A 57,671-nucleotide genomic window follows, 5' to 3' on the forward strand; every position below is an offset into this window, starting at 1 on the left:
ACAAGACGAAAAAGCGAGCCTGTGTCGATGAAGACGATCAAATCGTCGTCCGCTCGATGATGAATTTGTCGATGTCGTTCGATCATCGCGTCGCAGACGGGGCAACGGCCGTTGCCTTTACAAATCGATTCGTTTCACTGATTGAACATCCGACTACCCTACTTTTGGAGTTGATCTAACATGGTTGTTGGCGAACTTACACAAGAACGGGATCTCCTGATCATCGGTGGGGGTCCCGCAGGTTACACGGCAGCGATCCGTGCTGCGCAAGGCGGTCGTAAGGTGACACTGATTGAACAAGCTGAACTCGGTGGACTTTGTTTGAACCGAGGCTGTATCCCGTCCAAGGTTTATGCGCATGCGGCAGAAGAAATGTTACGCTTGCCTCATCTTGAAGACCTTGGATTCACCACCCCTACTGTCCATGACTTCAGTAAACTGAATGCTTACCGCAATCGTGTCGTGCAGCAATTACGTCAAGGTGTCGTCGCCCTCTGTCAGGCGAATCAAATCGAGCATATTTCTGGTGCAGCTTCCTTCCTGTCAGAGGACCGGATCGGTGTTGAGTCGGGACATCAGTTCGATACGTATCGATTCCAAGATGTCATCATCGCGACCGGTAGTCACAGCATCCAGCACGAGGAATCGTGCCGACTGAATGCCGAACAGCTTTATCAACTCGAGCAGTTACCAACCAGCTTATTGATCATTGGCTCCGACACATTAGCACTTGAAGCCGCAGCCTGTTTCCATGCTCTCGGTACAGAGGTGACGTTGTTTGCCGATCAATTGTCGCTTGAACCAAGCGTTGAAAAGGAACTGAAGCGGACATTCAAAAAACAAAAAATCCGTCTCGTGTCGGATGTCGTGACACAGATCGATGCTTCAGTAGACGCGACCGTCACGGTCATGAAAAACGGTGAAGAAGTCACCTATCATGGCGCCTATCTGTTCCAATCCCTCGCCCGGATTCCGAACAGTTTGACGCTCGGTCTCGAACGGATCGGCGTGACGCTTGCAGAAGACGGGACGATCCCCGTCGACGCATACGGACAAACCAATCAACCGCATATTTACGCGATCGGTGATGTGACCCCGGGTCCACAGTTCGCCACTCGTGCGATTCACGAAGCGAAGCGGACAGCAGCTCACTTGTCCGGTCAAGACGTCGATCCGACGACACCGTATTATCCTACCGTTCTGCGAACGTTTCCTCCGATTGCTTCGGTCGGGATGACGGAACAGGAAGCCCGTGAAGCCGGACATACTGTTCAGAGTGGACAGTTCCCACTAAATGCAAACGGAACGACGACGATTGAAGGGGGCAGTGGGTTCGTCAAGGTCATCGCTGACGAACAGACATCACTGATCCTTGGTATTCATATGATAGGAGACGATGCTCATCGTCTCGTCGGTCAATTCACCCAAGCACTGGAACTGACAGCGAAACGAGAAGACCTCCTCTTCCCTGTCATGGCACACCCTAGTCGAAGCGAAGCATTGACGGAATCGATGGAAGCCTTATTCAGTCAATCGATCCACCTTCCACCGCGGCAACAGATCGGTTCGCGCGCGTAATCAAAAGAGGTGTCTCTGCGCAAAAATCACTTCTTGGGGATGCGTCACTTCATTTCGTGTAGAAAGGAAAACATGGTCATGGAACTGTACTTCACTCGCATGCAATGGAACAACTATACGTTTCCGGTCGCCGCTACAGCGGATGGTCTCTGTTATGTCGGTGCTTGGGATGAACCGGAGGATTTATTCGACGACTGGTCGCGGAAACACTTGCCTCGGGCGGAACGAATTGCTTCTGATACCGCGCTTGCTCCATATACGGAGCAACTGCTGGCCTACTTGAATCAGCAGTCGACGACACTGTCCTTTCCGATCGCACCAGTCGGTACTCCGTTTCAACTTGAAGTCTGGCATGCTCTACGTGCGGTACCGTACGGTCAAACCGCCACCTACTCCGATATCGCGGAACGTCTTTTCCGACCGAACGCGACTCGCGCGATTGGCACGGCAATCGGCAAAAATCGATTACTGCTTGCGATCCCGTGTCACCGGATTATCGGCAAAAAAGGCGATTTGCTCGGCTATCATGGTGGACTGAATATGAAGCGGACGCTACTCGCGCTCGAGCAACGTCTGTGAATTGAGACTTTTCCTTCCCTGTTCTACCACAAATAAGCCCCGCTTCCCTGTCCAATTGGACACGGGAGCGGGGCTTATTTCAAGATACTACACTAAAACGATAAGCTGTTTTCCAGTGATAGGTCTCACCTGGTGACAACAAGATTGATGGAAAATCAGATTCATGGACTGCATTCGGATGGACTTGTGTTTCAAGGCATAAACCAAGTGATGGTCGAGCAGGAACACCGTGAACCGTATAATCGGTCAGTAGTTGCGTTCCCGTATAGAGCACGACCGTCGGCTGATTCGTCGTGACGTCGACGAAACGACCGGATACCGGATCTGCGAGTCGAAGTGTGTTATCCCGCAACACGAAGGGATGATCGTAGCCATTTCCGACAGCGATCGTCTCAGGATGCTCAAGCGTAATTCCCTTACGAATCGACTGACCGTTCCGGAAATCGAATGGGGTTCCGGATACATCCCGTTGTTCGCCTGTCGGCAAGCCGTCTGGCTGGACCGGTAAGTAACAGTCGCTTGGTAACATCAAGACATGATCTAACACATCTCGCTTCGCATTTCCAGATAGGTTGAAGTACGTATGATTCGTCAGATTGAGTGGTGTCGTCTGATCCGTCACCGCCGACATCTCAAGTGTCAATGTCGTATCTTTTAGTCGATAAAACACATCGAGTGTGACTGTTCCCGGATAACCTTCTTCTCCGTTTGGACTTTTTAAGCGCAAATGGAATAATGTATCCGTCGCTTCGATGACATCAAACCACGCTTGATCAAATCCGTGAATTCCACCATGCAGATGATTCGCCCCGTCGTTTGCGACGAGCTGATAAACGTCTCCCGCTACTTCGAAACGTGCCTGTCCGATTCGACCAGCGACGCGTCCGACGATTGCCCCGAAGTACGGCGAGTGTTGTTGATAGTCTTTCACCGTCTCTAGACCTAAGACGACGCTTTCCAAATGGCCATCCCGATCAATCGTCCGGATGTCCTGGATAATGCCGCCATAGTTCCAGAGTGTCACTTCGATGCCTTCCTGACGTAATGTATGTCGAATCAACTCTTTCTCAAGTAGTCGTGTCATCGTTGTTCCTCCACTGGTTGGCGCGTCACGAGTTGAACGAATCGCCCAAACGCCGCCTGACCTTCCTCTGTCTGTTTAAAGACACCACAGTCCTCAAGACCACGTACGAATTTTGCAGCAACTGCTTGCTCGACGTATGTCGTGACATGTTGTCCGACATACGCTTGTTTTAGTTCCTGTGCCCAGTCAGCATGAGCGACAGCTACTTCGTCGACTTCACCTGTGATGAACTGTTCGACCTGTTGCAACTCTTGAAGCAGGCGTGCCGGTAAGACTGCCAGTCCCATCACTTCGATCAAACCGATATTTTCTCGCTTGATGTGGTGAATATCGGCATGCGTATGGAAAATACCGTCCGGATGTTCTGCTGACGTCCGGTTGTTCCGTAAGACGAGATCGAGCTCGAATTGTCCATCACGTTGACGGGCGATCGGCGTCACGGTATTGTGTCGCGTCTCACCAGTATGTGAACGAATCTCTTGACTCTCATCCGTGTACGTCAACCATGTCTCATAGACGGTCGTCGCAGCATTGAGTAATGCCGACGCATCTTTACTCTTCAGACGCAACACACTCAGTGGCCAGTGTAATGTCTCCCCAGTGACTGTCGGCTGATCCGGGAACGTAAAGGATGTTAAAGTTTTTGCTCGGTCCATCGCAAACGTATAGCGTCCGCCCTGATAATGATCATGCGTCAGGATCGATCCACCGACAATCGGCAGGTCAGCGTTCGAACCAGCGAAGTAATGTGGAAACTGCTCAACGAAGGCAATCAGACGTGCAAAGGCATCCCGATTGATGACCATGTCACGATGTTCCTGCGACAGGATGATGCTATGTTCATTGTAGTAGACGTATGGTGAGTATTGCAGTGCCCACGATTCTTCCATCAGTGTCAGCGGAACAACCCGGTGATTCGCACGGGCCGGATGATTCGCACGACCCGCGTAGCCGACATTTTCGACGCACAACAGACAGGTTGGATAGTTCGACGCCGTTGGTGCCTCTGTCCGAGCTGCTGCGATTTCACGCGGATCTTTTTCCGGCTTCGATAAGTTGATCGTGACATCGATCGTCCCGTAAGCCGTATCCGCTTGATAGCGTTTATTTTTAGCGATCCGCTTCGTTTGGATGTAGTTACTCGCTTGGCTCAGTTGATAGAAGTAATCTGTTGCCGCTACCGGTGATTCAGCGTACAGACGGCGGAATGCCGCCGTCACGTCAGATGGACGGGCAACGAAAATGTCCATCACATCTGCTGCGAACTGCTCTTTGTCTTCAAGACGCGCCGGCAACTGCCCACTTACGATCAACACTTCAATCATGTCGTCCAAAATATTGGGAATTGGGCGAGATGGTACGTCTGCCTGTTCTTCAAAATCGGCTTGACCGATTCGCGCTAGAATCCGGTTCCGGGCGTAGATCGCATCTTCCGGTTCAATCAAGCGTTTCTGGATCGCTTGCGCTACTAACTGTTGGATGAGTTCATTCATCGCCGTCACTCTCCTCATTCTGTCTCTCTATTAACGAACGCTCGTCCGGTACCCTTCTGGATTGTGCGCATGCCAATTCCAAGCATCACGGATGATCGTTTCGATGTCGGTACGTTGTGGTGTCCAGCCGAGAACTTCTTTTGCTTTGGCAGATCCGGCGATTAAGATACTCGGATCCCCTGCACGACGTTCAATGATCCGTTCTGGAATCGGATGTCCCGTCACGCGACGGGCTGCTTCAATGATTTCCCGAACTGAAAACCCTTGGCTTGAACCGAGGTTAAAGACCGTACTCTCGTTTCCATCAGCCAAATAATCAAGTGCTCGCATATGGGCGTCGATCAAGTCCTCGACATGGATGTAATCACGAATACAGGTACCGTCAGGCGTTGGATAATCATCGCCATAGATCGAAATTTCTGACCGTTGTCGGTTGGCAACTTCGAGGACGAGCGGGATTAGATGGGTTTCCGGCGTATGATCTTCCCCGATTTCTCCTGTTACGCGCGCACCGGCAACGTTGAAGTAACGTAATGCGACATAACGTAAGCCATATGCTTGTTCAGACCATCGCATCATCTTCTCCATCATCAACTTCGTCTCACCATAGGCATTCGTCGGACACGTTTCTGCTGTTTCGAGAATCGGCATCTGCTCCTGTTCACCGTATGTGGCTGCCGTCGAAGAAAAGACGATCTGTTTAATGTCATGGGCAATCATCGCTTCGAGCAACACTTGTGTCCCGTAAACGTTGTTATCAAAGTAGCGTAATGGTTCCGTCATCGACTCGCCAACGAGTGAAAAAGCAGCGAAATGGATGACCTGCTCAATCGTCTCTTCCGTAAAGACGCGATCGAGAAAAGCACGATCGCGTATGTCTCCTTCATATAGACGTGCCCGCGGATGAACCGCTTCACGGTGACCGGACTGCAGATGGTCGATGACGACGACATCCTTTCCGGCATCAATCAATTGATAGACAGCATGGGAGCCGATATAACCAGCTCCACCTACGACTAAAGTTGCCATTTAGATGACCTCCCGTTCGATTTCACGTGCTCCGTCACCGACCGTCGCCGTATAGAACGTCGCTGGGTAACCGATCCTTGCTTCATATTGTTCGCCGACAGCTTGTTTGAACGCGTCGACTGCCTCGTCTTCGACGATTGCAATCGCACAGCCACCAAAACCAGCACCTGTCATCCGCGCGCCGAGCACGCCCGGTTGCTCCCAAGCGGCTTCGACGAGTGTATCGAGTTCAATCCCTGTCACTTCATAATCTTCGCGTAACGAGACGTGTGACGCATTCATCAACTGACCGAATGTCTTCAGTTCTCCCGCTTCGAGTGCCGCTAGTGCCTGAAGCGTTCGTTCATTTTCTGAAATCGCGTGTCGGGCGCGACGCATCAAACGTTCGTCTTCCCATGCGACTTTCGTGAATTCTGACGTCGTCCATTGTCCAAGCGTTTCCCGTAATGTGAACTGATTGAGATAAGCGAGTGCTGCCTCACATTCCGCCCGGCGTTCATTATATTTCGAATCTGCCAGTTCACGGCGTTTGTTCGTATTCATGATGATGATCGTATATCCCGTCAAATCGAGTGGAGCATACGTATAGTCGAGCGTTTCACAATCGAGCAACAATCCCGCTCCCGCTTTCCCCATACCGATCGCAAATTGATCCATGATACCACTATTGACGCCGATATAACGGTTTTCGACCTGTTGACCAAACCGAACGAGATCAAGACGTGGAATGTCTAATCCATACAATCGATCGAGCAAGACTCCGATGACGAGTTCAAGTGAAGCGGATGATGAAAGACCGGCTCCGTTCGGGATGTCACCTTGAATCAAGATGTCGCATCCTGTATTGATCTGGTATCCTGCTTCCTGTAGGACTGAAACCATACCCTTCGCATAGTTCGCCCAACCGTGCGTCGCGTCATACGCCAGTTCTTCGAGTGCGACTTCGATGATGCCGTCCTGCTCAAAATTCAGCGAGTAGAAGCGGAAACGTTGATCGTCTCGTTTTCGCGCGATCGCGTGTGTACCGAACGTTAACGCGCACGGAAAGACGTGACCGCCATTGTAATCCGTATGCTCACCGATTAAATTGATCCGACCTGGGGCAAAAAAGCGATGCGTCGACGGTGAGCCAAACCGCTGTTCAAATTGTGCTTCTAACGTCTGGTCTGTCATACGATCGTCTCCTTTGATTCGAGTAGTGAGAGCGCACGATGGACCGGCTGAATCCGCAGACAGCGGGCTTCATAATCCGTCGTGTATGAGAACGTCAAGCCTTGTTGCATCAAGTAGGCACCGCTTAACGTCCGGTCCTCGACTTGGTAGCGCATTGTTGGGTCGAGTCCTTTTAGCTTGAAGTGATACTGATGTATTCCGTATTGCCGAAGTGGCGCGATCGCGAGCAAGACTGTTTCTTCTTCCGATGTATACTGCATGACGCTTGGTGTCTGTTGTGTGAAGGATGAAAGACGGTACTGGATGCCGCGTTGGATTGTCGGACGAATCGCTTGATAGGTCTCGATCCAGCCTTTTGCTTCCGCTAACTCATCCGTCGACCACTCGCTTAAGTTACCACCGATCCCGAGCGTTCCTTGCATCGAGGAGACGAAGCGTGTCGCAAGTGGCACGTTGCGTCCATTTAACCAGTTCGGTCCGTCCGTTACCCAGCAGCTCATCATCTTCGCGTTATAAGCGTAAGAGAAGTCATGCTGAATTTGTAAGCGATCGAGTGGATCCGTGTTATCACTTGTCCAGACTTGCTCCGTCCGTGCGAGGATCCCGAGATCAATTCGTCCGCCACCACCGGCACAGGCTTCGAAGTCGACCGCCGGATGCAAGCGACGCAATTCATCAAAGATCCGGTACAATGCATCGACGTGACGTTTCCATAATTCCTGTTGGCGATCCGTCTGGTCTTTTGGAACACCCGGTTCCGAGAAGGCACGGTTCATGTCCCATTTGATGTAGTCGATCGCGTGACGCGTCAGCAAGTCATCCATCATCTCGAGAATGAATTGCTCAACTTCTGGTAATCCTAGATTTAAGACGTATTGATTCCGTGACGTCGTCCGAACCGCATCCCGTGCATGATAAATCCAATCCGGATGCGCCCGGTATAGATCAGAATCCGGATTGACCATCTCCGGTTCGACCCATAGCCCGAACTGTAACCCTTGTTGTTTCACATATGAGATCAAAGGCTCTAGACCGTTCGGAAACTTTTCCCGATTGACTTGCCAGTCCCCGAGTCCCGCTTGATCGGAATGGCGTTCACCGAACCAACCGTCATCGACGACAAACAGTTCACAGCCGATTCCTGCTGCAAGATCGACGAGTTCACGTTGACCAGATTCCGTCACATCGAAATAGGTCGCTTCCCATGAATTATAGAGAACTGGACGATCAGTCGCACGCGGCATGATGACATCACGTTGGAACGCATGCGCATGGGCGCTCATATCTGCGAAACCGTCCGCATACCCGATGTAGAACGTCGGTGTCGTCAACTGTTGTTGATGTGATAGTTTCCAACTGAAATCAAACGGATTCATGCCACCCGATAGCTGAACGAAACCAAACGCATCTTGTTCGACGTGAATCGCCCAGTTGCCCGAATAGGCAAAATGTCCGTAAACGACTTCACCGCCGTCTTCTGTCGCATCCTGCTCGAGTGCGAACCAAGGATTCGCTTGATGACTCGTCACCCCGCGCCGACTTTCAATCGTCTGGCGTCCTGGTGTCACCGGTGTGATTTGTTTCTTGAACTCACCTGTCCACATCCCAGCGAAGTGATGCAGTTTTAAATTCGGTTGATGCCAACGTCCCATTGCGAAGGACTGGGCTGCTGTTAAACGAACAGGTAATCGTCCTGTATTTTCGACGACAATCGAACGACCAATGATGTCGTAATCGACAAACAGTTCATATTGCACTCCGACACGCATCTCCTGCAACGGATCAAAAAGCCACAATGTCAGTTTCGTTTCTGTCTGCTCGGAGCGTTCAAACTGGAACTGGTGAATCCGTTGTCCGTCCTCTCGTTCCGATTTCAAAGTTGGCTCCGTGTACAACATCTCGCCGAATGGTACGAAATCATACGTCGCAACGCCGTCTGGTGATTCAAACGAACTGTGTGCGACGACCGGACTCGGTAATGCTTCATAATCATCCCGGTACGGTAACTTGGCACCGAAATAGGTGTGAATCAGCTTACCGTTCGCACCGACCGTCACGACGTGAGCGACCCGCTTCCCCTCGACGACGAAACGACGTCCTGCTACTTCAAAGATTGCCATGGTTCTCTTCCTCCTTACGTCGTCAGAATCAGTGTCTCGAGTGGTGCGAGTCGGACCGTTCCACGATATGTCTCTTCCTTTGTCAATGCTTGGTATGTTCCGTCGAGCGTGACGTCCCGTGCTTCTTTCGTGTCATGGTTCATCAAGAAGAGGAAATCGCGTTGTTCGCCGTGACGACGAATGATTTCAACTTGATCCGGAGCATCGATCATCTCGATGCCAGCCTCAGTGAACGCTTGACGGTAAATTGTATCAATCATCGCATCATCAATCGATGAGCCGATGTAGGTAATCATTCCTTTATAGGCATTGCGCGTCACAGCCGCTACACCCTCGTAGAACGTATCTTCATAGACAGCAAGCGTCTCTGCTGTCGTTGGTGTGATCAAGTCACACCAGAGGCGCGCTGTTGAGGATTGTCCTGACATCTCGCCGATACCTGCCACCTTATGTTGCTGAACGGATTGAAGTGACTCATATTCGTCGATTTCAATACCCGCATACGGTGCGAATTTACCCGGTAACGTTGTCGGTACGACATGATTTTGTGCATCTTTGACACCTGTCCGGTACGTGAAGATGACGTGACCGCCTTGTTCCATGTACGCAATCAAGGCGTCATCGAACGTAGGATTCGTCAAGAAATAGAGTGGAACGATGATCAGTTTATAACGAGATAAATCATCACCTGGGAAGACGATGTCGGTTGCGACTTGTTGACGAACCGCTCCGCCATAGAAGCGGACGAACTCCGTCCGAAAATCAAACGCATCACTGTGCGGCTGATGCGTCCACGCCCAGACGTTTTCTTGATCGAAATAGACACCAACCTTCGCGTCGTAACGGCTCGCATTGATTTCATCGCCATACGTATTCAGTTCCGTCATGATCTGTTTGACTTCTTCGAATTTCCGTTTCGGTTTTCCATCATGATCGATGATGCCGTGACAGAACTCCTCTGTTCCAAAATGAGCAGCCCGGAATCGGAAGTAGACGATCGCTTCTGCTCCCCGCGCGACTGCTTGATACGTCCAGAGACGAATATGCCCTGGTCGTGGCAAGTAACCGATTTTACTCCAGCCTTGTGCGCCACTCAACTGTTCCATGACCCAGAAGCCTTTTCCTTGCTTCGAAGAGCGGCAAAGATCATGATCGCTTGCCATCTTCTCGAACCGGTTCGGCTCCGGTAGTCCACCCCAGACCGGGTAGTTATCGAACGCGACGTAATCGAGATCTTGCGCCATTTGCTGTTGATTGACCGCCATGTCACTGTAGACGAGGTTGTGCGTGATGAAGACGTTCTCTGGGATGTAGCGACGTAAGACATCGACTTGTAATTTGTTGTAGTACGTATAGCCGTCGGCACAAAAACGATCGAAGTCGACGAGCAGGGATGGGTTATGTTCCTGATAGACTTTACGCGGTACCGGGATTTGATCCCACGCCGTGTACGTCTGACTCCAGAAGACGGTTCCCCATGCTTCGTTCAAAGCATCAAGCGTTCCGTAACGGTTCTCTAACCAGCGCTGAAAAGCAGCGCGGTCGACATCACCGTAAGAACGATCCGATTTCTCATGCCCATATTCATTATCCGTTTGCCACCCGATAACACGAGGATGTTGACCGTATCGTTTCGCCATCTCTTCCGTGATCTTGACGGATAGTCGTTGGTACGTTTCGCTGTGGACCGTATAATGGCGACGAGCACCAAAGCTGATCGTCACACCGTTCTCATCGACCGGTAAGATTTCTGGATACTTCGTACACAACCACGCAGGTGGTGTCGCGGTTGGTGTCCCGAGTACGATATCGAATCCTTCCGCACTCAAACGTTCGATGACGTCATCCCAAAAACTAAAGTCATAGACGCCTTCTTCCGGCTCCATCATCGACCAAGCGAATTCTGCGAGACGAACGACGTTGACACCAAGTTCCTTCATCAGTCGGAAGTCTTCCTCCCATAGTGCTCGTGGTGTTTGTTCTGGATAATAATCGACTCCTAAATACATTGTGCTCCCCCTTACGCAAAAACAATTATTTTACTGCACCCGCCGTCATCCCTTTTTGGAAGAAACGTTGGAAGAAGATATAGAAGATCATCGTCGGTAAACTGATCAAAACAAGTGAAGCGTAGATTTTCCCTGGGTCCCCGCCAAGCGCATCCTTGAAGAAACTTGGTGCCATCGTGACTGTCTGATAAGCAGGGTCGGTCATGAACGTAAGAACCATCAAGTACTCGTTCCATGAGTTAAGGAACGCATAGATTAAAGCTGTTGCGAGCGCTGGTTTTGCGAGCGGTAGCATGACTTTGAAGAAGACTTCAAGAATCGTCGCACCATCGATATACGCTGCTTCCATCAATTCGTTTGGCAATTCATCAAAGTATCCTTTGATAAGCATCAGACCGAATGGTAAGAAGAAGGCAACTTCCGCTCCGATCAGTCCCCAGTGGTTGTTCAGCCCGTCAAATGAACGAAGCGTGAAGAACAAGGGTACGATCATCGATGCAACAGGTAACATGAGTCCAGCAAGGACCATGTTGAACAAAAGACGTTTTCCAGCAAACTCAAGCTTCGAGAAAGCGAACGCTGCGAACGCCAAAATCGTGATCGAGATGATGATCATGAAGAAAGCGACAAAGAAACTGTTGAAGACGAATGTCGGGAAGTTCGGGTTTTGCAATGTCGCAATATAGTTATCGAATCCATTGACGCGAAGACTCTCTTTGAACATGACGAAAATTGGGAATAACCAGACGATTGACGCAAGCGCCAATACGAGGTTAATCATCCAGCGGCTTTTTTTAGATTCTACATCCATGGGTCGTTCCTCCTTAGTTATCCATTTTCTTTTGTACACGCAATTGGAAGTACGTGATCAGCAAGGCGATCGTCAGTAGGATGATAGCAACAGCACTCGAGAAACCAACTTCCTGTTGCAACATCGATTTTCGGAATAGGTATGTCGAAATGAACTCCGTCGACGATCCTGGTCCACCAGCTGTCGTGATCCAGACTAAGTCAAACGTCTTCAGACCACCGATAACTCCGAGAATCGACAGAGTGAACGTCGTTCCTTTCAAGTTCGGGAAGACGATGCTCCACAGTGTCCGGAAGAATCCAGCTCCATCGATTTTTGCTGCTTCGAAGATTTCCTTCTCAATCGTCAACATTGCCATGTAGTACATGACCATCGAAGAACCCGTCCACTGGAAGATGTTAATCGCAATGACGGAATAAAGCGCGATGTCCGGATCACCAAGCCAGTTCTGCTCGAGGCTACCGAGACCAATCGCACGGAGGAACTCATTGATGTAACCAAACTGGAAATCATAAATTTGTGAGAATGCCGCACCGAGTACGACAGGACTCAAGACGACCGGAAAGAAGAAGACCGACTTCATCGCCGTCCGCAATGGTCCCGGTGTATGCAGGAAGTACGCCAAGACGAGACCGATACCAGCTTGAATCGAAACGGTCAAAATCGTGAAGATGAATGTGTTCTTCAGCGAGAGATAGAAGTCCGGATCTTGGAACATCTCAGCATAGTTGTCGAGTCCGACGAATACTTTGTCAAACGAAATCCCGTCCCACGAGAAGAACGAGTTATAGGCATTATAGAAAATCCCATAATAGATGAAGCTGACGACGAACAAGACGATCGGAGCAACGAAGGCCCATCCGACCATGTTTCGCTTCATGTTCTTTTTCTTCTTCGGTGCGGGCGGGCGTGTCGCCACCGGCTGGAGCGGTTCTGCTTTTGGTTTAATCGGCAATTCCTGTCGCTCTGTCTGCATATCGATTCCCCACTTTCCTCAAGTCCAAAAATCAGGAAGTGGCACGCAGGCGTACCACTTCACTGTCGAGTCTTATTTCGCTGATTGATCCGCTGCGTCTTGAACGCGTTGTAATGATTCTTTCGGATCTTGTCCTGTCGCGATGTTTTGAAGTTCCTTACCGAGGATATCGTTTAATTTCGTATCTCGGATACCACGGCTAGCAACCGCTTTTGCTAATGTGTCGTTTAACATCTTGTACGATTCTTTTTCGCCTTCAGATGTGAAGGCAGCGTCTGAATCGACTTTGACATCCTTGATACCAGGTGCCATTTCAAACTCACCCATGTAGACTTCTTGTCCTTTTCCTTGACTCATGAAGGCGATGAACTCTGCTGCACCTTCTTGTTGTTTCGACTCTTTATTGACACCAAGTGCCATATCGATCGATGCGATGACCGGTTGCTCTGTTCCACCTACTAAGTTCGGGAGTGGAACGAATCCGAGTTCATCTTTGATTTTCCATTTGTCTTTTTTCTCAGCTGTTGTCATCGAGTGTGCTTCCCATGAACCGATGACCCACATCGCTGCTTTTTTATCAAAGAATTGGTTCATCCCGTCATTGTATGTCGCTAGACCAAGCGCTCCTTCTTGGAAAACTTTATCTTTGAAGAGATCTTGCCAGACTTGTGCTGTTTTAACCATTTCGTCGTCTGTCCATTTTGCTTGACCCGAGAGGACTTTTTGAATGTAACCTGGTGCGACCTGGTGGCTGAGGACGTTGTAGACATCGATGTCAATCCATGCATCTTTTGCTCCGAGCATGAGTGGGATGACTTTATCGCCTGAGTCTTTAATCTTCTTGACTGCGCTGACTGTTTCTTTGTAGTTCTTCGGTGGTGTCACACCGTATTTATCAAGCATCGTCTTGTTGTACATCAAGTACGCTTGACCTGTGAAACCAATTGGAACTGCATATTGTTTGCCGTCAATCGTTGTTTGTTCGATTCCGAGCTCAACGAACTTATCTTTCCATCCTTTACCTGCTGCTTTATCCATGTACGAATCGACCGGTACGACGCGATCCTTGTACTGCTGAATCATCGGTTCTTTCAGACCGATGATGTCTGGACCTTTACCTGACAGCATCGCGACCTGTAATTGTTTTTCGTAGTCTTCACTGTATCGTTTGAATTGAACGACGTATTTATCTTGTGATTTATTGAAAGCATCAACGACAGTTTTCCCCGCTTCTGGTTGCGGTGCCCAGCCCCACCATGTGACGATCGTCTTACCGTCTTTTGTTTTCGTTTGTTGCTCGTCTTCGCCACCACAAGCGGCGAGGAATGCGGATAATGTTAGGACTGATGCTGCAGCAACGAGTTTCGTTTTTTTGAATTTCATGTAAGAGCTCCCCTTTTATGTGTAAGTAGTCAAGCGTATCGTCTAGCGTGTTCCCCTTCGATTAGTGCCTGTCGGCACCATTCTTCGATCACCTTCGTCTGAATCGGCATTCCCTGTAGCTGAATCAATACACGGGCGATCAATCGAAGACGGTATGCCAGCGTATCGACGTCCGGTCGGACGAAGAGATATAACTCTCCACCGAGCGTCAAACAACCGGCAGAGCGCATGTGTTGCATGAGTGCGCGTAATTCAATGTATCCGCTCTCATTTTTTCGAATGTGTAGCTCGGATGAACGGATCGTCAGGACCCCTTGTACCGATGACATCCGGAATTGAAACACACCGTCACGTCGTGGTCGGACGAGCACAATATCCTGCTCGTCTGTCGGGACATCGCCTGGACCCTGTTCTGTCATCTGTTGCGTTGACCGATGAAAATAAAAACCGCGGATTGCTCCGTAACGCCCGAAAGCTTCACGGTACGAAACCCATGGATCGTGTGGTTCCATTGCGCGATGCCTCCCTTTCCTGCTTCAGCTTGATTAGCCCCTGCTAACCTGCATCCACCTCCACTTAGTTGACCATGAACTTAGTAAATTAAATTTATTATCTAACTTTATATCGACTATAGCACATTGGTTTTTAACTTGTAAACGGTTTCAATAAATTATTTGTTGAATAACAAAACCGATTCCGTGTCTTGCTAGTTTGCAAGACACGGAATCGGTTCATTAAATCGTTTGAAATAAACTATTTGTCGCAAGGGCAGCCGCACTGAGTGCTCCTTGTTTTTCACCCCACGGGACCATCTTGACATCGGTTTCACGTGAAGCAGCGGTCAACGCCGTGTGCTCGACCCGTTCCTTGATTTGATCAACGATCGTGGGTGCGAGCTCAAACATCGGTCCCCCAAGTAAAATCCGGCGTGGATTCAGGAGATGAATCGTATTCAAGACACCGATTCCGATATATTCCCCCGCCCGTTCATATGTACGAACTGCTTGTTCATCGCGTTCGTTTAACCGTTTGCGCAAATCAGCAATCGTCATGACTTGCGGATCCACGACAGCATAATCTCGTAACAACGCTTTTTCGCCTGCTAATGCTTCTAGGCATCCTCTGTTCCCACACGAACAAATCGGTCCATCGAGATCAAGACGCATATGTCCGACCTCTCCCGTAATATGATGTTGTCCGTCGACAAGCTGTCCATCGAGCACATAAGCACCCCCGATGCCTTCCCCGGCATAGAGATAAAAGAATTGTTCGACCCCAACACCTTCACCGAATAATAGCTCAAACGAAGCGAGTGCTCGAACATCGTTTTCGATGAAGACAGGATAGTCAAAGCGTGCTTCAAGTTGTACCTTCAACTCAACGTCATGCAGGTGGAAACGTGGTGCAAACAAGATGACACCTGTCTCCGGATTGACCATCCCGTGGACGGAGATCCCGATACCGTGAATCGTTCCCCGTCCTTGTGTCTGTGCAATCAAGGTCTCGCATAATCGACCAATCGCTTCAATCAATTCTTCATTCGTCTCAAAACGTCCCACGGCTTCGGACTCATGAATCGTATTACCACTTAAATCCGCGACGACTCCGATGAATTGGTGACTTGTCGCATCGATGCCGATGACGTATTGCTCTGTTGCGACGAGTTCGAGCATGATCGGTTTTCGTCCCCCATTTGATATCCCAAGCTCTCGCTCCGTCACGAGTTGTTCTGCAATCAATTCACTGACGATGTTCGATACCGTCGGCTTCGTTAAGTTCGTCCGTTGTGCTAACTCAACCCGCGAAATCGGTTGATGCATCCGAATCAGTCGCAAGACGAGTGCCCGATTATAGGAACGCATCCATTTAGAATTACGCGGTGTTTCTTTCGCCATGTCCCCATCAACCCCTTTGGTCTGTCTCTTTACTATCTTCGCATATTTTGTAAGGGATTTCACGGTCTCACTTAAAAACCGTTCATCTGCTGAACGGTTTTTGTGCACTTTCATGCTTCGTCATATGGTTGTTCTAAAATCAGGACGCGTGAACCATCCGGATTCTCGGTCAGTTCGATCTCAACGATTGCCTGACCGACGAGCAAAACGATTGGTAGAGAGGGATCATTCTCGCGAAAGAAACCGATTTTTCCATGGTGTGCGTCCATATAGTCCGCATATAAAAACGTTCCATTGACGTGCAGCTCATCCTTCATTCGATTGAACGACAAGCGCGGGACACCATACCAGGCTTCCCCGTTCAAATAAAGCAAGGGACGCTCGCCGACCGATTCATTCGTCGCCCGCCGGACCTCGATTGCTCCCGTCGTATCGTAATACAATCGATCTTGACCACGTGTCGCGATGACGATCGGATGTTTCTGATACAAGACGACTTCTAAAATTTCATCCGCTTGTTCGACGAAATAACCAGTCTCATCCGACTGGGCAAAACTAATCGTATACAACTGCATCCAGGAAACGATATCCGTCACTTGAACCGGTTTATGAAAAAGCGCAGAAACAAGTAGTGTTTCTTCCGGGGTGACAAACAGATTGACGGAGATATCCGCTAAGCGGATCGTCCGGATTTGTGTCGAAGGATACGTATGGTCATAACTCGGTACAAGCATCGCTTCATAGTGATCATCCTTTTCGACCAATTCAATCGATGGCATGCGTCGATCAAAATCCGCAATTTGAATTCGTTTCATCCGACATCTCCTCTCACTTTCACTAACAGTCTCACGCAAGTTATTACCCAATATCTGGTTTTCGTGCACTCCCCTGAATTCAAAAAATCGGAACGCATGCGTTCCGATCATTGTACGTACAGATCATATAGTAGATATAGAATGCCTCCAACGATAACCAAAAATGAAAAGATGCCCGCTTTTCCAAAAAAAACGCGATCGATGGTTTCATCCCGTTCGAATTTTGGCTTTGTCATATAGTACCGCTCCCTTTAACAAGCTCGTAGTACTTTTTTATTTCGACGTCCTCCATTTTATCCCTTGTTACGATCTGTCATTTCACTCCATTTGCAAAATAGATCAATGTTTCGGTTTCGTCTTCCGTCAACGATCGTCCTGTCTCTTCTGCATATAAGATCCGCATATCCTTCAGTCGTCCTCCGGTCGCTTCCGTTACACGAATGGCTCGACGCAACATGTTGACCTCTTCTTCAAATTCAGACTTCGACATCGCTTCTCCATGCGACCAGACATAATAATCGGCTTCTAAACGATCGATTGCCGCTAATAAGCGCGTCGTCCGTTCGACCGTATAATTCCACTTCGATGAAAAGATATCAGCATACATCGCGTCTCCTAAGAACACGACGCGTTCTTCCGGAATGTAGACGAGTAGGCTACCAGGAGAATGATCATTTTCGACTTCAATCAGTTGGCACTGCACGCCACCTAAGTCAATTTCCAATTGTCCAGTAAAGCCAATCGTCGGTAAAACGACTTCAATATCGCGTGTCGTACCAAACTCGAGCTTGATCGCATCCGCACAAAACGGAATCTCGATCCCTTGATCCATTCGTTCTTGTAACGCTGCATCCGTCCAAGCGTATGGTTGCACCTCTTTCATGCGGGTGATTGTTTGCTGTGTTGCCATCGATGGCAGACGGAGATGTTTCATCCCAAAAATATGATCCCAGTGCCAGTGGGTCAGGGCCAATAAGTCAGGTGATCCAAGATTGTGTTTTTTCATTTCTTCTAAAAACAAAGCGGCATGGGCTGATGAGTTTCCTGCGTCAATCATCAATTGATGCTTCTCCCCACGCACGACGGCGAGAATCGGGCGATCCGTCTCGCTGACCGGTGTCTGATACCAAATCCGTGAAGTCAGTTGTTTGAAGTGTTGCATGTTCTACCTCCTTATACTCTGCTCTTAGTATACGTCATGAAAAAACCGGATTCATCTAGAAGACGAATCCGGTTTGATTAGTTCTTATTTTTTGGCATTTGATCGAAACGGCCACCAGACCCCTTTACCAAACGAAACTGTAATCGCTGGAATCAAGAGTGGTAAGACGATTAGTCCATACAAAAGTAGACCTGTGATGACAATCGTCGCGATTTGAACGAGACTCAAGACACCAGACGGCATCATCGCTCCGAAGGTTCCTGCAAGAATGATCGCTGCCGTGATGATGACAGATCCCATCTTTTTCATCGACAGGAACATCGCTTCCTTCGTATCGAGTCCCTTGATCGTCTCTTCGCGGAAACGATCGAGTAGGAAGATCGAATAATCGATACCAAGGGCAATCAACATGACGAATCCGAAGAACGGAACAGCCCAACTGATGCCGTCATATCCGAGACCGTTGACGAAGATCAGCTCAGCGATCGACACCGACGTATAATACGTCAGCAATAACGAACCAATCATGAACAATGGCATGATCAACGAACGGAACATGATCGCTAAAATCACAAAGAGACTGATCAACATGACGGTCACTGTTCGTTTGAAATCGGCTTTCGACGTATCATTCAAGTCACTGTTGACGCTTGAAATCCCGCCATATGCGACAGTGCTGTCTTCAAACGGTGTCCCTTTAATCGTATTCGCTGTCGTCTTTTTGATTGCAGCGACGGTTTGAATCGCTTCTGGTGAATACGGATCATCTTCGAGAATGACTTCAAACTTCAATCCGGTTTGCTGATCAATCGCGTAACGGTCAATTGCTGGCTTAAAGGCCTTGTCCGATAACGTATCTTTTGGCACGAACACACCTGTCCCACGGATCGATGTCGCTTGTCCCATCTCGGTTAACAAATTCGAGATGTCATCTAGACCATTACTAATTTTCGCAAGCCCTGTGTTTGCTTGACCAACACCATCCGCAAGTTGTGTCAGCCCACTTCCAAGTTGACCGGCTTGTGCTCCTTGTGAGGCTATTCCACTTGCTGCTTGACTGATGCCAGCTTGAACTTGGCTCAATTGACCAGACAAGGCATTTAATGTCCCAATGGTTTGCGGGATATTTTGAGTCGATTGCAGACCTTGACCGACGAGCGTCAACTGTTGGTTGATCTGTCCAAGTCCGTCTGCTGCTTGTTGCAACTGACTTGCTCCTGCTGAAGCCGAGTCTCCTGCCGGTAGTTGTCCTGTAATACCGTTGAGATTGTCTTCAACTGTCGTCAGACCAGACTGAACGTCCGTAAGACCGGCGGTTGCTTTCTTCATGCCGGAAGCAACTTGTTTTAATTGACGATCGACGTAGAAGTCATTAATGATTTCGCCTGTCGGACGAGAAATCGAACGAACCGATTTGACCCCGTCGATTTTCACGAGCTCACGACTCAACTGTTCCGCATAAGGAACTGTCTTTTCTGTAATCAAATCTTTGTCGCTCTTAAGAATGACATTGACCGGGAGCGACTCACCTGCTCCAAATCCATCCGAGATCGCATTCAGTCCTTTGACCGTATCATACTTCGCACCAATCTCATCGACGGTATTAAACGAGAGGTCATCATCGTACGTAAAGAGTGTCGGGACCGTGATGATCGCAACGATGATCATCGCAAGTAAAGGACGACGGATCGATAACCCACCATAATGTGACCACAGTTTGCTATCTTGGTGACTCGCTGCCTTCTTTGACGGCCAGAATAATTTTTCTTTGAGTGTCGCCATGAAGAAGGGGACAAGTGTAAATAAGACGAGTAAGAGGACGGCAATCCCAACCGCAACAGCGACCGATGATTTGAAGATTGGGAAGTCCGCAAACCCAATCGCTGAGAAACCGACAAGAACAGCAAGACCACTGATTAGTAACGTACGCCCTGCTGTCTTATACGTGTTGACGATCGCTGTCTCGACATCGTGTCCTGCCGTCAATTCTTCCTTATACCGGCTCAGTAGCAAGATACAGTAATCCGTCCCAATCCCAAATAGGATGGCAACGAGGAAGATTTGCGTATAGTTCGATACCGGGAATCCGAACCAGTCGACGAAAAAGGCGACGAGTGATTGGCTGATCAGGTACGTAAAGCCCACTGCCACAAGTGGTACGAACGGTGTGACGATGGAACGGAAGACGAGCAGAAGTAGTCCGAAAATCAACCCGACGGTAATCAGTTCCGTCCGCTTCAACCCTTCTTGTGAGCTTGTATTGACGTCATCGTTGATTAGCGCTTCACCCGTTAGATAAATCGTTTGATCCTTTGGCAAGAGATCTGTCCGAATTTGTTTTGCCAGTTTGACGATTTCTTCTTGCGAACCGTCGACCGTGATCGGCACAAGGACTGTCTTTTGATCTTTTGAGACGAGCTGTCCTTCCGTCTCTTTGTTTTCAAACGGATTCAGCACATCCGTGACCGGACGATCGAGTGCTTCTAAATCTTTAACGATTTTCCCAATCGACTTTCGATCAGCATCGCTGACTTTGTCTTTGAGCGGAATAACAAGAGAGATCGTTTCTTCACTTGCTCCCGCTTTTTCTAAAATATCTGCTGCCCGCTGTGAGTCAGCGTTATTCGCAAGCTGAATCGCCCCTGCGTCCTCTGCTTGTTTTGCCAAGTTTGGTGCCGTAAATAGTAAACCTACTGTGACGATGAGCAATAATGCAAGAATTGCCCAGCGCCATTTGACGATTTGTCGCATGTCTGATTCTCCTCTTCCTTCTATTCTGTCTTTAGACGTTCAACTGCAGAATCTCTTTGATTTTCTTAAAGGTTTCGATGAACTGGATGATTTCTTCTTCCTCGACCTTTCCTTCAATCAAACTTTCGAGATACGTATAGATTTCTTGCTCCGCCTCTGTCGCAACCAATCGTCCTGCTTCGGTCAACGAGATGTACTTCGTTCGGTGATCATCTTCTCGGCGTTCGACGATGACAAGTCCTTTTTCCGTCAACTTTTTCAGCCGATTGGAAATGGCGCTTTTATGTACGCCCTGTACTGCCGCGAGACGCCCCGATGAGATTGGTCCGTATTTTCCAACGAGCTTCAACACATGGAGTTGTTCCGGTGAATACATTTGCCAAACAGGCGCTTCGACTGACTTCAGCACACGTTCAGTTCCATGGATCATGACTTCTTCGAACAGGAGGACTGCTTCACGTAAATTATCTTTCATTTTTAGTTTACCCCCTAAACTTATGAAGTTAGTTTAGCCCCTCAACTAGTACGTTGTCAACTTTAAACTGTCACAACTCACCACTGCAGAACATGACCATTTTCTGTATGATAAAAGAAGAGAGGAGCATGCTTATGTTGACTTTATTTTGGATCGCATTAGTCATTTGTCTCGTCGGACTCATCTTTACGTTGCGGATTGCTAAGCAACCAGCAGAAGAGCAGTACGATCACAAGACTTCGGCAAAAAATATGTCTTGGATGTATTTCATTTTTCTCCCGATCATTCTGATTTTATTAGGCATTTTCTATTACTTTCTAACGTGACATAAAACAGCACACATCAGCCGATGTGTGCTGTTTTATGTCACTTCAAGGTTTTCGGACGGACGATATAGATATCGCATTTTGCATAACGGGAAATGTTTTCAGAAACACTCCCAATCATGATTCGTTCCATCGCATTCATCCCGACTGCTCCGCAGACGATCAGACCCGCACCAACGCGTGGTGCGATGACCTTTGGAATCAGTGTTTTCGGAGAGCCATTTTCGATGATCAGCTCAACTGTCTCGACACCTGCTTCTCGTGCCCGCTTTTCGTAACGATCGAGCAATTCTTGTGCATATTCGGTAACGTTTTGATCAATGAAACGTTTATTGGCACGTACGTTAGCAAACGTCTGAATATCGATGACATGGGCGATGACGAGTTTAGCATGATCAAGTTTGGCAAATTTCACTGCCTTCTCAAATGCTAAATCTGCTGTCTCTGATCCGTCGACTGCTACCAAAATCGTATGATATTGGCTCTCCATCAAGATTCATCCTTTCCGCACGACTCTCTTACAACATCCGATCATTTTCATTTTCAAGGGCACGGTTTTCGTGATCAAGTTTTCGTTCCGCTTCGATTCCCTCTGGCTCTGTTTCCAGAATACTTTTTGGTTCCGGCGCAGGACGAGAAGCCCCTGCTTCGTCTGCCAACAGGACATAATCGCCTTGCTGGACACGTAAGACGTGTTGCCGAATATCTGCCTCCGGCAATCCAAGTTCCGTAAAAGCAGTTTGAATTTCCTCAGCCGAAGCTGGTTTGCCTGTAAACCGCTCAAACAGCGTCCGTTTTCCAGAGACGAGTTGCGCCGCCGATTGCCCACGTAACATCGCCATATCAGTCTTGTCTTGCAACACGATATATAGATCCTCTTCTAGATAACCTGCAAAATGTAAATCCTCGATCTTACGAATTAAATCCGTTTCATTCTGATAGACACCAATCCATTGTTTTTTCCCCATGATGCACGCCTCCCCCTTTTATAACAGCTATATGGGATATACCCCAAATTCACCTAAAACATAACTAGGACGAAGAAGACTTAGGTGAATGCTGTCGAAAAAGACGTTGACGTTTCTGAAAGACGTAATAACATAGGAGTAAAACACACATTATGCCAATTCCCGCTACGATCTGTTGCAAGAGAACGAGACGTTCGTTAAACAATAGCCCAGCTAAATACCAGATGAGTGCGAGACCAAATACCCAATCTGAATGGATTGCGATGAACAGGAGTCCACCGATAACAGCTAGTGCGAGCGCACTCGTGCTCCATTGGCGTTCGGAAAGACTGAATAGAGAAGTGAACTGAAAATCCGATAAGATCCGAAATGGTAAAATCAATAGCATCGTACTGATCCAGGCAAGCAACACTGAAACTGGAGAGCGCATCCACGGCGAACGCCGGGGATGGTGTTGAATTTTCATATAGACTAAGCAAAGGCTGATGAAAGAAATCGTCGTCGAGACGAGTTCCCAAGGGGGGCCACTCATACTACTGATTCCAAGCGTCACGAGTGATAATGCAAGCCACCCTCCGATATCTTCAATCAGTTCTCGATCCGCAGGGAAGGCACGTACCGGTCGAATACACCAAATCAATAATGTCGTAAACACAACACCGGCAATGGCGTCAAAGAATGGTGCAGGAACAAGAGGTAACTTAAGAATGGTCATCGGCTGTTGCCAAACGACGCGTGCTAGCATTGCAAAGAGGAATGCTCCTACATTCATCAAGCGTAAAAATGTTAAATACTGCACGTCCCTTTTCACCTCCTCGTTCAGTCTGTTATTTAATTCCCGCTGTAGGAGTCCGAAAAACTAAAATGTCGCTTTGTTCTGTTGCCAAATTCCGGTACGATGAAAGGAAAAGGAGGAACGAGAATGGACGCATTTTTACTACCCCATCAATACAATTTCATTCGGAATCAAGTCGAGCTGCTGCAACATCAATTCGCAGCCGTTCATGACCCCGATGTTCGTGATGCTGTTCGGTACAGTGCCGCTGAAAAGATATTTGATCTATTGCCAGTACTTACACCGGAACAGGAAATCTTGTTGACGAACATTCGTGACGCTGAATCCGAACAGGATCTTCTCATGTATTTGACACGTGTGGAGCCGTTCGTCCAACCATTTCCGACCATCTCTGAATCACGAATCCGACAGCTCTTTAAAAAAACGAAAAAGCTACACGTTCCGCCACTTCACTCCTTTGAGTGGACACACACGACGTTTTTAAGCTGGAACGATACCGGAAATCGGAAAAAATATTTCGTCTATCCCTTGAATGGTGAATGGATTGGCGTAGAAGGTACCTATCTACCATCGATTCAAAAAGGGATTTGTGCGATTTGTCATACGTATAGTGATATTACACTCGTAACTGTCACGACACGCCGTTCGACTGAACAGCATCAAACGATTGGTCATTATATGTGTATCGATAGTGATGCTTGTAATCAAGCATTTACCAAGCCGGACGTTATTGAAACGTTCTTAGCCCGTTCGCAAAAGAAATGATATGCATCAAAAAACACGTTCGTATGACTGGTCCGTTTGGATCAGTATACGAGCGTGTTTTAGTATATGATTTCATTTATACCTTCGTCACCGTCGAATCATGCATACAAAATTGATTTTTCCCCCGACGTTTTGCTTCGTACATTGCAAGATCTGCCTGCTCGATCAAGTCCGATCGAGAGGCTGCATGTGTAGGATAAATCGCGCCCCCAATACTTGCCGTCACAGGAAGTGGAATGATGCCATGATGAAACGGCTGTCGAAACAAGGAAACCAGGTGTTCTCCACACTGCACGACTTCTGATTCTTGTTCAACGTCAAATAATAAGACGATGAATTCATCCCCACCCTGTCTCGAAATGACCGTATTAGGCGGTAGTTTCTTTTGTAAGCGTGCCGTGACGTCGATGATGAGCTGATCTCCGACACGATGTCCGTACGTATCATTAATCTCTTTGAAGTGATCGATATCGATAAAGAATAATCCGACTTGTCCTTCACTCGCTTCCGCTCGGTACAAGGCATCTTGAAACAATCGTGCAAACAGATACCGATTCGGTAACCCTGTTAAAGCATCGTGATACGCCATGTGCCGCATCTCTTCCATGGCAGATGCTAGTGCTTCCGTTCGTTCCTCTACCTTCGCCTCAAGGTTTTCACGCAATCTTTGATTATCAACGACGATCCGAATTTGACGGGAAATTAATAACGGAATCGCAATCATCAGACCAATCGTCAAACCATTCCAACTGATTGTTTGCCGTGCCATCGTCACGAATAGAATTAACAAGAATACGTATGGCGTAATCAAACGCAAGACATCGATCCATTTCCGAGCGACATCAAAGCTGACGAATGATTCCTCAGCATCAAAACGATAAGCTGCTAATCCGACGATCATGACAGTCGCTAACCATAACGGATCGAGCCAACTCGAAGGGACGGGGTAATCAAATCGTTCTAGCACGACGTATAGAAGGTCGGCAATTAACTGAAAATGAAAAGCGAGTAAAATTAATAACAACGAGCCACCATTGCCACGCTTCATCAAACCAAAAAACAAGACAATCATTCCACCGAGTAATAATAAATCGCCGATCGGATAACGGAGCCATAAAATCGTTTCGATCGTCAGCAAGGCATTCGCTTTTAAATACGGCGTCACTAAATAGTGCCATGAGAGCGACCCTGCAACGACTAGAATGATGAACTCATCGAATAAAAAAACACGCAAGTTGACCTCGCGTCGTCGATTGCGAAGAAAATAGCCAAAAGCGATCAAATAAATCAAGATTTGAAGACTGAAGATCAAGTCGATCCAGTCAAACGGTTCCGTTCGCGTTCGTCCTTGTAGAAAATATAGAAGCTGTCCACATTCGCCTAATCCAAGCATGGCATTAGCGAACAATAAAAGAAGAAATAAACGATAGGTAAAAGGGCGTCTTGTCTGACGTCGTTGTGTCTGCCAAATCAAATAGAGGGAGATCATCACACCACCGATCGTGAACAGACTGTTGACGACTTGTCCGATAAATGTATCCGTTCCAACGCACGTCACCCAGCCGATATGAAAGAGTAACCAACCGATGACGACTCCCAACCATTTCTGATACATAACGAATCCCCCCTTTCCTTTTTTAACCATAGTTCGTTTGTCCTATAGGTATATCGGTTCACGATTACTGTTTATTCACTCTTTTTTTATTTTATTAAAAATATTTTTGACAAGATTACTCTTTTTAAACGTAAGCAAAAACCGTGTTCACACCTAAGCGGTTTGAACACGGTTTAACAGAAATACATCATGTTTTCTTTAACTAGAACGTCGATTCTCTTCTGTCGAATCGATCGATTCACTTAAACTGAGCGGTAAGACGATGATGAAGCGACTGCCTTTTCCGACTTCAGATTCGACGTGGATGACGCCTTCATGTTCTTTGACGATTTCCTTACAAATCGATAAGCCGAGTCCCGTTCCACCGATTCGACGTGTATCGGAATTATCGACACGATAGAATTTATCAAATAAATGAGTAAATGCGTGGCGTGGAATCCCAATTCCTTCATCCTTCACTTCAATGATGGCTTGATCGTCTTTCGTATCGATCCAGACATCCACACGTCCGCCATCCGGAGAATACTTGATTGCATTGTTGATCAAGTTGCTCATCAGCTGTTTGATCCGGTCCTCATCTCCTAAGATGAACGGACGGTCCGGACTGAGCAATTGCAAATGAAGATCGTGTCGTTCACTTGAAGCGTCATACAGGGACATCACTTGTTCAGTTAGGCTGAGCAAATCAAGATGTGCCATTTGGTACAACTGTCCACCCGACTGCATCCGTTGAACGTCTAAGAAGTCCGTGACGAGGTTCGATAATCGTTCTGTCTCATTATGGATCGTCGCTAGATACTTCTGCTGTTTTGAGTCATCGATCTTTCGATTTAGCATCAACTCTGTAAAACCGTAAATCGATGAGAGCGGCGTTCGCAATTCATGTGACACAGTCGAGACAAGTTCTGTTTTTAGACGATCGGCTTCTGTTTCCCGGGTAATATCCCGTAAGACGAGAATGATTCCCTTCCATCCCCCGACGACATCAATGCGTTCTGCGTAGACTTCTAGATGCGCCGTATTGTTTCGAACATCAAATCGGACTTTGTCCGGTGAAATCTTACCGGAACGAATTAAATCCAGATACGTATTAAAGGCTTCAACATCATCCACCAACTGACGCATCACATCAATGACGTACTCACTCGAAGGTAACGTCCGATCTACTGTGAATTCCGTTTGAAGTTCTGGAATCAAGTCAAACAATGGACGGTTGACGTATAACTCTCCATTTCCATCCTCGAGATAAATGATCGCTTCTCGAATTGAGTCCAACACTTGCTCGGTCTTTTCTTTTTCCTGACGCATTCCTTCATAAGAACGCGTCCGTAGAAGTGAAAGCGTCATTTGTTGCGCAAACTCGCGAATATCCGTCAGCTGTTGTCCTTTATATGCAGATTTGTAGCGAACGAGATAGATGGCAGCAATCAATTCATGCGTTTCTGGATCTTGAACCGGAATCGTCACCTCATACGTACTAAAGGAATACGGATGCTCTTTTTCACGTGTAACGCGCTTCTCCGATTGAACGAATTCCATCTTGCGAACAGATCGATTGATGACGGACATCTCATCTTTCAGGAGATCTTTTAAATAGTCCATCGTCATGCCGTTTGTGGTTGCACCCATAAACTGCCCTTCTTCATAAAGCAATAGAGCACCGTACTCTGAAGAAGTGATATCGATCATCTTTTGAACGATTGCTGGATACGATTCGACAGTTTCGCGAACGGCAAGTGCCTCTGTTAGTTCACTACGTAATCGCAACTTTTCCTCATTCTTTTTCGTCGTTTGATACGCTTCTTCGAGTTCCTCTTGTTGCGCCTGTAACTCTTCTTGTTGCGCGAGCAATTCCTCACTTTGCGCTTGCAATTCTTCATTTTTACCTTGCATCGCATCCGTATGAGCATTCGTCGTCACGACCATCCGATTAAAGGAAGCACGTAATAATCCGATTTCGTCTGGACGTTTTTCTGTCTTCTTATCGATTTCAATCGGTTCCTTGCGAGCAAGTTTTTGATTATCGTCTACTAATCGTAACAACTGCCGCGTCATCCGGCGAAGGAACGGGTGAACGAATAAGAGAATGAATGCGACGAGCACAACGATACTTGAGATCCAAATCCATTGTGATTTTGCAACTTCACTCCGCAATTCCCCGACAGCGGTTTCTTGCTGTTGACTTAAATTCGTCCGGTATTCGTCAAGCGCTGCAGATGCTTTTTCAATATCTGGTGTAATATCGATTGAACCGTCTGCGGTTGGCTTTAATCGTCCTTGTTCTACGAGACGTTTCGCGATTGGTAAGGAAAATAGACTGTCCCCTTGTAAAAAATCCTCGTTGATTCGATTCGCCTTTTTTTCATTGACGTAAGACTGGGTCAGCGGAAATAAGGCGTCATAGTACAGTTCATATAAATTCGTCATTTGTGCCGCGAATTCTTCTTCTTCATCCGTTTTTGCGTTTCGCATGAACCAATCGGTCTCACTTTTAATATCTGTTCGAAGTGCTTGAACCTCGTCAAACCGATCCTGGTCTCCAAAGATGACAAACCCTCGTAAACCAAACTGAACCGTTTGCCAATTGTCCCATAAATCGTTGGCTCGGCGATTTTGTTCACTGATCGTTTCTAAATTTTGTTTAGACGTTTCAATTCGCCCTTCCATGTAGTCATAGACAAAGAACGAAGTAATCGATACTACGATCAGTACCGCATAAAAAACCGTCAGCAACTGCCGACCGATTCGTCGCCGAATCCAATTCATCATGAATGTATCCTCCTCATCATTCATTGAATGATGCTTTTTCATTTGTTTCTTTTAATATAATAGAAACGCTTTCGAAGCAACAGCTAAGATGTACAAAAAAAGACCTTTTATCGGAATGTACCCGAAAAAAGGTCTTTTCATGCTCTTATTTTTTCGCTTTTTTCACTGTCACAGACGTTACAGGACTCACTTGTCCGCGTGTATTCTTAACGTAAACCGACAGTTTCGCTTTCGCTTTTTGCTTCGGAATTTTGACGGAATAGTTTCCTTTAGAAGAAACCGTTCCTTTTCCGATGACTTTTTTCTTCGCATCTTTTACGTAGACGCTCAATTTCTTTTCAGCTGTTCCGGTTACTTTCGTTTGACCGGCATAGACTGATTTCACTTTTGGTGCCTTTGGCGCTGGTAAGACTTTTACGATCGTCGGTTTACTTGTTCGTTTTGCAATATCCGTCACCGTAACGATCAAGCTTGAACCACCAACTTGCTTTGGCAATTTCGCGCTGAACTTACCTTTTGCATCGACTTTCGCTGTTGCAATTTTCTTTTGTTTCGCATCTTTAACTGTAATCGTACCGCCCGCAAGAGCTGTACCTGTCATTTTTGTCGCACCGGCAAGAATCGCATTCACTTTTGGTGCTTTTGGTGCTTTTCCAGGAAGGACTTCTGTCCGTTCCGATGTGACGTCTAATCCATTCGCATAGCGAACCGTCAGAACTGTTTTTTGGTTTTGACGCGGAATCTTGACGCTGTATTTTCCTGCTTGTGCTGTTGTTGCAGCTAACTTTTTATTCGTTGTTGTTTCTTTGCCATTCTTATCTTTTGTTACGACAGCTGCCCACACTTCAACTTTCGTCCCTGTCTTAACTGTTCCAGAAACAACTAGTTGGTTATCGTAGACATCATTGACGTTCCCGTTCAAGTTCAACTGGGAGATCGCACGTGGAATACTAACTTTCCCGTAGCCAGCGACTGGACTGACATAAGCTGGGAACTCAGGCTCGATTTTCTCACCATCTTCGTCCTCATCTTCAAATTCATACCAGTCATTCGGATTTTCAAACGCAAGCGGTTCTGCACTCTTACGCAAGATTTGTTCGATTTGCGCTGGTGTCAGTTTCGAATTTAGTGATTTCAAGATACCCGCTACTGCGGCAACATGTGGCGAAGCCATACTTGTTCCATCCATGTACACCGTGTTACCGTCTGGAATCAAACTAGCCACTTTTGATCCTGGCGCTACGACATCAAGTCCAACACCATAGTTTGAATAATCCGCGACCATTCCGAGAGGGTTCGTCGCTCCGACAGAAATCGCGTATTCCGAGTTCGCTGGGTAACCGACCATCATGTCGTAGTCATTTCCTGAAGCAGCTACGACCGCAACACCATGATCTGCTGCATATTTCATCATATAAGCCATCGTCCGGCTCTCACCGCCACCAAGACTCATATTGATGACTTTTGCATCATGATCAACTGCATATTTAATCCCGAGTGCGATGGCGTCTGTTTCCCCTTCACCGTTCGCATTCAAGACTTTAACCGGCAGGATTTGTGCCGATTGATGGATTCCCTGGATACCATAATCGTTGTTCATCGTTGCTGCGATGACGCCTGCCACGTGTGTCCCGTGACCGTTGTCATCAATTGCATCCCCGTCACCGTTGACGGAAACGTAGTTCTTTTCGTTTGCGATATCAACTTTGCCTTGTAAGTCCTTCAAACGATAATCAACACCTGTATCGATGACTGCAATCTTAACAGGAGCTAATTTTTTCGTTCCAAAACGTTGTTGGAATGCTTCAAAGCCGATCCCAACGTTATCAAATTGCTCAAAAGCAGTCTTTTTATTGACGGCCCACTGGTAGTCGAAGTTGATATCGCTTGTCGCACGGTACGTCTGAACTTTCTCAACGTACTCAACGGCTGAAGAACGATTGAGTGATTGTTTTAATGCTGCCGCTGATTGACCTTTAACAGTTGGATCTTCCGTCACGATGACGAAGTCTCCCGCATTGCCAAGGGATAAACGTTCTACATCATTTGCCTGAACGCCCGCAATCTTCATCGAACGGTTCATCTTACCTGGTTTTAGTTTGACGATGTAACGTGTTGCTTCTTTTGATTGGATACTCATACCCATTGACTGGAATGTTTCGCTTAACGAACTACCACTTAATTTCGAGATATCCATTTTATTTGCATATCCATCAATCTCTTCAGCGATCACAGTAGGTGACGCTTCACGTGATAATTTGTAAAGACGATCGACAGCTTGTTGATCAGCTTTCGTCAACGTGTATGACGTTCCACGCACGAGTGCTTCCATCGCTGGTTTCAATGTTTTTAAATCTTCGTATGCTTGTTGACGCTTATCTTTGTTAAATAAAAGTGTTTTGACGACATAAGGCGATGCTTTGTAGTAAAGCGATGTCAAAGCGCGTCCAGCATCCGATTGGCTCAATACTTGTTTTTGAATCGAGTGCATGAGCGCAAGCATCGGTTTTTCTTCTTTTGTTTGTTTGAGCGCTTCTTCTGCCATACAGCTGATATCATTAATCGGTTCATACTCAACCGGCAATTTGACGTTGTTATACGTTAGTTTAGCGTGCGCTGCTTTTGTCGTCTTCCCTTCTTCGATGTTCGGGTAATATTCTACTTTGACATAATACGGTCCATCCCATGCGTATGGAACAGCTAGTTTTGTCGGTGTTTTTTCATTTGGCTCTGCTTCTGTCCGGTAACGATCAAACGTATCGTCTTCTGCAGCCATCGCTTCGCTCGGATAAGCTGTTACTTGAACAGGTTGATCCGTATCGATTGATAACTCGAAGTGAGAGGCAGTTTTTTCTACACCCGCTTCATGATTGACGCGGTACCAATATGTATTTTTTTCTTCCGTTCCTGTTTCAAGCGTCGTCTCTTGACCTGCTTTCAAAAGCGTTGCTTTAGCAAGGGCAGTCTCCGCCTTTGCTGTCGTAGGTCCTACTCCAAGCGTCAAAATCAGACAGCTCAGCATGACCCAAATCATCAGTTTCTTCACAGATGTTCCTCCTTCAAAATGGACGTACTTTACCTTGATTATAAACAGGATATGGATAAAATGGATATTTATTTTATGGATGTATCTTACAATTTTGAAAGGAAAGGCACTCAATGCTCACACGCATTGAATGCCTTTTAATGATTATTTAAAATCTGCTACATATTCGCTGTATCCTTCTTGTTTCAATTCCTCTTTCGGAATGAAACGTAAAGCAGCCGAGTTCATACAATACCGAAGTCCGATCGGTTTCGGACCATCCGAGAAGACGTGTCCGAGATGTGCATTCCCATGTCGGCTCCGGACTTCCATCCGTTTCATCCCGATCAAGAAGTCACTTTTCTCAATGATATTCCCCGGCTCAAGTGGTTTCGTAAAACTTGGCCATCCTGTCTTCGAGTCATATTTATCGTTTGATGAAAACAGTGGTTCACCAGAAATCAGATCGACGTAGATCCCGTCTGCCTTTAAGTCATGATACGGATTATCAAATGCCGGCTCTGTCCCATCTTCTTGTGTCACCTTGTACTGGATTGCGGTTAGTTTCTTTTTAATTTCCGCGTCTGATAATTTTGGATACGTTGGAAGGTTAAGTTTTGGTTGATCGTTCCAGTAGCGATTGATAAAGTCATCGCGTCCAGAAGCTGCCCGATAAAACTTATATTTTTTCTCATTCGTTAAATAATAATCCTGATGGTATGCCTCCGCTTCGTAAAAAGGACCTGCTGCAATCAATGGTGTGACGATTTTATCATCAAAAACCTGTTGTTTCTCTACATCCTGTTTCGATTGCGTTGCAATTTCTTTTTGTTTTTCATTCGTGTAGAAAATCGCTGTCGTGTACGATTCCCCTTGGTCAACGAACTGACCGTTTGCATCTGTCGGGTCAATCTGACGCCAGTAGACATCGAGTAATTGTTTATATGAGATGACGTTTGGATCAAACGTGATTAACACCGCTTCCCGATGCCCTGTCGTCTCCGCCGATACTTGATTGTATGTCGGATTTTTAACATCACCGCCCGTGTAACCGGAAATGACCGATTTAACTCCTTTTAACTCCTCAAACGGTGGCTCCATACACCAGAAGCATCCTCCAGCTAAGATTGCCGTCTCTTCCGGTTGATAACTCAATTTCTTACTACCACTTGATTTTGCCTGCTGTTGCTGGAACACGAAGTATCCCCCGATCATGACGACGATGAGACCAATGACGGATAAAACTGTCCACATTCGTTTCTTCATCTCCCTTCGCCTCCTTTATTTAGCTTACGTCGCGTGACGTTTATTGGATGTTATTTTATTTAACTGTAACGCGCTGATGCTGGCTTGTCGTAGCATGTGCTTAAATGAAGCACATTCATTTATCTCTTCCTATGATCCTACTAAGATATATGTTTTTAATAAAAAGCAGCTGACACATCGTCAGCTGCTTTTGTGTGTTCAAAATGATTAACGCACGCTTTCTTCTTTGATTTTTTGCGGCTTCATGATTTTTGCTTCTTTTTTCTGACGCATGCGTTCCGCATTCATCAGTCCCCCTAACATCAAAACAACAGCCGATAAATAGAACCATGTCATCAAGACGATGATTCCGGCAAGCTGACCGTAAAGACGGTCGTAACTCCCAAATTCAGCGTAGTAAGAGAAGAATTCCGAAACGACTTGCCAAGCAATCGTCGCGAAAATTGCCCCGGGAAGTACCTGACGAACCGTCAAATGGACACTCGGTAAGATCCGATATAATAAAATGAAAAAGACAAGTAAGAACAATGTCCCGAGTCCCCAGCGGAATAAGAACCAAATCCATGAGTAGTTCGTTACGAAATCAGCAACGATTGAAAAATGATTGATGAAACGTCGTGTTAGTTTCTCTGAAATCGGAACAATCAATGAAATCGGTAAGATGATCATCATCCCGATTGTAAAGGCGAAGTCTTGCAACAGCCCGCGCCAAAACGGTGCTTTCCGTGTCACTTCGAGCGCATCATTTAGCGAGCGGACAAGTGACTGGACCGACATCGAAGCAAGCCAAAAAGCGGCGATGAAACTGATCGAGGCAAGCTTAAAGCCGCCTTGATCAAAGATTCCGACGACGTTCCGCTGAATCAAGTCGTACGTTTCTGCTGGAGCAAATGGTCGAATCAAATCCAGCACGTTTTCCGACGTAAACGGTAAGAACGAGACGATCCCAACCACAAATAATAAGAATGGGAATAAGGACAACATCAGATAATAGGCGAGCTGAGCCGATTTATCAAAAAAGGCTTCACCAAAAAAACGGGCAAATACAGGTTTGATTAAAGACATACAAATTTCCTCACTTTCAACTCATTCTCTACACTATCCCCCATTTCATAACTTCTTTAAACTTTTGGGAGTCTTTTGAACTTATAACAACCTTATACATCATTCAAGTTTGGCGCTTCGTTTCTTCGCGGGGTACACTAGGAACAGAGATTGTATCGTGCTTGTTTTTCAGAAAGGATTTCGATTCGTGGACCCATTCATTCAATCCGAAGCAGAACGCTTCTTTACTTCTTATATAGAGCAATACCCCGAAATGTCCGGACGTCAGCAAGAAGTCATCCGTTCGATTCAAACGACAGGAACATATGAACAGACGGCTTCCGAGCTCGCGTTCGGTGCTAAGCTCGCTTGGCGCAACAGTAACCGATGTGTGGGACGCCTCTTTTGGGAGCAACTTCATGTCTTTGACGCGCGGGATGCGTTGACCGTCGAAGCGGTCCGCGACGCGTTATTTGAGCATATCCAGTTCGCGACGAATGAAGGGCGAATTCGCTCGACGATCACGATTTTTCATCCGACACGTGTGCGGCTGCATAATCACCAACTGATTCGCTACGCTGGTTATGAGACTGCAACAGGAATCATCGGCGATCCGGCTTCTGTCCAACTGACACGACAATGTGAAGCACTTGGCTGGACAGGGGCAAAAACACCGTTTGACATCCTTCCTCTCTTGATTGAACTCGATGGACAACGTAGTCTGCATCCGATTCCAGACGAGCTCGTGCTCGAAGTCAGCATCACACATCCTGACTATGACCTGTTTGATGGTCGCGAAGTCCGCTGGTATGCCGTACCGATGATTGCTGATATGCAGCTTGAGATTGGCGGTATTGTTTATCCGTGTGCCCCGTTCAACGGTTGGTATATGGGAACAGAAATCGGCGCTCGTAACCTCGCCGATACGGATCGTTACGATCTGTTGCCGCTCGTCGCGACGCAACTCGGTCTAAACACATCGCGTGAACGTTCACTCTGGAAAGACCGAGCGCTCGTCGAACTGAACGTCGCCGTACTCGAATCTTTTGAACGCGCTGGTGTTACGATCGTCGATCACCATACCGCTGCGAAACAGTTCGCTCGTTTCGAAAAAAATGAAGCGGCATGCGGTCGTGATGTCACCGGAGAATGGTCCTGGCTCGTACCACCGATGAGTGGTGCAACGACGCATATGTTCCATAAAGATTACGACCCAGAAATCAAACGACCAAACTTCTTTCCAAAACCAACACAGACAGCGCCTGTGACAGGTTGTCCGTTTCACCAAGGAGTATTGAAATGAATTATGTCGAACAGTTACGTCGAAAAATCGGTCACGATCCGGTCATTCTCGTCGGTTCCGTTGTCCTCGTCGTGCAACATGAACACATTCTGCTGGAACAACGGAACGAAGCACAAGCTCGCTTCGGTTTGCCTGGTGGATTAATGGAATGGGCGGAATCACCGGAAGAGACCGCTCGTCGGGAACTCCTCGAAGAGACTGGACTGGAAGTCGAACGATTGACGTTACTCGATGTCTACTCCGGTCCGCAATACGTGACGACCTTAGCGAACGGAGACGTCTTTCAAAGCGTCACTCTCGCCTATATCGGTGAACATCCGATCGGAACGTTAAAGCAAAGTGACGAAAGCATCAAACTTCAGTTCGTTTCGCTAGACGACTTACCCGATCACTTGGTCGGTTCTCACGCTCGAATGATTGAAGACTACAAAAAACGCCGCTGAAGGATAGCGGCGTTTTTCTTATAGTGACTGACGCATGATGTATTGCTGCAAATCCCGTTGTATCCATCCTTCAGAACGTAATGCTTCCCACACTTGTACATCTGTCGATTGATAATGATAGGTCGTTCCCGGTAAATGGCGGACGACTTCTGTCGCATGCCTTGCTTTATGTTCTGTTGGACCGACGATCGACAATAAAGTAGCCTCCGCTACAGCGACGACACTTTCCTCGAGTTGATAATAATTCGCCTGCAAATATTGCATGACATGAGGATCTTGTTGCCAGATGTATTCTCCTTGTCCACGATACTGTTTTAAGAACTCTGTTTCTTCGATCGCTGGCAAAGCGGATTTTTGATGTTCATCGGTTAAATGAAAATATCCAATTTCTCCAACAATCTTGTAGTGAAGCGATTGATACAATCGAATCGCCGGATCGTTCCCTTGAATGACTTCAAGCATCAGTTCATCCATTCCGATTTCCTTAGCGTGGCTCAGTTGCGCTTGGTACAAGGCTTTTGCAATGCCAAGTCGTCGATACTGCGGTGAAATGCCCAGCCCTCCACATCGCATGATGCGTTGACCATCGATTTCCTTCCAACCGTTCAGCCAAAGACCAACCGGTTTTTCTCCATGATAGGCAATAAACGAATGTTCCAACTGGTTTCCGTCTCGCTCGAGAATTCGCTTCTGAAACTCTGCTTCTGATAAGTGCAGCGGAATCAGATAATCTTGAAATCCATCCTGCATCGTTTGATATGCTGTTTTTAAGTCAGGCGCGCGTTGAATATGAATCATCGAAAAACCTCCTTTTCCACTGAGCAGTTTCGCTATCTTTCTTGCGATTTCCTGCACACAAAAACACCCTTGTCGCCAAGGGTGCCCTACTTATTGAATTTTAGAACGGCTACGTCCGTAACCAAAGTAAACAAGCAGTCCGATTGCTGTCCAAACGAAGAAGGCAATCCATGTGAATTTCTGTAAGTTGACCATCAACATGATACAAGCGAGAACTGATAGAATCGGTAAGACTGGTACGAACGGAACTTTAAAGGCACGCTTCAAATCAGGACGCGTCCGGCGCAGAATGATGACTGCGATTGAGATGAGCGCGAATGCTGCTAGTGTTCCGATGTTGATCAATTCAGCAAGTGTACCGAGTGGCACGAATCCAGCAATCAAACCAGCGATTGTTCCGAGAATCCATGTCGCTTTGACCGGTGTGTGTGATTTTTCATTAACATCCGAGAAGACTTTCGGTAAAAGTCCGTCACGGCTCATCGCGAACAAGAGACGAATAAGACCAAATGTCATAACAAGGATGACCGTCGTCATACCAACGATGGCACCCAAGTCAACAAATCCAGCAACCCAGTCTTGACCTGCGACTTTTAACGCAAGCGATACGGGACTATCGACACCCTCGAACTGTTTGAATGGAACGATTCCGACCATGATAGCCGAAACGACGACGTATAGAACGGTAACGATCGCAAGCGATCCCAAGATTCCGATTGGTAAGTTACGTCCTGGGTTTTTGACTTCTTCTGCCGCTGATGTGACCGCATCGAACCCAAGGTACGCAAAGAAGGCAATCGCCGAAGCTTGTAAGATCCCACTCATACCAAACGGAGCAAATGGTTTATAGTTGCCTGGTTCGACATACCAAATCCCGACGACGATGAAAAGAACAACGACGGCAACTTTGACGAGTACCATGACATTGTTGACGCGTTTTGTTTCTTTAATGCCAAGCGAAAGCAAGAGCGTGATGACCATTAAAATCAAGAATGCCGGTAAGTTAAAGAATGTCTCGCTTCCCGGTACAGCTCCTGGTGCAGCTGTTAAAGCCGTCGGTAAATGGACGCCGAAACCTGCTAAGAGCGACTGGAAATATCCTGACCAGCCAGTTGCAACGGCACTTGAAGCGAGTCCATATTCTAAGATCAAACACCACCCGATGATCCAGGCGACAAGTTCCCCGATCGTTGCGTATGTATACGTATATACACTACCTGAAACAGGAATCATCGACGAGAATTCAGCATAACAAAGGGCTGCGAGTGCACAGACGACTGCAGAAATAATGAATGAGATCGGTAAAGCTGGTCCAGCATAAAGAGCACCCGTTCCTGTTAGAACGAAAATTCCGGTTCCAATGATGGCACCGATTCCAAGTAAAATAAGGTCAAACCCTGATAAATGACGTGCCAGTTTGGAATGTTGTTTCATATCCATCATTACACTGACATCTTTCTTGCGAAGCAAACTCATGTTTCATCCTCCGAACTTTTCTCTTTTTTCTGAATATTCAAATCATTGAGGTAATTGACTTTCTAATCATAACAAACGATGTCAGGTTCGATAAGTCTTTTTTTCTGTATTTTTTCACAAAGTGGTCAAACCACTTTTGTGAAAATACGACAACGCTTTGATGCATCAACGCAAAAACGCCCTTTCCCCTAAAGTTAGAGGAAAGGGCGTACTCTCATTACGGACGATCATTAGGGTGATCGAGGTTTGGACGATTGTTAGGATGATCGAGGTTTGGCCCTTTATGATCATTTGGGTCAATCGGATAATCATCTTGTTGTGCTAAATCATTTTCTGGCAACGCACCTTTTGGTGTACCATGTGTCGTTTCATCTGTTGAAGATGAACGCGCTGAACGTGGTGCACGATCTGGTGTGACATCATCCGCTGCTTGTGACGCAGCACCTTTTGCTGCATCTTTCAAGCTTGGTGAAGAAGAAGTCGATGCAGACTTACTTGGAAGATTCGATGTGTCGACTTCCGTGTTCTCTGCTTTCTTTTGCAAACGATCGAGGTAACGCGATGCATTATCACGTCCACCGAGACCAAAGGCAAGACCGAAAGCAAGCGCAAGTGCTCCAAGGATCAAGATGAAGGCTGAGTTGACGATTGTATCCGCAACACCCAATTGATCAAGTGCCATGAAGACAGCAAGTGCAAGAATCGCATACTTCGCAACGATTGAGAGGACTTTCAGTTCAGAGTTACCGAACAGGCTGTCCATCGTACGTTTGACAAGGTTGCTGACGATGATACCGATCGCGAGAATGATGATCGCTGTCAAGACGCTTGGCAAGAAAGCAAGGACGGCACGACCGAGGTCGACCATGAAATCAAGACCAATCAAGTTGAAGGCTTCGACGACGAAGAGAACGACGATGACGATCTCAACGAGTGCACCAACGATGGAAGCTGGTGATGTAGACGCTTGGTTCGCATCCCACGTCCCGATTTTCAAGTGACGTGTTAGGTTGTTGAATCCAAGACGTGACAGGAGATCCGTAACGAATTTCTTGATGAAACGTCCGACATAAAGACCGACAAGAATCAGAACGACACCGACAATGATATTCGGAATCATACCTAGGACATCGTTCAACATGTTGATCGCTGGTCCTGTAATTCCTTTAATATTTAATTGATCAAGTGCTGAAATCGTGATTGGAATCAGAATCAAGATGAAGACGACTGTTCCAAGAATCGACGACAGTGATTTCGAATCTTTTTGATCATTTGACCCAAGATTGAAGCGAGATGCAAATTTATCCGTTCCAACAGCATGAAGGAAATTCGTCACGATATCGCGGACGATTTTCGCTACGAGGAAGCCAACGAAGAAGATGGCTGCCGCAGCAATCAAGCGTGGAATGAATCCAAGGAATGACGATAACAATTGGCTAAACGGTTGTGAGACACTCTCAATGTTCAACGCACCAAGTACACCTGGTAGGAACAGAAGCAAGACGAGGTAGAAGACGATCTCCCCTGCGATTTTTGGATAAGTTGAAAGATCTGTCTGACCTTGAAGCATCTTGTTCGAACGTACTTTGTCGTTCGCCATCAGCTTCGTACCTGCTTTGACGATGATCATGCGGAGAACGACCGCAATGACATATGCCAAGAGGAGAATAAGGGCTGCTTTCAGGATATTTGGGATTGCCGCGAGCAATGTACTCATCGTATCCGCAAGTGGTCCCGCAATGATGTTCAGATTAAGGATATTGAAGACCAAGATTAGGACGAAGACCATGAGAACCCAAAAGACGACAGTCCCGATAATTTTTTCAGGTGTCCACTTTTTCTTCTTTGGTGGCGCCCCTTCTTTTTGAGGCGATAACTTGTTGACGACTCCAGATTTCTCTAACGCTTTTTGAATCCCGTTCGCAATCAGCTTAGCAATGAGCCATCCAATTAAAAAGACGATGATCGCTCCAAGCAAGTTGCCGAGTGATCCGAGAATGCCGTTCAAGTTCAACGACGTTCCGTTCCAAATGTTATTCATCCTTTCACACTCCTTCACCTAAGATAAAATTATATGTTTCTGACACTTCTTTAATTTCCCCAGCTAAAGGATTTGTTAAACCCTTACCTGTACCAGAATGTGGCGTTTCTTGTTTTTCCTACAAGAAATTGGATAACTGCGGTATGTGAAAATACACATTTGTAATAATCATTTCTAAAAAAAAGCAGCATCGTCTACATGACGACACTGCCTTATATCATACGACTTCTTTTTCAGAGAATTGGCTGTTATACAGATCCGCATAAAATCCATCTGCCTCGAGTAATTCCTCATGAGTACCTTGTTCGATGACACGCCCTTGATTCATGACGAGAATCAAATCAGCGTCTTTGATCGTCGACAGACGGTGAGCAATGACGAAACTCGTCCGCCCTTCCATCAACCGTCGCATCGCTTGCTGGATGAAGACCTCCGTCCGTGTATCCACACTAGAAGTCGCTTCATCAAGGATCATGATCGGAGGATCGGCAAGAACGGCTCGAGCAATCGTCAACAACTGTTTCTGACCTTGCGAGATGTTCGAAGCTTCCTCATTCAGGACGGTATCATACCCGTCCGGCAATGTCCGGATGAAGTGATCAGCATGTGCGGTCTTCGCTGCCGCGATAACCTCTTCTTCGGTTGCTCCATTTTTACCGTAAGCAAGATTGTCTCGGATCGTACCGTTGAAGAGCCACGTATCTTGTAAGACCATACCGAACGTCGTCCGTAAGTCTTCGCGTGACATCTCACGGGTATCGATACCGTCAATTCGAATCGTCCCGCCGTTTAATTCATAAAAGCGCATCAATAGATTGATCATCGTCGTCTTACCGGCACCCGTCGGTCCAACGATCGCGACGGTTTGTCCCGGTGCGACATCAATGTGCATATCCTCGATCAAGAGATCGTTTCCGTAACCAAAATCAACGTGTTCGAATGCAACGGCTCCTTCAGCCTGCGCAAGACGATGCGTCGTCACTTCCTTGATCTCTTCTTCTTCGTCCAGTAATTCGAAGACACGTTCCGCTGCTGCGACCGTCGATTGGACGATGTTCGCGATGTTCGCTGTCTGTGTGATTGGTTGCGTGAACTGACGTGTATAGGTGATGAACGCTTGAATATCCCCGATCGAGATGGCCCGTTGCGTGACGAGAATCCCACCGACGATACTGATCAGGACGTAACTGATATTCCCGATGAACATCATCATCGGCATGATGATCCCGGAGATGAACTGCGCTTTGCGCCCTGCTTCATACAACTCCTCGTTGACGGCATCGAACTGCTCGACCGCTTTGCGTTCATGTCCGAACGCCTTGACGACAGAGTGTCCGGTATACATCTCTTCGACGTGTCCGTTCAACTGACCAAGTGTCCGTTGTTGATCGGCAAAGTATTTTTGGGATCGTTTCAAAATCGGACGAATCGCAAAAATCGAGACCGGCAACGAGACAAGTGAAATCAGTGTTAACAATGGACTAATCGTCAGCATCATGATTAAAATCCCGACGATTGTCACGATCGACGTGATGAATGAAGTCACACTTTGTTGTAACGTACTCCCGATCGTATCGATGTCGTTCGTCACACGGCTGAGTGTCTCCCCGTTCGGACGACCATCATAGTATTTTAATGGCAAGCGTTCGAGTTTATGATTGACGTCCTCACGTAAATCGTAGACTGTTTTTTGAGCGATACCCGACATTAAATACTGTTGCAAGTAATTGAATAGACTACTGACGACATACAGTCCGGCGAGCCAGAGCAGGATCTGTCCGATTTTCGTGAAATCGATCGCTGCTCCCGGCACACCTTGGAACTTCGCATATGCCCCTTCAAACAATTCTGTGATTGCCGTTCCCATGATTTTCGGACCGGCAATCATGAAGACCGTACTGAGAATGGCTGCAAGGAAAACACCAATGAGTGCCGTCCGACGCGGACGCAGATATCGAAGCAGACGACGGAACGTTGCTTTGAAATCCTTTGGTTTTTCTCCGAGCATCATCATATTTCCGCCACCAGGACCACCAGGCGGAGGACCGCCGGCAGGTCGTTTTTTCTCACTCATGCGATTTCCTCCTCTGATAGTTGTGACTTCACGATTTCCTGATAGACGGCATTGTCAACAAACAATTCATCGTGTGTCCCGATTCCAGCGACTTTCCCTTCATCAAGGACGATGATTTGATCGGCATCAATGACCGTGCTGACACGCTGAGCGACGATCAAGACGGTTGCTTCGCGCGTTTCTTCTCGTAACGCTTTTCGAAGTGCAGCATCAGTTTTAAAGTCGAGCGCTGAAAAACTGTCATCAAAGACGTATAGATCTGGTCGACGAACAAGTGCTCGAGCAATCGACAACCGTTGTTTTTGCCCACCAGAGACGTTCGATCCGCCTTGTTCGATCCGCGCATCGTAACCGTCCGGCATCCGTTCGATGAAGTCCGTCGCTTGCGCAATTTGTGCTGCATGCGCGACCTCTTCATCTGTCGCGTCCTCTTTCCCGAAACGAATGTTTTCGGCGATCGTACCCGTGAACAGTAACGCCTTTTGGGGAACGAAGCCGATTTTCGACCGCAGTTCCTCTTGCGGGACATCCTGGCTATCAACGCCATTGACGCGAATGCTCCCTTCCGTTACGTCATAAAAACGGGGAATCAAATTGACGAGCGTTGATTTACCAGAACCGGTCCCACCGATCACAGCCGTCACTTCACCTGGTCGTGCCGTAAAACTAATATCGGATAAAACGGGTGTCTCAGCTCCTGGGTAACGGAACGTGACACGATCAAAGACGAGCGTTCCTTTTTCACGGTCAGCGGTTTGTGTTCCCTCATCTGTCATTGTTGGTGTCATCTCGAGGACTTCATTGATCCGTTTCGCCGAGACGGCTGCCCGCGGAATCATGACGAACATGACTGAAGCCATGACGAGAGCGAACATGATTTGCATGACGTACTGGATGAACGCCATCAAGTCCCCAATCTGCATACCACCATTATCGATCCGGATGCCCCCGAACCAAATGACACCGACGACCGTCAAGTTCATGACGAGCATCATCACTGGCATCAAGAACGCCATGATTTTATTGACCTTGATCGAGACTTCTGTCAAATCCGCGTTCGCTTTTGTCAATCGCACTTGTTCATCACGTTCCCGGTTAAAGGCACGGATGACACGGATCCCGGTCAAGTTCTCCCGCAAGACGAGGTTCAGACGGTCGAGTCGCTTTTGAACTTTCCCAAACAACGGAACCCCTTTCCACAAAATCAACAGGATTGAAATCACAAGGACCGGCATCGCCGCGACGATGACGAGTGAGAGTTTGGCATCTTTTGAGACGGCCATGATCAATCCACCGATGAACATGATCGGTGCACTGACGACCATCCGTAACATCATGATGACGACTTGTTGAACTTGTGTGATATCGTTCGTCGTCCGTGTAATCAATGACGCCGTTCCGACTTGATCGAACTCTTGCAGGGAAAATCGTTCAACATGGTTGAAGACTTGGCGACGGATATCCCGTCCGAGTCCCATTGACGCCTTCGACGAATAATAACTAGCGGCAACTGCGGCTAACGCCCCGATGCCGGTAATTCCGAGCATGACGGCACCAATCTTCCAAATGTAGGCGGTATCGCCAGTGACGACCCCTTTATCAATGATGTCTGCCATCAGTGTCGGCAAATAGAGATCAGACATTGATTGTGCGAAAACCAAGACGAGCACCGCGAGTACTGCCCATTTATAGACCGTCAATCGTTTGAGTAACTTAATCATCCGAGCATCCTCCTTTCATTTCTGGCTGTAAGATACGTCCGATGCCTTCTGCAATCTGAGCATGCGTCGCAAGCATCTGTTCGAATACCTCTTGATCAATCGTCTCTAGGACCTGTTCGAGTTGACGTTGCATCCCCTTCTCTTGTTCTTGAATCTCCGTCACGAATTGTTGTCCTTGATCACTAAGCGATAGGACGACTTCTCGTCGATTTTCAGGATTCGTCTCCCGAATGACCCAACCGGACTGAACGAGGCCCTCAATCGACTGACTCAGTGTGCTCTTTGGTAAATGCGTATGTGTCGCGAGTGCTTTTTGCGAAATCGGTCCACGTGGCGCAATCGTCATCAAGCTATGAAATTGAGGTAAACTGAGTCCGTTTTCCTGCGCCGTCTGGTGTGCTGCTCGAACGAGATGTCGTTGTACATTCCAAAACGACTGCATCATCGCCGTTGAACGAACCGTTTCCGTTTGCTCCATCCTGTTTCGCCTCCTTGTTCCATTTCAAATCGTTCCAAAAGGAACAATTACTTATATGAATTAAAATACGCTGATTATTTCTAGTTGTCAACGAAAAGGCAGTGTGAAAAATCACATAGTTTTGTTATGCTTTTGTAGAGAAGGAGTGGAGATAGATGAGACATGAGATGGGATTATATGAAGTACCGTTTCGTTCGATTGAACAACGGCTGAGAACGGTCGAAATTCGACTCAATGATCTGAAACGCCAACAAGTACAAGTCGGTGATCAGATTCAGTTCACGCATACGGAGACGAACGAGACGCTACTCGTCCAGGTGACGAAACGGGAGACATTTCAAGATTTTCAAGCACTGTATGAACACGTATCACAGGAATCCATCGACTGCGTCGGTTGGTCGATCGATGAACTCGTAACATCTACGTATACGATCTATTCACCAGAAGCCGAGCAACAGTACGGAGCACTGGCTCTTCATATCGAGTTATTGCCATAAAAAACGTCTTTTCTACAGTCAGCGTAGAAAAGACGTTTTTGAATTCATTCGGGTTCGACGTGAACATGGATATCATAAACTCCGTATTCTTCCGTCAGCGTATCCTCAACACGTGTCGCAATATCGTGCGCTTGATGGATATTCAAGGTGGAGTTGACGAGGATGACGACATCGACGACTTCATTGTTGCCGTAGTTACGTCCTTTGATTGACTTGATGCCTTTGACACCTTCGAGATCGAAAATGACATCTTCGTACATCTTCAGTTTCTTCTCATCAAAGCCATCTGTCAGTTCGTGTGACGCTTCCGTGAAGATATCCCACGCTGTCTTACAGATCAAGAAGCCGACGATGATCGCTGTCACGACATCAAGCCAGGGCATGCCGAACTGTGATCCGACGATCCCGATTGTCGTCCCGACACTGACCCAAGCATCGGATAGATTATCTTTCGCTGCCGCCATGACGGCTTTGCTTTCAATCTCCTCGGATAACTTCTTATTGTAACGATAGACGAAGTACATCACGAGAGCTGAACCAATTCCGACGTACGCTGCAAGAACATCAGGCGATTCCTGCTTGCCTTCGAATAACGTCGAGATCGTATCGATCAAGACTTGGAGACCGACTGCCATCATGATGAAGGAAGCTACGAGCGAGGCAATCGTCTCACTTTTCCAGTGTCCGTACTTGTGATCGTCATCTGCAGGACGTTGTGAGATCCGTAAGCCGATTAAGACGGCAATCGACGCGATGATGTCCGTCGCGTTGTTCAAACCGTCCGCCCGGAGTGCGGCGGAATCTGCTGTATAACCAATAATTAATTTTAAAGATGATAACAAGATATAGGCTGCGATACTGATCATCGCACCGCGTTCGCCGCGTTTTAGATTATCGTATTTTTGTTGTTCCATTCTCGTCGCCCCCACTTTCTCTGCGATTAGCAAACCTCATCGTACCAGTCGGAAATCGAGTGGGTCTAGAGAAATCATTTTGTTTCGAACTAGGTAATTAACAAAAGCGCAATAATGTTTCCCTATACCAAACTGAATTTGATTGAGTCATGTGGCTCTTTTAAAGAAAATCGGTAGCATTATCTTAAAGAGCAACCAACTTTTTTGACTTGTCAGACTCTTTGACGAACATAATTCGTGCAAGTTCTGAAGGGAATCGGTAGACTAAAGGTACAACACCAAGAGGAGGAGTTCTCACAATGGCAGAATTCATTAAGAGTGAAGAAACATTCAAGGAATTGATTTCAAGTGATGCACCGGTCATCATCAAGTTCGAAGCAGACTGGTGCCCGGACTGCAAACGGATGGACTATTTCATGCCGGACGTCGAGTCCCAGTTCGACCACTTACCAATCCACACGATCGACAAGGATGAGTTCCCTGAAATCGCATCGAACCACGATGTCATGGGAATCCCAAGCTTGCTCGTCTTTAAAAACAATGAAAAACTAGCGCATTTGCACAGTGCAAATGCGAAAACACCAGAAGAAGTTACAGCATTCTTAAAGCAAAACTTCAACTAAGCAAAAATAACCTGACGCCGCAGCGTCAGGTTATTTTTTATGTACCGATCTGATTTGGAGTGCTACTTCAATCCTTCTCAGCTTTTCTTAAAAAAGATGCGAGTGAACAGATTCGTAATCGTTCCAGCTATCGCTGCTTCGATCAGAGCGACGACCACAATCGATAAAACATCCTGCATACCTAGAGTTCCTAAGAAATTAATGAGATTCAGAATGAAAAAAAGAATAAAGAAAATCAGATAATCTCGTTTTCGCATCGTAGTCCTCCTACTCAATACGTCTTTGTCGTCTTTCATCGCTATAACACTACCATACATCAGGATTTTCCAAGGATTACATAATTGAAAGGAACAACGAACATCTACAAAAAAGTAGTCTTTCTCTCGCTCGAGAAAGACTACTTTTACTTTTTTAACGTTCACACGCGATGCCGTCTTTATCCCGGTCTCTTTTCGTGTTTAAGTTATACGTCGCAAGACTCACGTATGCCTTGTACTTTGTTGCTTTGTAGATCGGTTTTCCATTCTTGTCATACCCGGTCCGATTCTTTAGACCCGCTTTTTTCGCGACACCGCCTTTATACGTCTTTTGCATTTCTGCACAACTGGAAAAGGCTTTTGCTTTCGTTGCCGCTTCACTGGTTTCTGGAACATGGATCAAGGCAAGACTGACGACACCCGCTAGTACGAGCCGACTCCATTTTTTCATAGGGATCCCTCCTTTTTTCAAAAAACAACAATTCGTCTTTTGATTATAAGAAGTCATTTTTAGAAATTGTTCCCTTTTTTCATTTTTACGTCAATGATTTTTAAAATCTGACAATCAACGAATATAGGATGAGCTGACGAGGTCGCCTTTTAAGATTGAAGTCGGGATCTTAAATTCAACGATGCCCATATATCCTGGAGCGATGCTGTATTCATCAAACGACAGGACTAATTTGTGGTCTGTTGTAATATAGAAATTTTGCTTCGCGGAAATGCGCTTGAACTGTTCGCTCTCCGGTACATCTGGTGTTCCTTCGACAAAGTAGACTTTCCCTTCATCTGCCTTCATTTGCCGACGCATCTCTTCCTTTAGATAATCACTGATCGTCGTGATATATCTGTCATTCTTGAACAAGGATGGTAACGTCAGGACAAGCTGTTGCTTCTTATCAATCGTATCGTACTGGACGCTTTCCGATGCACTTGCCCGTGTCTCGGTGACGATTCGACCAATCGACAACAGGTCGTCCGTATCCGTCTTGATGTCGTAGCGGCTATCGATCGCAAATACTCCCTCTTGTCCGTGCGTCTCTTGTTTGAACTTTTCATATAACGCTTGTCCTTCCGCGATATACTTTTCATTCAGCTGTTGCTCGAGCGCTTTGTCCGGTAACGTCACTTGGGGTGCTTTAATATCAGCCGACTGTTGTGTCTTCGTCTCTTTCCAGTCGATCGTCACGATCTCAGTCAGTTGACCGAAGACCGGCACCTTCGCCATCGCGTCCGCAAACGACGCATTACTATTTAATCCACCGACGAATAACGTGATGGCGGCCGCTGTAATCAACACGGATTGCTTCGTCCGCGAAGGACGAGTTCGACGCTCAACTCGGGCAATCATTTCATCGAGTTCTTTTGGGACCGGTGGTTGTTGGTAAGCCTGTTTCAGATCATCAAGTTTGTTTGACATCTAGATCATCTCCATTCAATTTCATTTTCAGTAAGGTCAACCCTTTATAGAGGCGAGACTTGGTCGTACTTAGATTCAGCTCTAAAATCGTCGCGACATCTTTTAAGATCAAGTCCTCGAAATAGTGTAAGATGACGACTTCCCGGTACATGACCGGGAGCTCCTCGAGCGCCTGTCGTAAATCGGAATCCGGGTATGTATCTTCTTTCGTCGCGACAAGTTCGATCAGTCGCTCCGTGTCGTAACTGATACTATGCTGACGTTTCCGGATCGCATCGATCGCTGTTCGTGTCAAAATCTGATAGAACCAGGCTTTCATCCGTTCATCATCCTCGAGTCGGTCGAGTGATTGTAACGCTTTTTGGATGCTGTCCTGAATGACATCCAGACTATCCTGTTCATTTTTCATATAACTGTAGGCTAACCAGTAGAGATTCGGTTTGTATTGCTTTAAAAAACGGACGAATGCTTTTTCCCGTTTTCTGATTTGGCGAGAGGTCATAGGCCGCGGCTCCTTTTTTCGATATCGTTCTGTGTATACATCATTAAGACGGGCGAGTCGAGAAAAAAGTTGACGACACAACAAAAAAAGGCGACACAAGGTCACCTTTTTGAATCAATAATCTAAATGCCGTGATGCATCATTCCAGACTTTTACGTGAAGCGTGATCAAGGCGATACCGTACAGAACACTCATGTATAACGAAAACTCACCAAACAGAACATCCGTCCAGGCATTTAATCCAAACAACGGGATGACGAACAGGAAATAGAATATGAACTGAACACTCGCAAGCCCATCAAACCAAATCGTCTCAGAAAACGCGCCTTCAAGTAACGAAACACCGTAAATGAATAACGCCGCAACGAGACCAATCCGGATATACCAGACTATAAGTCGAAGCGCTTTATCTTCTTTGATATAGAATATAGACCCGACTAAACCAATAAGCCAGGCGACGGAGGCAATGCTTTGCCATCCGTTAATCGTTCCGTCCGGATAGAGCATAGCGGACCATCCGTTGATTCCGATCATGACAAGTAAACTTAAAATGAAGATGAACCGATACGGTAAGTCCCTCTGACGCATGACGTTTCCTCCCCTGAAAACGAATAGAAGTCACTTCTATCCTTTACATTCCATATGATGGGTTTTAATCCTTTTTCTTTTACACATTTTTTCACCCCATCTCTATTGATTTTTTTATTTAATCCGGGCAAAAAGGCAAGGACAATGAGTCGTCCTTGCCTTTTTCCTTATACGCTTTGGGGAAGCGTAGCTTTATGTCGCTTAATCACGTTCGCATACCAATGAGCACTGTCTTTCCAAATTCGTTCCTGTGTCTCGAAATCGACATACAGGATTCCGAAGCGTTTTTCGTAACCGAAGCTCCACTCGAAGTTGTCAAGAAGCGACCATAAGTAGTAGCCATCAATATTCATGCCTTCTTCGTTTAAATCCGAGATTGCTTGCAAGTGTTGCGCAACATAATCGATTCGGTTTTGGTCGGCGACCCGTCCTTCGATCAGCTCATCGTCAAATGCGGCTCCGTTTTCTGTAATATAGATCGGTAAATCTGTATATTCCGCCCGCAATCGGCGAATTAAGTCCTTGAATGCGTTCGGTGCAATGTCCCATCCCATCGCGGTTCTGTCGTAGTCAGAATACGCAGCTTTTTGTAGAAAATCATTTGCTGCGCTGAATTCGACAAGGTTACGGCTATAGAAATTAATCCCGAGGAAGTCACACGGTACAGCAATCGTTTCCATATCCCCTTCCTGGATGAAAGCAAACGAATGGACATATTTTGAGAAAAGATTCATCATGTCGACCGGATAATGTCCCTTAAAGACCGGATCAAGGAACCAACGATTCGCATAGCCGTCTGCATTATTCATCGCTAACCGATCATTGACCGAATCTGTCTTTGCATATTTAGGCGCCAGATTGAGTGTAATGCCGATCGGTGTCGTTGATTTCATCTCTTCCTTCAGCATCTCGACTGCTTTTCCGTGAGATAAGAGCAAATGATGCACCGCATGAACGGCTTCGTTCAGATCAGTATGACCGGGTGCATGTTCCCCGATGTGATAGCTGAGGAACCCAGCACACCACGGCTCATTGTGCGTAATCCAAGAGTCGACGACTTCGTCAAGCTCCGTAAAACATGCCCGTGCAAAATCAAGGAACCAGTCGACCGATTCTCGGTTGACCCAGCCGCCTTCTTCGTACGCCCAGAGTGGCAAATCCCAATGATACAGTGTAACAGCCGGCTTAATGCCCTCTTCGCGCAAGCGTGTTGCAAGCTGCTTATAAAACGCCATGCCTTCGGGATTATAAATTCCTTTTTGCGGAAAAATCCGTGGCCAGGCAATCGAGAAGCGATACGTATCGACGCCAAGCTTCTTAATATGGGCGATGTCCTCTTCATAACGATGGTAATGATCACAAGCGACGTTACCGTTTTGCCAGTTGAAGACCTTGCCATCTTCTGCGCAAAACGCATCCCAGATGGAAGGCGTCCGTCCGCCTTCGTTGTAAGCGCCCTCGATTTGATACGACGATGTGGCCGTTCCGAATACAAAGTTTGGTGCAAATTTCATGTATGTCATCTCCTTTGACGAATTATTCTTTGACGGCACCAGCCGAGATACTGCTAACGATATACTTCGAGAGGAACAAGAAAGCGATCATGATCGGCACGACGGAAATCGCGATGCCGAGATACAGTGACCCTAAGTTCTCTGCGACTTGTGAACCTTTTAAGAATCCCATCAAGACCGGGAGCGTATACTTTTCTGGCGAGAAGAGTAAGACGAGCGGCATGATGTAGTTATTCCAAGAACCGATGAAGGTGAAGATCGACATCGTCGCGATCGCGGGCATCATCATCGGTAAGGCGATCGTATGGAAAATCCGCCATTCGCTTGCTCCATCGATACGCGCTGCTTCAATCAAACTGGGATGGAGGACCGTCTGGACGTACTGCCGGATGAAGAACACGGTGAACGGGCTAGCAATAGCCGGTACGATGAGCGGAATGAAGCTATCGAGCAATCCTAAGTTTTTGCTGAGCTCATAAAAACCGATCAATCCGAGCTGTCCTGGAATCATCATCATGATCAGCATGAACACGAACAAGACATTTTTTCCTTTAAATTGATAGAATGCAAAACCGAATGCGGTCAGGGCGGAAAAGTATCCCGACAAGACGGTCACGAGTACAGCAATGATCAAGCTGTTTTTAAAGCCGGACCAGATATTAACGTACGAACTCAACGCCGCGTAGTTGTCAGCAAGCGAGTTGCCCGGGATTAAAGAAAAGCCGGACAGGACTTCTTCATTCGAACGGGTTGCGTTGACGATCATCATCAAGAATGGAATGATGCAGGCAATCGTCAAAGCAATCAATGCGAGGTAAATGATCGTTTTTCCAAGCCATGGTTTTTTTCGTTTCGGAGGTGGCGTCAATCGAAGCGGATGCTCCGAGCGTTCTGGTTGTTCTTCCGTTTGCGGCACGAGCCGGCGTGCTTCTGCATTTCGTTCCATCGGTCAGGCTCCTTTCGGTGAACGTTCTTTTCGGAACATCCCTTTGAAGACGATGATTGAAAAAACAAGCGTGATGGCAAACAACCCATAAGCGACCGCTGCAGCATAGCCATAGTTGTTGTATTTGAATGCCTGGTTATAGAGATACAGCACCATCGTATTCAGTGCCCCGTCCGGCGCCCCAATTCCATCTGTGATCAGCATCGGCAGGTCGAACAATTGCAAACCACCGATCAGTGAGGTGATCATGATATACAATAAGATTGGCTTGAGCAGCGGCAAAGTGATTCGAGAAAAAATTTGCCATCGGGTCGCTCCGTCAATCAAGGCCGCTTCAAAATAATCTTTCGAGATGCCAGACACGCCTGCCATGACGACGATGAACGAGTGACCGAGCCACATCCATGTCAGGATGAGCGAGACAGATACTTGTGCCGTGACAGGTTGCGTCAACCAGTTGATTGGCTCTGAAATGATACCGATCTTCATCAACATCATGTTGAGCGAGCCATGTTGCCAGTCGAGCAAGATTCCAAACAGTAACGCCACGGAGCTGATCGTAATCAAGTTCGGCAGATAAAAGGTCGCTCGGAAGAACGCGAGCCCCTTCAATTTCAATTGGAGGTCGGAGAACAGCAATGCAAGCAACAATGCCCCGCCAATTTGTAAGGTAAAGTTGACAGCCCAAATCTTGATCGTGTTAAAGAACGCTTCGATGAAGTAACTGTCACTCAGTAGCCGAGTATAGTTCGCAAGACCAACGACTTGTTCCCCTTCAGCCCCCGTATAGTTCGTAAAGCTGTAATAGAATGTCAGGGCGACCGGATAAATACTGAAGATCAGGAAGACGATCCAAAACGGTGCGATGAAGAGATACCCAGTGCGATCGATTTTTTTCACAGGTTAAGCTCCTTTCTTCCATGAGAAAAGGTGAGGCAGGATGCGCCCCACCTGCTCGTTATTCGGGTACTTTTACATCAGGATATGCGTTTTTGACTTTTTTATAGAATTCCGTAAGAGCTTCATCCTTCGATTTTTTTCCGCGAACATACTCTGTTACGGCAGCTCCATAGAGCGTGTCAAGTTGTTGATCATACTTCGTAACGATGCCTGGTTTGATTTGGTCTGCTTGCTTTAAGAAAAATTCGTAGTTGTTCTGACCATCCAAGAAATCTTCTTTAAAGTTAGTCTTGATTTTATCCGTGACTGGCTTGAATGCTAAGACGTCACCCGTTTCCTTTGCCCAGTCTGTCAAGAATTCTTCGTCCTGCGTCATCATTTTGACGAAATCATAGGCGAGTTTTTGTTTTTTCGAATCTTTGTAGACGCCTAACCATGTTCCGCCCCAGAAGTAAGGACTCGGTCCGCTCGTGACAGCCCAGTCTCCTGCGGATTTTTTCACGTTTTCCTTCAAGACGCTATGCAGTCCCCAAGTCGGTAACACATACGAGAAGACCTCTGTCTGGATTTCCTTGCCATTCTCTTTGACTTTGACTGGTTTATCCATGCCGGCGTACCACGATGGTGACCATTCCGGTGCAAGGGCCGTATATTGTTTCGTACGGAGTTCTTTTGCGTAGTCCATATATTCTTTTCGCGCATCGGTCAAGACGAGCTCCTGCTTGTCGTTGACCCATGGTTGTGGATCATTGCCTTGAACGAACCAACGAATCGATCCTTCATCCGGGAACATTTTATAGCCTTTTTGCTTCATTTTATCGGCGACTTCAAATACCCCATCCATTGAATTCATCATGCCGCCGATTTTTTTCGGGTCGTCTGTTCCGAGTACTTTTTTCGCAATGCTTCGTTTGTAGTAAATGCCTCCTGGCGTCGTTTGCCAAGAGAGCGCACGCACGTTTCCTTCTTTATCTTTCCCCATGTCAAATACATACGGAATATAGTCTTTTGCGACGTCATCTGCATTAAACGGCTTTTCGGATAAATTGGCCCAGTAGCCAGCGTCGACCCATTGTTTCAAGAAGGCGATTTCACCCGTGAAGATATCTGGTGCTCCGACGCCACTTTCAAGAGCTGGTTTCAACTTCGTCGGATAGTCGGCCATTGGCACGATCGTCAATTCGACTTTGACACCATTCTTTTCTTCAAATTTTTTGATTGGTTTTTTTAATTCATCCGTAAACGACCAGATTTTTAAGACCTCTTTGCCACCACTTGTAGTGTCTTCGCCACTTCCCGTACATCCCGCTAAGACAGTTGCTATCATGGCACCAATCGTCATTGCACTAATGAACGTCTTTTTCATTTCATCCCATCCTTTATCAAATAGTTTTTAAGTAAGCGGTTTCAATTTAATCGTTTAATTCGAAAGCGCTTTCGAAAATGACAAGAGAATACCCGAAAGCCCTTTCGGAACTGCCGTAAAAATAATTTCGGAATCGCTCTCGCGTTTTCTCCCTGACAACCAGCGAGAGCGATTCCGAAATCGTCGCACGTCATACAGGTACAGGACCTGTCGAATGACGAACGATCAACTCGACGGGAATGACGTCTTGTGTCGTCATCCGCTGTTTATCGACAATTTGTTCGATCAAGACTGAAGCCGCATGCTGACCAATCGTTTCCGTATCTTGCCGGACAGTCGTCAGCTTCGGTGTGATGTACTTCGCCATCTCGATATCATCGTAGCCTACGAGTGAGATATCTGTTGGAATCTGTAAGCCAGCTTCATGAATCGCTTCAATAGCGCCGATTGCCATTTGGTCCCCTGCCGCAAAGACAGCAGTCGGTCGATCCGGTAGCGCCAGCAACTCTTGCATCGCCCGTTTTCCTTCTTCTCCGGAAAACAACCCACCGTTTGCAATATAGCCGTCCGGAATCGGCAGACCGAACTGGGTCATTGCTTGTTTATAACCTTCAATCCTTGCTGCACCAGCATCCGTCGTCGTATCGCCAGCGATATGCGCAATCCGGCGATGACCTAATTCATATAGATGCTCGACGGCTAGTCGCCCACCCGTAATATTGTCGGAATAGACGACGCTACAATCCGGACTGTACATATCAACGACAACGATCGGAATCGTACTTTGAATCAATTCTTGAACGTGCAGATCCAACTGGTCCGAACAGATGACGACAATGCCATCAACCGCTCGGTGTCGAAAGTGCTCCAAGTAACTCATGTCCCGATTACGTAAATTTCGTGATGCAAAAATCAGATCGTAACCTTGTTGCTCTGTTGCTTTCCGGAAGCTTTCAATGATCGCATTAAAGAACGGATGCATCATGCCAACACCATGTGCTTCTGAAAACATGACACCAATCGTCCACGAACGTTTTGTCGAGAGCGATTGAGCATGTGCATTCGGCAAGTATCCCATCTCAGCTGCCGCCTGGACGATCTTCGCTTTCGTCTTTTCACTGACATCTGAATAATTATTTAAGGCTTTCGAGACCGTTGTGATCGAAAAACCGGTCATCTTCGCTAAATCATAAATTGTTCCCATACTACTCACTCCATTTCACCGAAAGCGCTTTCGATAGATTTAGTATAAATGGGAATTGAAAAAGCTACAACTGTTATTTTGATTTTTAAATAAATTGTTAAAATTATATAGTAAGACTGTGCAACTACGTATATGTTTCTCTACGTTTCTTTCAATACTGTAAGATTACAATATTTTAGAATCACTTTTTTTTTTCACAATTTATGCTAATTTATTAAAGTAAAGTTTACTATACTTTGTGTTTTTCATTTATTACTAATTTGAGGAGGGGAAACAATGAATAAATCTTTTATTACATCAGGAATTTTTTCGATTTTAATAGGAATTATTACTTTATTTACTATTAAATTATTTACAGCATATTTAGAACTTACAAAAAATGTAGGTATTGAAGATATTGAGACATATAATCTTAATACATATGCAACTTATTTTTTTGTCATTGGAGTAATTTTAATTTTATCAGGATTGTTCATAAATAAATTAAAAAAATTCTAACCGTTTGTGCATTGACCGCTTTTTTTACTATGTAAGCTTTAATTTTTAATGAAAAAATCTGAATTTTGGAGTGATTTTAAATTGATTAATAATAAAAAACTCGCAACAATTATAGCTTCCTTATCTATATTGACTACGTTTTTAGGTAATGTACCAAATGTCTCAGCAGCTGAAATTTCTGAGGATAAATCATTTTATTCAGAAGAATTTGGTAATTATGTAATCCCATTTTCAGAGAATGAAGATGGCGATGCTAAGGTACTATCTGAAAAAGAAATTGCTGATGAAAACTCTTTAAACACATTCAGTAGTCAATTAGATGATTCAGAATCTACTGAGGACGTAGATTCTATTAATTCAGAAGAAAGAGGTTCTACAAAAGCATCTTATCGTGAATACCTTAAATTTAAGCCTACAAAAACTACTAATTATGTAGGAGATCCCTTAAAAGTTGTTTCGGATATTGGCTGTACGACTAGCTCTTGTTCTATCGGACATGGTGTTACATATACAAAAACTATAACAGTAACTTACGGTGCAGCCTCTGATCTTGAAAAGTCATTAATAAAATCTTCTTTAAATATTGGCTATTCTTCAGCAAAAGCTAGCACAAGTTCTTATACTTTTAATTTGAAAAAGGGAGAATACGGTTATATCGCATTCAAGCCTTATAAAGTTAAAAAAAGTGGCTATTTCTTAAACTGCGGAAATCAAGGAACAGGTTGTCATAAAACTAGTAAAACAGGGTATGTTAGATTACCTAAAAAACTCTCTAATGGTAAAGCCGATGGAATTTTCTATTTTGTCTATACATCTAAAAAATAATTAAAAGACCTTCCATTTTGTTAAGTAGTTTCAATTAATTAATGGTTTAATCATTAACTGATGAAAAATTTTTACCATTTTACATTTAAAAAATCTATTTCTATGTAAATGCAAAAAGAGCGTTCCAGTTGGTACGCATTTTTTGCATTTTTTTCATTTGTTTGATCAATAATTTTATTTTTTCTATGTATAAAGTTGTACATTATTTGTTTAAAAGACTACATGATTTTATATTCAGTAACTAATTCACTAGCTATATAAAACTTTTAGCCATTTATACTTAATAAATTAGTAATAGACATACTTCTGTCTTTTTACAAGAACAAACGTTTGGTATGCTTAAAAGAAATACTGTGCCTCTTATGAAAGGAGCTTTTTCATGCCAATTAACCCGTATCTTGTCTTTAATGGAAATACCCGTGAAGCGGTGACGTTCTACACTGAGGTGTTCGAGGTAGAGATGCCGGAAATCATGGAGTTCGGACCAGGTCCCGGACCAAATGGTCAACCGTATCCACCGGAGCAACAGTCTTTGATTTTACATGCACAACTCGTCGTCCATGGCACACGCCTCATGTTCTCAGACGCCATGCCGCAAGATCCCGTGACGTTCGGACAAAACATCACGCTAGCCCTCCACTTAGCCGATGTAGAGCTTTTGCATGAAACGTTCGCACGGCTCGCTGAAGGCGGCAAGATCATCATGCCGATTCAAGAGACGTTTTGGAGTGAAGCCTACGGCATTGTCGAAGATGCGTTTGGCGTGCAATGGCAGGTTAATCATGAAACGAGTATGGGCTAATAAATAATGATCCGGCTGTTAGAAGCCGGATCATTATTCATTCAAGAAACAAGTGTAGCGCATTATAAATTGAAGGGAGGGGTTCCTATTGAATCACCAAGAGCTGTATACGATCTTTCCCCAGCTCGTCTTATATCCGAACTTATTTTATCACAATGCGAACGGAATCCGCTTTGAGCTGGGCGATTCAACATTGCTCAAAAACGTTGGTCTAGATGATCCGAATTATCTAGAGTCCGCCTATCGAAAAGCCCTAACCTTATTCGAAGCCATCCATGCTCCCTCTGATCTTATCACATGGATCGTGCAGGTCAGTCCCTACAAAAGAACAAGCGGTTGGAAACCGGTCGTGCATAGTGGATTTGTGAAGTACTTGAAGTCCCCTTCTTTACGCTATCGCCTGCGATGCGATCGTACACCACAATATGTGGAAGAGCATCCCTATGCTACATACACATTGTCTTTGACCTGTACGCGGCAAGAGATTCATTATCCAGCTTTAATCCGTGATATTTGCAGTCATGATGTCACTTCTCGCCCTTCTTTTATCCATCGTACCTTTTTCTTTAATCCG

Annotated in this window: 53 protein-coding genes (2 of these 53 cut by a window edge); 13 read left to right on the forward strand and 40 right to left on the reverse strand. The window is 46.3% G+C overall.

The genetic code is table 11. The features are described 5' to 3' along the window. The 3 genes from ASG02_RS12170 to ASG02_RS12180 all read left to right on the forward strand — a co-directional run. Positions 1-179: the final stretch of a dihydrolipoamide acetyltransferase family protein gene (locus ASG02_RS12170; protein ID WP_056063809.1), read on the forward strand. Its footprint begins 1,039 nt before the window's first position; 179 of the gene's 1,218 nt are visible here — the last part of the coding sequence; its start codon lies beyond the left edge, outside the window; it ends in the stop codon at positions 177-179. 1 nt (position 180) lies between these two features. Beyond that, positions 181-1,578 carry an NAD(P)/FAD-dependent oxidoreductase gene (locus ASG02_RS12175; protein WP_056063812.1) on the forward strand — a complete coding sequence of 466 codons (1,398 nt, stop codon included), beginning with the start codon at positions 181-183 and terminating at the stop codon, positions 1,576-1,578. Positions 1,579-1,656: 78 nt separating this feature from the next. Beyond that, positions 1,657-2,157 (forward strand): methylated-DNA--[protein]-cysteine S-methyltransferase, encoded by a 501-nt coding sequence (locus tag ASG02_RS12180; protein WP_056063814.1) that lies wholly within the window; start codon positions 1,657-1,659, stop codon positions 2,155-2,157. Between the two features lie 79 nt (positions 2,158-2,236). Here ASG02_RS12180 and ASG02_RS12185 read toward each other — a convergent pair whose 3' ends face one another. The 15 genes from ASG02_RS12185 to ASG02_RS12255 all read right to left on the reverse strand — a co-directional run bounded on the left by ASG02_RS12185 (position 2,237) and on the right by ASG02_RS12255 (position 21,333). Beyond that, positions 2,237-3,241, reverse strand: a complete 1,005-nt coding sequence (locus ASG02_RS12185) for an aldose epimerase family protein (protein WP_056063816.1) — start codon at positions 3,239-3,241, stop codon at positions 2,237-2,239. Further along, positions 3,238-4,734: a UDP-glucose--hexose-1-phosphate uridylyltransferase gene (locus ASG02_RS12190; RefSeq protein ID WP_056063819.1), complete on the reverse strand. Its 1,497-nt coding sequence runs from the start codon at positions 4,732-4,734 to the stop codon at positions 3,238-3,240. The genes ASG02_RS12185 and ASG02_RS12190 overlap by 4 nt, the downstream gene beginning before the upstream one ends. 30 nt (positions 4,735-4,764) lie before the next feature. After that, the gene (gene galE / locus ASG02_RS12195; protein WP_056063821.1) at positions 4,765-5,763 is read right to left on the reverse strand and encodes a UDP-glucose 4-epimerase GalE; all 999 of its coding nucleotides are present in this window, start codon (positions 5,761-5,763) and stop codon (positions 4,765-4,767) included. Next, complete coding sequence (locus ASG02_RS12200; RefSeq protein ID WP_056063824.1) at positions 5,764-6,936, reverse strand: galactokinase; 1,173 nt, start codon at positions 6,934-6,936, stop codon at positions 5,764-5,766. Continuing rightward, positions 6,933-9,056 carry an alpha-galactosidase gene (locus ASG02_RS12205; RefSeq protein WP_056063829.1) on the reverse strand — a complete coding sequence of 708 codons (2,124 nt, stop codon included), beginning with the start codon at positions 9,054-9,056 and terminating at the stop codon, positions 6,933-6,935. The genes ASG02_RS12200 and ASG02_RS12205 overlap by 4 nt, the downstream gene beginning before the upstream one ends. A gap of 14 nt (positions 9,057-9,070) precedes the next feature. After that, positions 9,071-11,065: a beta-galactosidase gene (locus tag ASG02_RS12210; RefSeq protein WP_056063834.1), complete on the reverse strand. Its 1,995-nt coding sequence runs from the start codon at positions 11,063-11,065 to the stop codon at positions 9,071-9,073. Between the two features lie 25 nt (positions 11,066-11,090). Then, positions 11,091-11,876, reverse strand: coding sequence for a carbohydrate ABC transporter permease (locus tag ASG02_RS12215; RefSeq protein WP_035411101.1), 786 nt, complete (start codon positions 11,874-11,876; stop codon positions 11,091-11,093). Positions 11,877-11,889: 13 nt separating this feature from the next. Beyond that, the gene (locus tag ASG02_RS12220; protein ID WP_035411105.1) at positions 11,890-12,852 is read right to left on the reverse strand and encodes a carbohydrate ABC transporter permease; all 963 of its coding nucleotides are present in this window, start codon (positions 12,850-12,852) and stop codon (positions 11,890-11,892) included. Between the two features lie 72 nt (positions 12,853-12,924). Further along, complete coding sequence (locus ASG02_RS12225) at positions 12,925-14,235, reverse strand: ABC transporter substrate-binding protein (protein ID WP_056063835.1); 1,311 nt, start codon at positions 14,233-14,235, stop codon at positions 12,925-12,927. A gap of 29 nt (positions 14,236-14,264) precedes the next feature. Then, a complete protein-coding gene (locus ASG02_RS12230; RefSeq protein ID WP_035411111.1) occupies positions 14,265-14,747 on the reverse strand; it encodes a hypothetical protein in 483 nt (160 codons plus the stop codon). Positions 14,748-14,969: 222 nt separating this feature from the next. Then, entirely contained in the window at positions 14,970-16,130 is a 1,161-nt protein-coding gene (locus ASG02_RS12235; RefSeq protein WP_056063838.1) for an ROK family transcriptional regulator, read from the reverse strand. 110 nt (positions 16,131-16,240) lie between these two features. After that, positions 16,241-16,945 (reverse strand): hypothetical protein, encoded by a 705-nt coding sequence (locus ASG02_RS12240; protein WP_035411117.1) that lies wholly within the window; start codon positions 16,943-16,945, stop codon positions 16,241-16,243. 313 nt (positions 16,946-17,258) lie between these two features. Continuing rightward, entirely contained in the window at positions 17,259-18,107 is an 849-nt protein-coding gene (locus tag ASG02_RS12245; protein ID WP_056063841.1) for an MBL fold metallo-hydrolase, read from the reverse strand. Positions 18,108-18,191: 84 nt separating this feature from the next. Beyond that, positions 18,192-20,858 carry an MMPL family transporter gene (locus ASG02_RS12250; RefSeq protein ID WP_056063844.1) on the reverse strand — a complete coding sequence of 889 codons (2,667 nt, stop codon included), beginning with the start codon at positions 20,856-20,858 and terminating at the stop codon, positions 18,192-18,194. Positions 20,859-20,889: 31 nt separating this feature from the next. After that, positions 20,890-21,333, reverse strand: a complete 444-nt coding sequence (locus ASG02_RS12255) for a MarR family winged helix-turn-helix transcriptional regulator (RefSeq protein WP_035411126.1) — start codon at positions 21,331-21,333, stop codon at positions 20,890-20,892. A 134-nt stretch (positions 21,334-21,467) separates the two neighbouring features. On the opposite strand from ASG02_RS12255, the gene ASG02_RS12260 reads away from it, so the two are divergent. After that, positions 21,468-21,659 (forward strand): hypothetical protein, encoded by a 192-nt coding sequence (locus ASG02_RS12260; RefSeq protein ID WP_035411129.1) that lies wholly within the window; start codon positions 21,468-21,470, stop codon positions 21,657-21,659. 40 nt (positions 21,660-21,699) lie between these two features. On the opposite strand, the gene ASG02_RS12265 is transcribed toward ASG02_RS12260, so the two are convergent. The 3 genes from ASG02_RS12265 to ASG02_RS12275 all read right to left on the reverse strand — a co-directional run bounded on the left by ASG02_RS12265 (position 21,700) and on the right by ASG02_RS12275 (position 23,426). Next, the gene (locus tag ASG02_RS12265; protein WP_056063846.1) at positions 21,700-22,149 is read right to left on the reverse strand and encodes a universal stress protein; all 450 of its coding nucleotides are present in this window, start codon (positions 22,147-22,149) and stop codon (positions 21,700-21,702) included. A gap of 28 nt (positions 22,150-22,177) precedes the next feature. Beyond that, complete coding sequence (locus tag ASG02_RS12270) at positions 22,178-22,627, reverse strand: general stress protein (RefSeq protein WP_035411135.1); 450 nt, start codon at positions 22,625-22,627, stop codon at positions 22,178-22,180. Positions 22,628-22,691: 64 nt separating this feature from the next. Beyond that, the gene (locus tag ASG02_RS12275; protein WP_056063849.1) at positions 22,692-23,426 is read right to left on the reverse strand and encodes a hypothetical protein; all 735 of its coding nucleotides are present in this window, start codon (positions 23,424-23,426) and stop codon (positions 22,692-22,694) included. Positions 23,427-23,549: 123 nt separating this feature from the next. On the opposite strand from ASG02_RS12275, the gene ASG02_RS12280 reads away from it, so the two are divergent. Further along, positions 23,550-24,188 carry a FusB/FusC family EF-G-binding protein gene (locus ASG02_RS12280; RefSeq protein ID WP_056063852.1) on the forward strand — a complete coding sequence of 213 codons (639 nt, stop codon included), beginning with the start codon at positions 23,550-23,552 and terminating at the stop codon, positions 24,186-24,188. A 76-nt stretch (positions 24,189-24,264) separates the two neighbouring features. Here ASG02_RS12280 and ASG02_RS12285 read toward each other — a convergent pair whose 3' ends face one another. From ASG02_RS12285 to ASG02_RS12305, 5 genes are all read right to left on the reverse strand, one after another. Next, a complete protein-coding gene (locus ASG02_RS12285) occupies positions 24,265-25,803 on the reverse strand; it encodes a GGDEF domain-containing protein (RefSeq protein ID WP_056063855.1) in 1,539 nt (512 codons plus the stop codon). A gap of 198 nt (positions 25,804-26,001) precedes the next feature. Then, on the reverse strand, positions 26,002-28,572 hold the full coding sequence (locus ASG02_RS12290; RefSeq protein WP_056063858.1) for an ATP-binding protein: 2,571 nt from the start codon (positions 28,570-28,572) through the stop codon (positions 26,002-26,004). A 145-nt stretch (positions 28,573-28,717) separates the two neighbouring features. Beyond that, positions 28,718-31,618, reverse strand: a complete 2,901-nt coding sequence (locus ASG02_RS12295; protein ID WP_056063861.1) for a S8 family serine peptidase — start codon at positions 31,616-31,618, stop codon at positions 28,718-28,720. A gap of 144 nt (positions 31,619-31,762) precedes the next feature. Then, on the reverse strand, positions 31,763-32,863 hold the full coding sequence (gene msrB, locus ASG02_RS12300) for a peptide-methionine (R)-S-oxide reductase MsrB (RefSeq protein ID WP_056063866.1): 1,101 nt from the start codon (positions 32,861-32,863) through the stop codon (positions 31,763-31,765). 207 nt (positions 32,864-33,070) lie between these two features. Further along, positions 33,071-33,928, reverse strand: a complete 858-nt coding sequence (locus tag ASG02_RS12305) for a YihY/virulence factor BrkB family protein (RefSeq protein ID WP_035411153.1) — start codon at positions 33,926-33,928, stop codon at positions 33,071-33,073. A gap of 187 nt (positions 33,929-34,115) precedes the next feature. On the opposite strand from ASG02_RS12305, the gene ASG02_RS12310 reads away from it, so the two are divergent. After that, positions 34,116-35,210 carry a nitric oxide synthase oxygenase gene (locus ASG02_RS12310; protein WP_056064102.1) on the forward strand — a complete coding sequence of 365 codons (1,095 nt, stop codon included), beginning with the start codon at positions 34,116-34,118 and terminating at the stop codon, positions 35,208-35,210. Continuing rightward, the gene (locus ASG02_RS12315; RefSeq protein ID WP_035411156.1) at positions 35,207-35,653 is read left to right on the forward strand and encodes an NUDIX hydrolase; all 447 of its coding nucleotides are present in this window, start codon (positions 35,207-35,209) and stop codon (positions 35,651-35,653) included. Before ASG02_RS12310 ends, ASG02_RS12315 begins: the two co-directional genes overlap by 4 nt. A gap of 18 nt (positions 35,654-35,671) precedes the next feature. Here ASG02_RS12315 and ASG02_RS12320 read toward each other — a convergent pair whose 3' ends face one another. From ASG02_RS12320 to ASG02_RS12345, 6 genes are all read right to left on the reverse strand, one after another. Beyond that, positions 35,672-36,451 carry a GNAT family N-acetyltransferase gene (locus ASG02_RS12320; protein ID WP_056063869.1) on the reverse strand — a complete coding sequence of 260 codons (780 nt, stop codon included), beginning with the start codon at positions 36,449-36,451 and terminating at the stop codon, positions 35,672-35,674. A gap of 90 nt (positions 36,452-36,541) precedes the next feature. Continuing rightward, positions 36,542-37,927 (reverse strand): amino acid permease, encoded by a 1,386-nt coding sequence (locus ASG02_RS12325; RefSeq protein WP_035411158.1) that lies wholly within the window; start codon positions 37,925-37,927, stop codon positions 36,542-36,544. A 217-nt stretch (positions 37,928-38,144) separates the two neighbouring features. After that, positions 38,145-39,968 (reverse strand): mechanosensitive ion channel, encoded by a 1,824-nt coding sequence (locus ASG02_RS12330; protein ID WP_056063872.1) that lies wholly within the window; start codon positions 39,966-39,968, stop codon positions 38,145-38,147. Between the two features lie 217 nt (positions 39,969-40,185). After that, positions 40,186-42,042 (reverse strand): ABC transporter ATP-binding protein, encoded by a 1,857-nt coding sequence (locus ASG02_RS12335; protein WP_056063875.1) that lies wholly within the window; start codon positions 42,040-42,042, stop codon positions 40,186-40,188. Continuing rightward, positions 42,039-43,763, reverse strand: a complete 1,725-nt coding sequence (locus ASG02_RS12340; RefSeq protein WP_056063878.1) for an ABC transporter ATP-binding protein — start codon at positions 43,761-43,763, stop codon at positions 42,039-42,041. Before ASG02_RS12340 ends, ASG02_RS12335 begins: the two co-directional genes overlap by 4 nt. Further along, positions 43,756-44,241, reverse strand: coding sequence for a MarR family winged helix-turn-helix transcriptional regulator (locus tag ASG02_RS12345; protein WP_035411169.1), 486 nt, complete (start codon positions 44,239-44,241; stop codon positions 43,756-43,758). The genes ASG02_RS12340 and ASG02_RS12345 overlap by 8 nt, the downstream gene beginning before the upstream one ends. Positions 44,242-44,396: 155 nt before the next feature. Here ASG02_RS12345 and ASG02_RS12350 point away from each other — a divergent pair, with 155 nt between their 5' ends. Further along, positions 44,397-44,738: an ASCH domain-containing protein gene (locus ASG02_RS12350; protein ID WP_056063880.1), complete on the forward strand. Its 342-nt coding sequence runs from the start codon at positions 44,397-44,399 to the stop codon at positions 44,736-44,738. Between the two features lie 44 nt (positions 44,739-44,782). Here the strand turns inward: ASG02_RS12350 and ASG02_RS12355 are convergent, their stop codons facing one another. Further along, positions 44,783-45,652, reverse strand: coding sequence for a cation diffusion facilitator family transporter (locus ASG02_RS12355; RefSeq protein WP_053452503.1), 870 nt, complete (start codon positions 45,650-45,652; stop codon positions 44,783-44,785). Positions 45,653-45,951: 299 nt separating this feature from the next. Here ASG02_RS12355 and ASG02_RS12360 point away from each other — a divergent pair, with 299 nt between their 5' ends. After that, positions 45,952-46,275, forward strand: a complete 324-nt coding sequence (locus tag ASG02_RS12360; RefSeq protein ID WP_023466923.1) for a thioredoxin family protein — start codon at positions 45,952-45,954, stop codon at positions 46,273-46,275. 77 nt (positions 46,276-46,352) lie between these two features. Here ASG02_RS12360 and ASG02_RS12365 read toward each other — a convergent pair whose 3' ends face one another. The 10 genes from ASG02_RS12365 to ASG02_RS12410 form a co-directional block, all read right to left on the reverse strand. Next, positions 46,353-46,532, reverse strand: coding sequence for a hypothetical protein (locus ASG02_RS12365; RefSeq protein WP_056063884.1), 180 nt, complete (start codon positions 46,530-46,532; stop codon positions 46,353-46,355). Between the two features lie 154 nt (positions 46,533-46,686). Continuing rightward, on the reverse strand, positions 46,687-46,983 hold the full coding sequence (locus tag ASG02_RS12370) for an excalibur calcium-binding domain-containing protein (protein ID WP_056063887.1): 297 nt from the start codon (positions 46,981-46,983) through the stop codon (positions 46,687-46,689). Between the two features lie 114 nt (positions 46,984-47,097). Then, on the reverse strand, positions 47,098-47,952 hold the full coding sequence (locus ASG02_RS12375; protein ID WP_056063890.1) for an RsiV family protein: 855 nt from the start codon (positions 47,950-47,952) through the stop codon (positions 47,098-47,100). Then, positions 47,936-48,454 carry an RNA polymerase sigma factor gene (locus ASG02_RS12380; protein ID WP_056063894.1) on the reverse strand — a complete coding sequence of 173 codons (519 nt, stop codon included), beginning with the start codon at positions 48,452-48,454 and terminating at the stop codon, positions 47,936-47,938. Before ASG02_RS12380 ends, ASG02_RS12375 begins: the two co-directional genes overlap by 17 nt. A 114-nt stretch (positions 48,455-48,568) precedes the next feature. Further along, positions 48,569-49,042 (reverse strand): hypothetical protein, encoded by a 474-nt coding sequence (locus ASG02_RS12385; protein WP_056063896.1) that lies wholly within the window; start codon positions 49,040-49,042, stop codon positions 48,569-48,571. 167 nt (positions 49,043-49,209) lie between these two features. Beyond that, entirely contained in the window at positions 49,210-50,556 is a 1,347-nt protein-coding gene (locus ASG02_RS12390; protein ID WP_056063900.1) for a GH1 family beta-glucosidase, read from the reverse strand. 22 nt (positions 50,557-50,578) lie between these two features. Continuing rightward, a complete protein-coding gene (locus ASG02_RS12395) occupies positions 50,579-51,502 on the reverse strand; it encodes a carbohydrate ABC transporter permease (protein WP_081780419.1) in 924 nt (307 codons plus the stop codon). A 3-nt stretch (positions 51,503-51,505) separates the two neighbouring features. Then, positions 51,506-52,402, reverse strand: coding sequence for a carbohydrate ABC transporter permease (locus ASG02_RS12400; protein WP_035411191.1), 897 nt, complete (start codon positions 52,400-52,402; stop codon positions 51,506-51,508). Between the two features lie 58 nt (positions 52,403-52,460). Further along, a complete protein-coding gene (locus ASG02_RS12405; RefSeq protein ID WP_056063903.1) occupies positions 52,461-53,768 on the reverse strand; it encodes an ABC transporter substrate-binding protein in 1,308 nt (435 codons plus the stop codon). Between the two features lie 190 nt (positions 53,769-53,958). Further along, complete coding sequence (locus tag ASG02_RS12410; protein ID WP_056063906.1) at positions 53,959-54,972, reverse strand: LacI family DNA-binding transcriptional regulator; 1,014 nt, start codon at positions 54,970-54,972, stop codon at positions 53,959-53,961. Between the two features lie 276 nt (positions 54,973-55,248). Here ASG02_RS12410 and ASG02_RS12415 point away from each other — a divergent pair, with 276 nt between their 5' ends. From ASG02_RS12415 to ASG02_RS12430, 4 genes are all read left to right on the forward strand, one after another. Continuing rightward, complete coding sequence (locus ASG02_RS12415; protein WP_056063909.1) at positions 55,249-55,470, forward strand: hypothetical protein; 222 nt, start codon at positions 55,249-55,251, stop codon at positions 55,468-55,470. 81 nt (positions 55,471-55,551) lie between these two features. Further along, positions 55,552-56,295: a hypothetical protein gene (locus tag ASG02_RS12420; RefSeq protein WP_056063912.1), complete on the forward strand. Its 744-nt coding sequence runs from the start codon at positions 55,552-55,554 to the stop codon at positions 56,293-56,295. Between the two features lie 379 nt (positions 56,296-56,674). After that, positions 56,675-57,097 (forward strand): VOC family protein, encoded by a 423-nt coding sequence (locus ASG02_RS12425; RefSeq protein WP_056063916.1) that lies wholly within the window; start codon positions 56,675-56,677, stop codon positions 57,095-57,097. An 88-nt stretch (positions 57,098-57,185) separates the two neighbouring features. Next, positions 57,186-57,671 carry the 5' portion of a DUF3885 domain-containing protein gene (locus ASG02_RS12430; RefSeq protein ID WP_056063919.1) on the forward strand. 150 nt of this gene lie beyond the right edge of the window, so only the first 486 of its 636 coding nucleotides appear in the window; it begins with the start codon at positions 57,186-57,188; its stop codon lies off the right edge, out of view.

This window comes from Exiguobacterium sp. Leaf196 (assembly GCF_001423965.1).
In the GTDB taxonomy this organism is placed as follows: Bacteria; Bacillota; Bacilli; order Exiguobacteriales; family Exiguobacteriaceae; genus Exiguobacterium_A.

Bases quoted from the DNA above. Each gene is read 5' to 3' on its own strand.
- ASG02_RS12175 (WP_056063812.1), top strand. From the start codon at position 181: ATGGTTGTTGGCGAACTTACACAAGAACGGGATCTCCTGATCATCGGT.
- ASG02_RS12180 (WP_056063814.1), top strand. From the start codon at position 1,657: ATGGAACTGTACTTCACTCGCATGCAATGGAACAACTATACGTTTCCG.
- ASG02_RS12185 (WP_056063816.1), bottom strand. From the start codon at position 3,241: ATGACACGACTACTTGAGAAAGAGTTGATTCGACATACATTACGTCAG.
- ASG02_RS12190 (WP_056063819.1), bottom strand. From the start codon at position 4,734: ATGAATGAACTCATCCAACAGTTAGTAGCGCAAGCGATCCAGAAACGC.
- galE (WP_056063821.1), bottom strand. From the start codon at position 5,763: ATGGCAACTTTAGTCGTAGGTGGAGCTGGTTATATCGGCTCCCATGCT.
- ASG02_RS12200 (WP_056063824.1), bottom strand. From the start codon at position 6,936: ATGACAGACCAGACGTTAGAAGCACAATTTGAACAGCGGTTTGGCTCA.
- ASG02_RS12205 (WP_056063829.1), bottom strand. From the start codon at position 9,056: ATGGCAATCTTTGAAGTAGCAGGACGTCGTTTCGTCGTCGAGGGGAAG.
- ASG02_RS12210 (WP_056063834.1), bottom strand. From the start codon at position 11,065: ATGTATTTAGGAGTCGATTATTATCCAGAACAAACACCACGAGCACTA.
- ASG02_RS12215 (WP_035411101.1), bottom strand. From the start codon at position 11,876: ATGGATGTAGAATCTAAAAAAAGCCGCTGGATGATTAACCTCGTATTG.
- ASG02_RS12220 (WP_035411105.1), bottom strand. From the start codon at position 12,852: ATGCAGACAGAGCGACAGGAATTGCCGATTAAACCAAAAGCAGAACCG.
- ASG02_RS12225 (WP_056063835.1), bottom strand. From the start codon at position 14,235: ATGAAATTCAAAAAAACGAAACTCGTTGCTGCAGCATCAGTCCTAACA.
- ASG02_RS12230 (WP_035411111.1), bottom strand. From the start codon at position 14,747: ATGGAACCACACGATCCATGGGTTTCGTACCGTGAAGCTTTCGGGCGT.
- ASG02_RS12235 (WP_056063838.1), bottom strand. From the start codon at position 16,130: ATGGCGAAAGAAACACCGCGTAATTCTAAATGGATGCGTTCCTATAAT.
- ASG02_RS12240 (WP_035411117.1), bottom strand. From the start codon at position 16,945: ATGAAACGAATTCAAATTGCGGATTTTGATCGACGCATGCCATCGATT.
- ASG02_RS12245 (WP_056063841.1), bottom strand. From the start codon at position 18,107: ATGCAACACTTCAAACAACTGACTTCACGGATTTGGTATCAGACACCG.
- ASG02_RS12250 (WP_056063844.1), bottom strand. From the start codon at position 20,858: ATGCGACAAATCGTCAAATGGCGCTGGGCAATTCTTGCATTATTGCTC.
- ASG02_RS12255 (WP_035411126.1), bottom strand. From the start codon at position 21,333: ATGAAAGATAATTTACGTGAAGCAGTCCTCCTGTTCGAAGAAGTCATG.
- ASG02_RS12260 (WP_035411129.1), top strand. From the start codon at position 21,468: ATGTTGACTTTATTTTGGATCGCATTAGTCATTTGTCTCGTCGGACTC.
- ASG02_RS12265 (WP_056063846.1), bottom strand. From the start codon at position 22,149: ATGGAGAGCCAATATCATACGATTTTGGTAGCAGTCGACGGATCAGAG.
- ASG02_RS12270 (WP_035411135.1), bottom strand. From the start codon at position 22,627: ATGGGGAAAAAACAATGGATTGGTGTCTATCAGAATGAAACGGATTTA.
- ASG02_RS12280 (WP_056063852.1), top strand. From the start codon at position 23,550: ATGGACGCATTTTTACTACCCCATCAATACAATTTCATTCGGAATCAA.
- ASG02_RS12285 (WP_056063855.1), bottom strand. From the start codon at position 25,803: ATGTATCAGAAATGGTTGGGAGTCGTCATCGGTTGGTTACTCTTTCAT.
- ASG02_RS12290 (WP_056063858.1), bottom strand. From the start codon at position 28,572: ATGATGAATTGGATTCGGCGACGAATCGGTCGGCAGTTGCTGACGGTT.
- msrB (WP_056063866.1), bottom strand. From the start codon at position 32,863: ATGAAGAAACGAATGTGGACAGTTTTATCCGTCATTGGTCTCATCGTC.
- ASG02_RS12305 (WP_035411153.1), bottom strand. From the start codon at position 33,928: ATGTCTTTAATCAAACCTGTATTTGCCCGTTTTTTTGGTGAAGCCTTT.
- ASG02_RS12315 (WP_035411156.1), top strand. From the start codon at position 35,207: ATGAATTATGTCGAACAGTTACGTCGAAAAATCGGTCACGATCCGGTC.
- ASG02_RS12320 (WP_056063869.1), bottom strand. From the start codon at position 36,451: ATGATTCATATTCAACGCGCGCCTGACTTAAAAACAGCATATCAAACG.
- ASG02_RS12325 (WP_035411158.1), bottom strand. From the start codon at position 37,927: ATGAGTTTGCTTCGCAAGAAAGATGTCAGTGTAATGATGGATATGAAA.
- ASG02_RS12330 (WP_056063872.1), bottom strand. From the start codon at position 39,968: ATGAATAACATTTGGAACGGAACGTCGTTGAACTTGAACGGCATTCTC.
- ASG02_RS12335 (WP_056063875.1), bottom strand. From the start codon at position 42,042: ATGAGTGAGAAAAAACGACCTGCCGGCGGTCCTCCGCCTGGTGGTCCT.
- ASG02_RS12340 (WP_056063878.1), bottom strand. From the start codon at position 43,763: ATGATTAAGTTACTCAAACGATTGACGGTCTATAAATGGGCAGTACTC.
- ASG02_RS12345 (WP_035411169.1), bottom strand. From the start codon at position 44,241: ATGGAGCAAACGGAAACGGTTCGTTCAACGGCGATGATGCAGTCGTTT.
- ASG02_RS12350 (WP_056063880.1), top strand. From the start codon at position 44,397: ATGAGACATGAGATGGGATTATATGAAGTACCGTTTCGTTCGATTGAA.
- ASG02_RS12355 (WP_053452503.1), bottom strand. From the start codon at position 45,652: ATGGAACAACAAAAATACGATAATCTAAAACGCGGCGAACGCGGTGCG.
- ASG02_RS12360 (WP_023466923.1), top strand. From the start codon at position 45,952: ATGGCAGAATTCATTAAGAGTGAAGAAACATTCAAGGAATTGATTTCA.
- ASG02_RS12365 (WP_056063884.1), bottom strand. From the start codon at position 46,532: ATGCGAAAACGAGATTATCTGATTTTCTTTATTCTTTTTTTCATTCTG.
- ASG02_RS12370 (WP_056063887.1), bottom strand. From the start codon at position 46,983: ATGAAAAAATGGAGTCGGCTCGTACTAGCGGGTGTCGTCAGTCTTGCC.
- ASG02_RS12375 (WP_056063890.1), bottom strand. From the start codon at position 47,952: ATGTCAAACAAACTTGATGATCTGAAACAGGCTTACCAACAACCACCG.
- ASG02_RS12380 (WP_056063894.1), bottom strand. From the start codon at position 48,454: ATGACCTCTCGCCAAATCAGAAAACGGGAAAAAGCATTCGTCCGTTTT.
- ASG02_RS12385 (WP_056063896.1), bottom strand. From the start codon at position 49,042: ATGCGTCAGAGGGACTTACCGTATCGGTTCATCTTCATTTTAAGTTTA.
- ASG02_RS12390 (WP_056063900.1), bottom strand. From the start codon at position 50,556: ATGAAATTTGCACCAAACTTTGTATTCGGAACGGCCACATCGTCGTAT.
- ASG02_RS12395 (WP_081780419.1), bottom strand. From the start codon at position 51,502: ATGGAACGAAATGCAGAAGCACGCCGGCTCGTGCCGCAAACGGAAGAA.
- ASG02_RS12405 (WP_056063903.1), bottom strand. From the start codon at position 53,768: ATGAAAAAGACGTTCATTAGTGCAATGACGATTGGTGCCATGATAGCA.
- ASG02_RS12410 (WP_056063906.1), bottom strand. From the start codon at position 54,972: ATGGGAACAATTTATGATTTAGCGAAGATGACCGGTTTTTCGATCACA.
- ASG02_RS12415 (WP_056063909.1), top strand. From the start codon at position 55,249: ATGAATAAATCTTTTATTACATCAGGAATTTTTTCGATTTTAATAGGA.
- ASG02_RS12425 (WP_056063916.1), top strand. From the start codon at position 56,675: ATGCCAATTAACCCGTATCTTGTCTTTAATGGAAATACCCGTGAAGCG.